37 protein-coding genes and 1 tRNA gene (2 of these 38 cut by a window edge) are annotated in these 57,671 nt (G+C 35.8%); 27 read left to right on the top strand and 11 right to left on the bottom strand.

What is annotated here, in order from left to right:
* The 4 genes in view from NTX65_15160 to NTX65_15145 are tightly spaced (at most 20 nt apart) and all read left to right on the top strand, a layout consistent with a single transcriptional unit that may run on beyond the window.
* Nucleotides 1-73: the 3' end of a permease-like cell division protein FtsX gene (locus NTX65_15160; GenBank protein MCX6170678.1), read on the top strand. The gene continues 797 nt to the left of window position 1, outside the view; 73 of the gene's 870 nt are visible here — the last part of the coding sequence; its start codon lies beyond the left edge, outside the window; the stop codon is at nucleotides 71-73.
* Between the two features lie 20 nt (nucleotides 74-93).
* Nucleotides 94-618 (top strand): SLBB domain-containing protein, encoded by a 525-nt coding sequence (locus NTX65_15155; GenBank protein ID MCX6170677.1) that lies wholly within the window; start codon nucleotides 94-96, stop codon nucleotides 616-618.
* A gap of 12 nt (nucleotides 619-630) precedes the next feature.
* A complete protein-coding gene (locus tag NTX65_15150) occupies nucleotides 631-2,868 on the top strand; it encodes a polysaccharide biosynthesis tyrosine autokinase (protein ID MCX6170676.1) in 2,238 nt (745 codons plus the stop codon).
* A gap of 4 nt (nucleotides 2,869-2,872) precedes the next feature.
* Nucleotides 2,873-3,808, top strand: coding sequence for an SDR family oxidoreductase (locus NTX65_15145; GenBank protein ID MCX6170675.1), 936 nt, complete (start codon nucleotides 2,873-2,875; stop codon nucleotides 3,806-3,808).
* Between the two features lie 89 nt (nucleotides 3,809-3,897).
* On the opposite strand, the gene groL is transcribed toward NTX65_15145, so the two are convergent.
* The 5 genes from groL to NTX65_15120 form a co-directional block, all read right to left on the bottom strand.
* The gene (groL, locus tag NTX65_15140) at nucleotides 3,898-5,532 is read right to left on the bottom strand and encodes a chaperonin GroEL (protein ID MCX6170674.1); all 1,635 of its coding nucleotides are present in this window, start codon (nucleotides 5,530-5,532) and stop codon (nucleotides 3,898-3,900) included.
* Nucleotides 5,533-5,565: 33 nt separating this feature from the next.
* On the bottom strand, nucleotides 5,566-5,862 hold the full coding sequence (groES, locus tag NTX65_15135; protein MCX6170673.1) for a co-chaperone GroES: 297 nt from the start codon (nucleotides 5,860-5,862) through the stop codon (nucleotides 5,566-5,568).
* Between the two features lie 171 nt (nucleotides 5,863-6,033).
* Nucleotides 6,034-7,335, bottom strand: a complete 1,302-nt coding sequence (gene purB / locus NTX65_15130; protein MCX6170672.1) for an adenylosuccinate lyase — start codon at nucleotides 7,333-7,335, stop codon at nucleotides 6,034-6,036.
* Entirely contained in the window at nucleotides 7,332-8,501 is a 1,170-nt protein-coding gene (locus NTX65_15125) for a trypsin-like peptidase domain-containing protein (protein ID MCX6170671.1), read from the bottom strand. Before NTX65_15125 ends, purB begins: the two co-directional genes overlap by 4 nt.
* Before the next feature lie 11 nt (nucleotides 8,502-8,512).
* Entirely contained in the window at nucleotides 8,513-9,133 is a 621-nt protein-coding gene (locus NTX65_15120; GenBank protein MCX6170670.1) for a glycerol-3-phosphate acyltransferase, read from the bottom strand.
* Nucleotides 9,134-9,343: 210 nt separating this feature from the next.
* On the opposite strand from NTX65_15120, the gene glgP reads away from it, so the two are divergent.
* The 4 genes from glgP to sthA all read left to right on the top strand — a co-directional run bounded on the left by glgP (nucleotide 9,344) and on the right by sthA (nucleotide 14,764).
* A complete protein-coding gene (gene glgP / locus NTX65_15115) occupies nucleotides 9,344-11,908 on the top strand; it encodes an alpha-glucan family phosphorylase (protein MCX6170669.1) in 2,565 nt (854 codons plus the stop codon).
* A gap of 72 nt (nucleotides 11,909-11,980) precedes the next feature.
* Complete coding sequence (locus NTX65_15110) at nucleotides 11,981-12,358, top strand: four helix bundle protein (protein MCX6170668.1); 378 nt, start codon at nucleotides 11,981-11,983, stop codon at nucleotides 12,356-12,358.
* 25 nt (nucleotides 12,359-12,383) lie between these two features.
* On the top strand, nucleotides 12,384-13,322 hold the full coding sequence (locus NTX65_15105; protein MCX6170667.1) for a hypothetical protein: 939 nt from the start codon (nucleotides 12,384-12,386) through the stop codon (nucleotides 13,320-13,322).
* 50 nt (nucleotides 13,323-13,372) lie between these two features.
* The gene (sthA, locus tag NTX65_15100; protein ID MCX6170666.1) at nucleotides 13,373-14,764 is read left to right on the top strand and encodes a Si-specific NAD(P)(+) transhydrogenase; all 1,392 of its coding nucleotides are present in this window, start codon (nucleotides 13,373-13,375) and stop codon (nucleotides 14,762-14,764) included.
* Between the two features lie 65 nt (nucleotides 14,765-14,829).
* On the opposite strand, the gene cydB is transcribed toward sthA, so the two are convergent.
* The 3 genes from cydB to NTX65_15085 all read right to left on the bottom strand — a co-directional run bounded on the left by cydB (nucleotide 14,830) and on the right by NTX65_15085 (nucleotide 18,721).
* Nucleotides 14,830-15,858 (bottom strand): cytochrome d ubiquinol oxidase subunit II, encoded by a 1,029-nt coding sequence (gene cydB / locus NTX65_15095; protein MCX6170665.1) that lies wholly within the window; start codon nucleotides 15,856-15,858, stop codon nucleotides 14,830-14,832.
* Nucleotides 15,859-15,862: 4 nt separating this feature from the next.
* The gene (locus tag NTX65_15090) at nucleotides 15,863-17,242 is read right to left on the bottom strand and encodes a cytochrome ubiquinol oxidase subunit I (protein MCX6170664.1); all 1,380 of its coding nucleotides are present in this window, start codon (nucleotides 17,240-17,242) and stop codon (nucleotides 15,863-15,865) included.
* Between the two features lie 216 nt (nucleotides 17,243-17,458).
* The gene (locus NTX65_15085; GenBank protein MCX6170663.1) at nucleotides 17,459-18,721 is read right to left on the bottom strand and encodes an MFS transporter; all 1,263 of its coding nucleotides are present in this window, start codon (nucleotides 18,719-18,721) and stop codon (nucleotides 17,459-17,461) included.
* Nucleotides 18,722-18,829: 108 nt separating this feature from the next.
* On the opposite strand from NTX65_15085, the gene NTX65_15080 reads away from it, so the two are divergent.
* From NTX65_15080 to NTX65_15070, 3 genes are read left to right on the top strand one after another with little or no spacing between them, the layout of a single operon-like run.
* Entirely contained in the window at nucleotides 18,830-19,774 is a 945-nt protein-coding gene (locus NTX65_15080) for a Gfo/Idh/MocA family oxidoreductase (protein MCX6170662.1), read from the top strand.
* 4 nt (nucleotides 19,775-19,778) lie between these two features.
* Entirely contained in the window at nucleotides 19,779-20,354 is a 576-nt protein-coding gene (locus NTX65_15075) for an acyltransferase (protein ID MCX6170661.1), read from the top strand.
* Nucleotides 20,354-21,529, top strand: coding sequence for a DegT/DnrJ/EryC1/StrS family aminotransferase (locus NTX65_15070; GenBank protein ID MCX6170660.1), 1,176 nt, complete (start codon nucleotides 20,354-20,356; stop codon nucleotides 21,527-21,529). The genes NTX65_15075 and NTX65_15070 overlap by 1 nt, the downstream gene beginning before the upstream one ends.
* Nucleotides 21,530-21,612: 83 nt before the next feature.
* Here the strand turns inward: NTX65_15070 and NTX65_15065 are convergent, their stop codons facing one another.
* Entirely contained in the window at nucleotides 21,613-24,804 is a 3,192-nt protein-coding gene (locus tag NTX65_15065) for a T9SS type A sorting domain-containing protein (GenBank protein MCX6170659.1), read from the bottom strand.
* A gap of 471 nt (nucleotides 24,805-25,275) precedes the next feature.
* Here NTX65_15065 and NTX65_15060 point away from each other — a divergent pair, with 471 nt between their 5' ends.
* From NTX65_15060 to NTX65_15015, 10 genes are all read left to right on the top strand, one after another.
* Nucleotides 25,276-26,925, top strand: coding sequence for a sodium:solute symporter family protein (locus NTX65_15060; GenBank protein ID MCX6170658.1), 1,650 nt, complete (start codon nucleotides 25,276-25,278; stop codon nucleotides 26,923-26,925).
* Nucleotides 26,926-26,928: 3 nt separating this feature from the next.
* Nucleotides 26,929-28,020 carry a hypothetical protein gene (locus tag NTX65_15055; protein MCX6170657.1) on the top strand — a complete coding sequence of 364 codons (1,092 nt, stop codon included), beginning with the start codon at nucleotides 26,929-26,931 and terminating at the stop codon, nucleotides 28,018-28,020.
* Nucleotides 28,021-28,881, top strand: coding sequence for a sugar phosphate nucleotidyltransferase (locus NTX65_15050; GenBank protein MCX6170656.1), 861 nt, complete (start codon nucleotides 28,021-28,023; stop codon nucleotides 28,879-28,881). It begins immediately after the preceding gene.
* A 4-nt stretch (nucleotides 28,882-28,885) separates the two neighbouring features.
* Nucleotides 28,886-29,824, top strand: coding sequence for an NAD-dependent epimerase/dehydratase family protein (locus NTX65_15045; GenBank protein MCX6170655.1), 939 nt, complete (start codon nucleotides 28,886-28,888; stop codon nucleotides 29,822-29,824).
* Between the two features lie 17 nt (nucleotides 29,825-29,841).
* Nucleotides 29,842-32,187: a glucosamine-6-phosphate deaminase gene (locus NTX65_15040; protein MCX6170654.1), complete on the top strand. Its 2,346-nt coding sequence runs from the start codon at nucleotides 29,842-29,844 to the stop codon at nucleotides 32,185-32,187.
* A gap of 13 nt (nucleotides 32,188-32,200) precedes the next feature.
* Nucleotides 32,201-35,380, top strand: a complete 3,180-nt coding sequence (locus NTX65_15035; protein ID MCX6170653.1) for a DUF4981 domain-containing protein — start codon at nucleotides 32,201-32,203, stop codon at nucleotides 35,378-35,380.
* A gap of 114 nt (nucleotides 35,381-35,494) precedes the next feature.
* Nucleotides 35,495-35,568, top strand: a tRNA-Ile gene (locus tag NTX65_15030).
* Nucleotides 35,569-36,330: 762 nt separating this feature from the next.
* Nucleotides 36,331-37,101, top strand: coding sequence for a hypothetical protein (locus NTX65_15025; GenBank protein ID MCX6170652.1), 771 nt, complete (start codon nucleotides 36,331-36,333; stop codon nucleotides 37,099-37,101).
* A 1,561-nt stretch (nucleotides 37,102-38,662) separates the two neighbouring features.
* Nucleotides 38,663-39,679, top strand: coding sequence for a toll/interleukin-1 receptor domain-containing protein (locus NTX65_15020; GenBank protein MCX6170651.1), 1,017 nt, complete (start codon nucleotides 38,663-38,665; stop codon nucleotides 39,677-39,679).
* Nucleotides 39,680-39,925: 246 nt separating this feature from the next.
* Nucleotides 39,926-40,852, top strand: coding sequence for a hypothetical protein (locus tag NTX65_15015; protein ID MCX6170650.1), 927 nt, complete (start codon nucleotides 39,926-39,928; stop codon nucleotides 40,850-40,852).
* Between the two features lie 561 nt (nucleotides 40,853-41,413).
* Here the strand turns inward: NTX65_15015 and NTX65_15010 are convergent.
* Nucleotides 41,414-41,815, bottom strand: a complete 402-nt coding sequence (locus NTX65_15010; protein MCX6170649.1) for a hypothetical protein — start codon at nucleotides 41,813-41,815, stop codon at nucleotides 41,414-41,416.
* Between the two features lie 325 nt (nucleotides 41,816-42,140).
* Between NTX65_15010 and NTX65_15005 the strand changes: the two genes are divergently transcribed.
* Nucleotides 42,141-42,431: a hypothetical protein gene (locus tag NTX65_15005; protein ID MCX6170648.1), complete on the top strand. Its 291-nt coding sequence runs from the start codon at nucleotides 42,141-42,143 to the stop codon at nucleotides 42,429-42,431.
* 25 nt (nucleotides 42,432-42,456) lie between these two features.
* On the opposite strand, the gene NTX65_15000 is transcribed toward NTX65_15005, so the two are convergent.
* Nucleotides 42,457-43,254, bottom strand: coding sequence for a hypothetical protein (locus tag NTX65_15000; protein MCX6170647.1), 798 nt, complete (start codon nucleotides 43,252-43,254; stop codon nucleotides 42,457-42,459).
* Between the two features lie 410 nt (nucleotides 43,255-43,664).
* Here NTX65_15000 and NTX65_14995 point away from each other — a divergent pair, with 410 nt between their 5' ends.
* From NTX65_14995 to NTX65_14975, 5 genes are all read left to right on the top strand, one after another.
* Nucleotides 43,665-48,794 carry a DEAD/DEAH box helicase gene (locus NTX65_14995; GenBank protein ID MCX6170646.1) on the top strand — a complete coding sequence of 1,710 codons (5,130 nt, stop codon included), beginning with the start codon at nucleotides 43,665-43,667 and terminating at the stop codon, nucleotides 48,792-48,794.
* On the top strand, nucleotides 48,795-51,602 hold the full coding sequence (locus tag NTX65_14990) for a helicase-related protein (protein ID MCX6170645.1): 2,808 nt from the start codon (nucleotides 48,795-48,797) through the stop codon (nucleotides 51,600-51,602). It abuts the gene before it with no gap.
* Between the two features lie 12 nt (nucleotides 51,603-51,614).
* Nucleotides 51,615-52,706, top strand: a complete 1,092-nt coding sequence (locus NTX65_14985) for a Fic family protein (protein ID MCX6170644.1) — start codon at nucleotides 51,615-51,617, stop codon at nucleotides 52,704-52,706.
* Between the two features lie 215 nt (nucleotides 52,707-52,921).
* Nucleotides 52,922-56,827: a hypothetical protein gene (locus NTX65_14980; protein MCX6170643.1), complete on the top strand. Its 3,906-nt coding sequence runs from the start codon at nucleotides 52,922-52,924 to the stop codon at nucleotides 56,825-56,827.
* 180 nt (nucleotides 56,828-57,007) lie between these two features.
* Nucleotides 57,008-57,671, top strand: partial view of a hypothetical protein gene (locus NTX65_14975; protein MCX6170642.1) — the 5' portion only. 161 nt of this gene lie beyond the right edge of the window; only the first 664 of its 825 coding nucleotides appear in the window; its start codon is at nucleotides 57,008-57,010; its stop codon lies off the right edge, out of view.

Below are 57,671 nucleotides of genomic sequence, written 5' to 3'. Positions count from 1 at the left end.
CGGAGTCTCATTAGGATTTATTGGAAGTTTTATATCTTCGTCCAAACTTTCTAATTTACTTCAGGACAAATAATTTAATAAGGGAAAGTATTCATGAAAATTAACATCCGAATTTTTATCATATTCATTTTAGGATATATTTCATTAGCTGCTCAAGTTAAGGATTATGAACTGGGTGCTGACGTATTGGGGAGCAGAATTAATCCCCAAGGAGGATATTATAATTATTCCGATCCGGAAGCAGTAAACGTGAAAGTATCGGTTTGGGGATGGGTTAAATTTACCGGGAAATATACTGTACCTAGTTATTCAACTGTGGCGGATCTTTTATCCTACGCAGGCGGTCCTACTGATGCTGCCGATCTTGAGGATCTGAGAATCTACCGTATTAACGATGATTCAACACAATCAATGATAAAATTTACATATAACGATCTTCTTTATGAAACAAAATTGGATTCAAAATTTAGAAAAGTTCCAAAATTAGAAGCCGGTGATATTTTGGTTGTGCCGGGCGAGCCGAGACTTTATTTTCGAGATCACTTTAGCATTTGGATGTCAGTTTTCAGTGTTCTGATTTCTTTATCAATCCTAGTCCTTAATATTGTTAGAAAATAAGAGGAGCATATTGTGATAAATAACCAAACGAGTTCCCCAATATTACAAGAGTCTCATACACTCCGAGACTATATTAATTTGGTTCGATTAAATTTTGTACCGATTCTATTGATAAGTTTAACTGGATTGTTAGTTGCTATAATATATGCGGTCAATGCACCTAACATTTATAAATCAACTACTGTCATTAAATTATCAAAACCGCAAGGGAATATTCTCTCTGGTTCTCTTATTCCCGAGTTTCAAGATTTTGGAAGCGACCGTTTCATTGCAAATGAAATTGAAGTATTAAAAAGTCACCATCTTAAGGAAAGAGTTAGTAATTCTCTAATAGATAGTTTTAAAATAAGTTCTAACAAAAAGAACTATGCTCTTATTATTGATGAAAACTTAACTTCCAAGTCAGGTTCACTTGTACTTGAACCAGTTGAATCAATTGTGAAGATGTTAACTTCAAGAGTGTCAATTGATCAAAAACGCGGACTAGATATTGTTGAAATTTCTGCAGAATCCACTTCACCTTATGAAGCGGCAGTAATGGCGAATAGTTATGCTTCAGCCTACAAGGAGATCAATCTTGCTTATAATAGACAACAGTTAACCGTAATCAAAAATTTTCTTGCAGGACAACGGGACGAAAAATTAGCATCCTTAGCCAACGTTGAAGAAACGATGAAAAATTTTCAAGAACAACGCGGTATTGTGCAATTGCCGGAACAAGCTAAAGCTCTAATCACGGAATCGTCGGATATTCAGGCTAAAATGAACGCAGCCAAAATTGATATGACCATCTCTGAAAAAACGCTTAACAATTATAAAGATGAGTTGAAAAAACGGGATCCAACTTTAACTGCATATATAGAAAATTTAGCAACCGAGCCATACATCAAAAAATTACAAGAACAGATTGGCGCTTTAACGATTCAAAGAGATAGGGCAATGGCCAACCCGAACAGCAATTCTCAAAAATTGGTTAAAGAAGCCGATGCTAATATTAGCGAGTTAAGAGACAAACTAAATAGTCAGTTATCGGTTTTTCGTGCCGGTGTTCTTGCATCAACTCCTGAAGAAATAAAAGACTTAACAAGAAAAGTATTGGATGAAGAAGTAAAATATCAAGCCCTTTCCGCCTCCTATAAAAAAATGAATGAGATCGTTGGCGATTATGATAAAAAGATGAATCAACTTCCTACAAGTACAATTGATCTCGCAAGATTGCAGAGAGAGCAATCTGCAAATGAAAAACTTTATCTTCAGGTAGAGGAACGTTATCAAGAAGCAATTATTAACGAACAGTCAGTTCCCGGAAATGCATTAATTATTGATGCTGGATTGGTCCCTCTTTCTCCTGCAAAACCAAACCGGTTGTTAATTGTTTTAATTGGATTGATCCTGGGAATTGGAATGGGAGTTGGTTTTGCTTTTGTTAAAAACTATTTGGATAATACAGTAAAAACACCTGAAGATATTTCGAACAGAAATATTAATGTTCTTGCATGGGTACCTCAGATCGAGGGTGTGGAATCGGGGAATAAGGATTTTGAATTTATTGTTGCCAAAAAACCAGATGCGAGCGCAAGTGAAGCTTACCGTGCTCTAAGGACTAGAATTAAATTCTCTAAACTTGATAAAGAAGCTCTCAAAACTATATTGGTTACCTCTGCCACATCACAAGAAGGTAAAACAACAACCTCAATAAATCTTGCAGGAAGTTTTGCCCAGGCAAATTTTAAAACAATTATTATTGATGCAGATTTAAGAAAACCAAGAATTCATACTGTATTTAATCAAAAGAGATTCCCAGGATTCTCTGATTACTTCTTCGGTCAAGCCTCGTTTAGCGAGATTCTCAGAAAGTCCGAAATTAATAATCTCGATTTCATAACCGCAGGAACTATTCCACCAAATCCTTCTGAAATTTTGGGCTCAACACAGATGGAATCTTTTCTTGAGAAATTAAAAAATGAATATGATTATGTGATTATTGATTCTCCGCCCGTAATTGCAGTAACCGATTCGGAAATAATGTCGAGTATGGTTGATGGTACTTTACTTGTTGTATCTGCTAATAATACGGAGATCGAACTGATGGAAAAGGCGGTCCAATTATTGAGTCATGACCGTTCTTCATTTATCGGTGTGGTGTTGAATAATTTTACATACAGAAGCGGCTACGGATCTTACTATAAATATTATTATTATTATTCAAGACCAACTACAAGTTCAAAGAAAACCCGAATAAAAGCATAAATTGATGAAAAATAAAATTGCTGTTGTTACCGGCGGTGCCGGCTTTTTAGGGTCTCATCTTTGTGATCGATTAATTAAAGAAGGAATGAAAGTAATTTGTCTTGATAACCTATTAACAGGCCGTATTGAAAATATACAGCATCTAATTGCAAACGAAAATTTCCAATTCCTAAAAATCGACGTTACAAATTATCTCCATATCCCGGGTGAAATAAATTTTATTCTTCACTTTGCTTCACCAGCAAGCCCAATTGATTATCTCAAATATCCAATTCAAACTTTGAAAGTTGGATCTCTTGGAACACATAAGGCTTTGGGATTAGCCAAAGAAAAAGGAGCAACATTCTTGTTAGCAAGTACGTCGGAGGTTTATGGCGATCCCTTAATTCACCCGCAGAGTGAAGATTATTGGGGTAATGTAAATCCGGTTGGTCCTCGCGGAGTTTATGACGAAGCGAAACGATTTGCAGAAGCGCTTACAATGGCTTATCATCGCTACCATGGACTTGATACACGAATAGTAAGAATATTCAATACTTACGGAACAAGAATGCGTCTAGATGATGGACGTGCGCTTCCTGCATTCATTTCACAAGCTCTCAATGGCCAAGATCTGACTGTTTTTGGTGACGGTTCTCAGACTAGAAGTTTTTGTTATGTAAGTGATCTGATCGACGGGATCTTCAAATTATTATTATCGAATGAGAATATGCCTGTTAATATTGGTAATCCTCACGAAATTACGATTGAAGATTTTGCAAATGAAGTTATCCGTTTAACAAATTCAAAAAGTAAAATTATTTACCAGGAATTACCGGTTGATGATCCGAAGGTTCGCCAACCCGATATTACACGTGCAAAAGAAATTTTAGGGTGGGAGCCAAAAGTGAGTAGGGAAGAAGGGCTTAAAATTACAATCGCTTATTTCAAAAAGGAATAATTAAACCAGAATTTCAATACAAATATTTATAAAAAAAAGAATCCCGCGATTGCGGGATTCTTTTTAACTTTTGGAATTTAATTCTACTATCAATACATTCCGTCCATACCACCGCCGTGAGGCATAGCAGGCATCGGTTCTTTATCTTCTTTCTTTTCGTAAATAACCGCTTCGGTCGTAAGCAATAGTGCAGAAACTGATGCAGCATTTTCAAGAGCTGTTCTTGCAACTTTTGTCGGATCAATTACACCGCTCTTAATCAAGTTTTCATAAACTTCTGTTGCGGCATTGAATCCAAAATCACCTTTGCCTTCAAGGACTTTGTTCAAAACAACTGCGCCTTCAAAACCAGCATTAGCGGCAATTTGTTTTAACGGTTCTTCAAGAGCTTTAGCAATTATCTTAATACCTGTATTCTGATCTGGATTCTCGCCTTTGAGTTTATCTAAGGAAGCAATTGCTCTTACCATTGAAACTCCACCGCCGGCAATAATTCCTTCTTCAACTGCTGCACGAGTTGCATGAAGAGCATCTTCAACACGAGCTTTTTTCTCTTTCATTTCAACTTCTGTTGCTGCGCCTATTTTCAATACTGCAACACCGCCGGAAAGTTTTGCAAGTCTCTCCTGTAGTTTTTCTTTATCATAATCAGATGTTGTCTTTTCAATCTGAGCCTTGATTTCATTGATACGTTTTTTTATATCATCAGATTTGCCAGCGCCTTCAACAACAGTTGTGTTATCTTTATCGATATTGATCTTTTTAGCTTTACCAAGATAGTCCAATGTAGCATTCTCAAGTTTAAAGCCGCGTTCTTCGGAGATAACTGTTCCGTTTGTAAGAACAGCAATATCTTCCAACATAGCTTTTCTTCTGTCGCCGAATCCGGGAGCTTTAACAGCGCAAACTTTTAATGTACCGCGTAATTTATTAACCACTAATGTTGCAAGAGCTTCACCTTCAAGATCTTCGGCAATAATTAATAGCTGTTTTCCTGCTTGAGCTATTTTCTCTAAAATCGGGAGAAGATCTTTCATTGCGGAGATTTTTTTATCATGAATTAAAATGTAAGCGTCTTCTAAATTAGCTTCCATTGATTCTGAATTTGTAACAAAGTAAGGAGATAGATAACCGCGGTCGAATTGCATCCCTTCAACAACTTCCAAACTTGTTTCAGCAGATTTACTTTCTTCAACAGTGATAACACCGTCTTTACCAACTTTTTCCATTGCGTCCGCGATCAAATTACCGATTGTTTTATCGTTGTTAGCAGAGATAGAACCAACTTGAGCAATTTCTTCTCTTCCGCCAACTTCTTTACTGCTGGCTTTCAAATATTCAATCACTTTGATTACTGCTAAATCGATACCGCGTTTCAGATCCATCGGATTAGCGCCGGCGGTTACGTTTTTTAATCCTTCACGGTAAATTGCTTGAGCAAGAACTGTAGCGGTTGTTGTTCCGTCACCTGCTACATCACTTGTTTTCGAAGCAACTTCGCGAACCATCTGAGCGCCCATATTCTCAACCGGGTTTTCAAGTTCGATTTCTTTTGCAACGCTAACACCGTCTTTTGTAACAGTTGGTGCGCCGAATTTTTTATCAATAATTACATTTCTTCCTTTAGGTCCAAGTGTAACTTTAACAGCGTTTGCAAGTTTATCTACGCCAGCTTTAAGGGCGCTTCTTGCATCAGAGCTGTATTCAACTATTTTTGCTGCCATAATTTTTCTCCGTTTATTTTAATCAAACTTTTTTTATTTAACGATTCCGTAAATATCGCTTTCGCGCATAATTAAATATTCATCGCCGTCAATTTTAATTTCTGTTCCGGAATATTTTCCATAAAGAACTACATCGCCTACTTTAAGGCTCATTGCAACCAATTTGCCTTCTTCTGTAACTTTACCGGCACCAACAGCAACAATAGAACCTTCAACTGGTTTTTCTTTTGCTGTATCCGGAAGAATGATACCGCCTTTTGTGGTTTCTTCAGCTTCTTTTGGTTTTACTATTACTCTGTCACCTAATGGTTTGATTTTGAAATCTGCCATAGTTTGACCTCCTTTAATGAATGAATGATTAGCACTCTGTATTAACGAGTGCTAATATAAGGGAAGAAGTTTGATTTGTCAATATTCTTTTGAAATATCAAGTAATTCAAAGAAAATGCGGTATAAAGACTAATGCTCTGAATTTAACTTTATAGAAGGGAAGCTAATTTTTTATTGGAGATCAACCGAACGGGCAAAGATATAGTCTATATTTTTAAGAAGCTTGCCGTTATCGAACATGTCATCTAAATCTTGTTGATCGAAAAAGTTTTTCACCTTCGCTGATTTTGAGAGCTCATCCTTCAAATTCTTCGATTGATCTCCCCAAACAACCATGGCAGATTTTTGAACTATCTCATAAGCATCTTCTCGTGTCATTCCTTTCTCCGTCAGCTTCAGGAGAACTGCCTGAGAGAAAATTAATCCTCTGGTTAGATTTAGATTTTTTATCATGTTCTCTGGATAGATGATCAGTCTATCAACAAGTTTTATGGCAAGGTTCAAAGCATAATCAAGTGCAATACAACTATCCGGAATTATGATACGTTCAACTGAAGAATGCGAAATATCTCGTTCATGCCAGAGCGCAACATTCTCCAGAGCAGCCATTGAATTACTTCGTAACAATCGAGAAATACCGGTAATTCTTTCGCTCACAATCGGATTCCTTTTATGCGGCATTGCGGAAGAGCCTTTTTGTCCTTTCGAAAAATATTCTTCCGCTTCAAGCACTTCGGTTCTTTGCAAATGACGGACTTCAATCGCAATTTTTTCAAGTGAAGAACCGATGATTGCGATTACTGTTAAAAATTCTGCATGACGGTCTCTCTGAACAACTTGAGTAGCAACCGGTTCCGGTTTCAAACCAAGTTTAGAACAAACATATTCTTCCACTTTAGGAGAAAGATGTTCAAATGTTCCAACCGCTCCGGAAATTTTGCCCGTGCTTATCGATTGTACAGCATTTTCCAAACGGGATATATTTCTTTTAGCTTCCTCAAACCAGAGTGCGAACTTTAATCCCATGGAATACGCTTCGGCGTGAATTCCATGACTTCTTCCAACACAAATAGTTTTCTTATGTTCAACAGCTCTTCTTTGCAAAACATTCTTTAATTCGGTTAATTTTTTCAGAAGTAATTCACCGGCAGATTTCATTTGATAGGCGAGTGCTGTATCAAGAACATCCGATGAAGTCATTCCGTAATGAATATGTCGTGACGCTGGACCGACATATTCGGCGACGTTTGTTAGAAATGCTATCACATCATGTTTGGTGGTTTCTTCAATTTCAAGAACACGCTTCAGATTAAAATCGGCTTTAGACTTAATCAGTTCCCAATCATCTTTAGACACTTCACCCATTTCTGCTCTAGCTTCACATGCGAGAATCTCAATCTTTAACCACGTTTCCAATTTAAATTGATCGTTCCAAATTTTTCCCATCTCGGGCAAAGTGTAGCGTTCAATCATTTCATCTTCTCCAGTTTCATTTTAATTGTTAACTGTTTGTTATCACGCAAAATTTTAACATCTATCGTGTCTCCCGTTCTAAATTCCTGAATTATACCTCCGAGAGTAATATCATCATTAACTCTAAATGAATTTACACCAATAACAATATCTCCAGGCTGTAAACCGGCTTTTTGTGCCGGCGAATTGCGCTGAACTTCTGTTATTATTACCCCGCGGGAAGAACTTAGCTTATAAGTTTTTGAGAGTTGATCATTGATTGTTAGTATTTTTAATCCGGTCCAAAAATCTCTTTCCACTTTCCCTTTTTCTTTCAATTCTTTTGTAACGCGACTTATTTTATTTATTGGGATTGCGAAACTCACTCCAACATTTCCGGAAGAACCTTGAGCTGTGTAAATTAAAGTATTCATTCCAATAAGTTCTCCAAGAGAATTAACAAGCGGTCCACCGCTGTTACCGCTATTGATTGCGGCGTCGGTTTGCAGCATATTCACATAATATCTGTTATCTGCTGATCCGAGATTCATTCCGTTAGCACTCACAACACCTACCGTAACAGTAGGTTTGTCGTTAATGTCGAATAAACCGAACGGATTTCCGAATGCAATAACCCATTCACCAATCATTATATCGTCTGAGTTGCCGAATTTGATATACGGAAGATTCTTAGCCTCAATTTTAAGAAGACAGATATCTGATGTGTGATCAGTCCCAATCACTTTTGCATTGTACTGACTGCCGTCTGTTAATGTAACAATTGCTTCTACAGCATTTCCGGCAACATGATCATTTGTTATAATGTATCCATCAGGTGATATGATTGCCCCTGAACCCAAACTTTTAATTTGTTGATTATATACTCTATCGCCAAAGAATTGTCGCCAAAACGGATCCAAGTTGTATAATTCTCTAATTTGCCTGATTTCGGTAACACTAATTCCAACAACTGCCGGGCTTACTTGCGCAACAGTTTTAGTAATTATATTCTGGCGTTCATTAAGAATATCGCCGGCAATAGCTTGTCTTTGAAGAGTCGGATTTAATAATGAACTTAATGCAGCCGATGAATTATTTGAATCATTTTTTATTACCATCGAAAAAATAACGGTGGCAACTATTAACGTTATTGCAGAAGATAAAATTATTGTTTTTACTCTATTCATTTTTAGTACCCTTAATTTTTATTATTTACTTTAAGAATCAATTCCTTCATTGGAACATAATATTTGGTTAAAATAATCAGCATCAACAAGCTGACATAAATGCTAAATTGTAAATTATTTACAGCATGAGGAAATGAAAACTGATTTAACAGAAATGCTGAAGTAAAGGAGATTAAGGCAGTCAAAATTGATGCGATGACATTAGCGATGTGAATATTCCTAGGATACCCGAATGAGATTAACCAGATCAATGCCCAGAGGAGAAGCATCGGGATAGAAATAAATAACGCGCCTCCGCCGGCTGTTGCTATTCCTCTTCCGCCTTTGAAATTTATCCAAGGCGAAAAACAATGGGCCAGAACTGCCGCATTCAATGAGATCATCACAAAAATAAATTCATCTCCGATTAATAATTTTGTAAGAAGTACAGCCGTTAACCCCTTAAGTAAATCAATTATAAATACTGTCAATCCAATCATTTTTGATTTAGAAACTTCGAATGAATTCAAAGCTCCCACATTTCCTGAGCCGGTTGTTCTTATATCGATATTTAAAAACCGTTTCATAATTAAATACGCCGTTGGAAGAGAACCAATAATATAACCTATCAGAAAACTTAATATGTAATTCATCGCACGCAAACTATTTTGTTGTAAATCAAATTTAACAAATTATTAATACCTGAAAAACTGTAAATAACTTTTTTAACTTACTCTTGCTTTAATTATGAAATGGGAAGATTTGTTCCCGCAAAAATTTCCAATTTTATCTTGTCTTTTGAACAATTAAAAAATATGTTAACTTTGTTAGGCAAATGAATCCTTACAAAAATGGAGTTGTAAATGGTAAATTTTATCGGCAGGTTCAATGTTGTCCCGTCACTTCCGGAAAAATTAGAATCTTTACGCGAAATTGTATACAACCTGTCTTGGAGCTGGAACCACGATGCAATAGAATTATTTAGAAGACTCGACCGCAAATTATGGGAAGAAACCCACCACAATCCTGTTCTTATGTTAGGTAAGATTAGCCAAGAAAGATTGAATGAAGTTGCTGCCGATGATAGTTTTATTTCTCATATGAACCGTGTTTATGTTCACCTTAATGTTTACATGGAAGAACGAAGCTGGTATCAAAAAAATTATTCGTTTGAAGGTGATAAGTTTATTGCTTATTTCTCCGCTGAATTTGGTCTTACGGAATGTTTGCAGGTTTATTCAGGTGGACTCGGCGTTCTTGCCGGAGATCATCTAAAATCTGCAAGTGATCTTGGATTGCCGCTTGTTGCTGTAGGACTTTGTTACAAGGAAGGTTATTTCCAACAATATTTAACCAACGATGGATGGCAGCAAGAACGATATGAATTAACAGACTTTTTTAATCAGCCGATGGCACTTGTAACTAATTTCGAAAACACTCCGTTAAAAATTGAAATGGATTTTCCCGGTAGAAAAGTGATTGTGCAGGTTTGGAAAATTCAGGTTGGCCGAATCCCATTATTCTTACTTGACACCAATGTTCCGGAAAATTCTGAAGATGATAGAAAAATTACCCGTTCTCTTTATGGCGGAAATGTTGAGACCCGTATGCAGCAAGAAATTGTTCTGGGAGTCGGTGGAATACGAGCACTTCACGCAATGAAAATGGACCCTTTGGTTTGTCACATGAATGAAGGACACTCAGCATTTCTCTCGTTAGAAAGAATTCGTTATCTAATTAAAAGTCATGGATTGAATTTTACGGAGGCGAAAGACATTAATTTTTATTCCAATGTATTCACTACACATACTCCGGTGCCTGCGGGAATCGATATTTTCCCAAATGATCTCATAGAAAAATATTTTGGTAATTATTATCGAAATGAATTGCAAATTAACGATAGAACTTTCTATTCATTGGGCACAATTCTTAAAGATAAACCGGTTACTAATTTCAATATGGCACATCTTGCAATGAATATGGCGGGTTTTGTTAACGGTGTTAGTAAACTTCACGGTAAAGTTTCTAAAAAAATGTGGATGGCTGGATTTGTAGATATTCCTTTCGATGAAATTCCAATTGACTATATTACCAACGGAGTGCATACACGATCACATCTTTCAAATGATATGCAGGAATTGTTATACAGATATCTCGGTGAAAAATTTATGCAGAATCCTGCAGATCCCGAATCATGGAAAAACATTGATGAAATCCCGGATGAAGAATTGTGGCGTACTCATGAAAGAAGGAGAGAAAGACTTGTTGCATTCGCGCGCAGCAGATTAACAAAACAAATTATTGAACGCGGGGGCTCGGCTTCAGAACTCGCTTCTGCAAAGGAAGTTCTTGACGTGCAGGCATTAACAATTGGTTTTGCCCGACGCTTCGCTACATATAAACGCGCAACACTAATTGCACGTGATATCGAACGTTTGGCGAGTATTTTAGGCAATCCTAATTTCCCGGTTCAGTTAATTTTTGCCGGTAAAGCGCATCCAAAAGATGACGAAGGGAAAAAACTTATTCAAGAAGTCATTGCGATTTCAAAAGAACCGCATTTAAGAAAAAAAATTGTATTCCTTGAAAATTATGATATGAACATCGCACGGTATATGGTTGAAGGATGCGATGTCTGGTTGAACAATCCAAGAAGACCGCTCGAAGCAAGCGGGACTTCTGGTATGAAGGTAATTGCTAACGGAGGTTTGAATCTTAGTGTAATGGATGGATGGTGGGATGAAGCATTTACACCAGAAGTCGGTTGGAGAATTGGTAATAGAGAAGAATATGATAATCTTGATTACCAGGATGAGGTTGAATCAAGATTAATTTATGAAGGAATCGAAAAAGAACTTGTTCCACTCTTTTATAATAGAGGGGAGGATAAGCTTCCGCGCAATTGGATTTCCATGATGAAAAATTCGATGAAGAAATTAGGACCGATTTATAATTCTCACAGAATGGTTGAGCAGTATGCTACTAAATTCTATTTTGCATCCCGTGAGAAACGGATGGCATTGATGGAAAATAATTGGGAAAAGGGAAAAGCCTTTTCTCAATGGAAAAACCGCTTATATGCAAATTGGGATAAAGTAAAATTTTTAAGTATCTCTGAAGAAGAAAAGAATGGCGACCTCAAAGTAGGTCTGAAATATCCTATACTCGCCGAAGTAGAATTAGGAGACTTGACTCCTGATGATGTTGATGTTCAGATCTATTTTGGTAAAGTTGACGATGGAGTTGACGGTACAAAATTGAAAGTCAATATGTCTCATGTAATTAAGAAAAGTAAATCAACAAAATATATTTACCGCGGCGAGATAAATTGCAAAGACACCGGTCAATTTGGATTTACATTGCGCTTGCTGCCTAAGCATCCATTGCTGATCAATCAATTTGAACTTGGATTAATCCGTTGGGCGTAATGAGAGCAGTTTTTAGTTGTTAGAGATCATAGATAAGATTATGGTTATCTGTTTTTAGCGGGAGGCAAAATAATCGAAGATGGGAAAGGTAGAGTAACTGAGAAGGGTTTTAATTTTGCCTTAGAAATAATGGAATTGTATAAAGAACTAATAAGAAATTCAGAATTTATTATATCTAAACAGTTATTAAAAACTGCTACGAGTATCGGAGTAAATGTTAATGAAGCTCAGGCGGCGGCTTCAAAAAAAGATTTTTTGAATAAAATGTCTATAGCTGCAAAGGAAGCAAGAGAGAATGATTATTGGTTGAAACTATTACATAAAAGTCAATTTGTGAAATATGATTACGAAAAATATTTGATTGATATTAATGCATTAATAAAAATGCTAACTGCAATTGTAAAAAGTACTAAGAATAATCTAATATTAACGCAAAACAATAAAAACTGATCACTCAAAACTAAACACTATTATAATGCTTTTAGAAACTCTAGATCTTCGTAAAAATGATGTTTTGATCTACTCTCAAAACATGTTCAACTTTAATGATAGCTTTAAGATAATTTATAAAAATGAAAAGATTAAAAGCCCAAGGCGTATTAGTTACTTTGATGTTTGTGCTTTTATAAAAGATCCTTCACCGAAAAACCTAATTATCTATCGCCTTCTTACAAACGTTAACAGTCTTGATGCATATTCAACTAAGTATGGCTACTTCATACAAATTAACGGAAAGATAGAACTGATCTATTTCGACCCGGTTTTTGCAATTAAAGATTTACGGCATCTTCGTTTCGATTTAGATCCGTCTGAATTCCGTTTCAAGATTCAACAAGTTGGGTTAACGTCTCTAACTAAAAAGGAAACTGAACCGAATTTTGCCGAAGTGTATAGCTTTGATCTTAAAGCCGTTGAAGCTCAAAGTCAGAATGATAAAATCTATGCCGATGCGATTTTCGCATTTGATGATTCATTCATTGAAGAAGAAGCAGATGCTCACAAAGTTTCAAAAGATGCCGATGAAATTAAAATGAGAACAATTGAAGACCGGAATCCGAAAGTTGAAGCAATAACTAATGTTGACAAGATTGCCGAGGATATAAATCTTGGCAAACAAAATTTATCAATGCCCAAAACTCCGGATGCGGCTAATGTACAGGTATTTAGAGAAGAAATAATTGACCTCTTGAAACAAGCTCTAGGGATTCCGAACGCAGATAATCAAATTATTAAGGACGCAATAAATAAGGAATCCGCCAGCGCAATTAAAATAAATAATGACACGCAAAACTTGAATTCAGTTGAAGAAAAAGAAGAACCAGTAAACAATTTATTTGATTTATTTAAGTCAACAAGCAAATCCGACGAACTTTCCGAACGAGAAAGAAAGTCTGTTATTTTAAAATTTGATTGAGCTGAGTAACACTGGTTTAATTATTCACTATTCTGATCGGTATAATCATTATGGAAAATAAATACGATGTTATAATTATTGGAAGCGGTCCCGGCGGTGAAGGCGCTGCAATGACTTGCGCTAAAGAGGGAAAAAAAGTTGCAGTGTGCGAAGAATTTTCGCTCGTAGGAGGAAGCAACACTCATAAAGGAACTATTCCAAGTAAAGCGCTTAGACATGCCAGCCAGATATTATATGATAGTAATAAATTTGAAGGCGCTACTTATCAAGAACTGTTGAAACAAACCGCATCGGTTATAAATAGTCAAGTTGAATTAAGGCATGGTTTTTATACCAGAAATTGTGTAGATCTAATTATCGGGAGAGCCAAATTTCTAAATTCAAACTCGGTTGAAGTTACAGAATCATCCGGATTGAAAAAGATTTACTTTGCAGATTCATTTATTATTGCAACCGGTTCGAGACCATATCATACACCAGATGTGGATTTTACTCATCCTAGAATTGTTGACAGCGACAAACTTTTAAAAATTCAAGATAATCCTAAGACGTTAACAATTTACGGTGCCGGAGTTATAGGGTGCGAATACGCTTCGATATTTAGAGGTCTGAGTGTAAAAGTCAATTTGATTAATACGCGCAACCAACTTCTATCTTTTCTTGATGATGAAATAATTGATGCGCTTGCTTATCATTTAAGAGAGAACGGAGTTCTGGTTCGTCATGGCGAAGAATATGAAAAAGTTGAAGCGGATGATAAAGGCGTAACTATTTTTCTTAAGTCCAATAAACAAATTAGAAGCGATTACTTATTATGGGCGCAAGGAAGAACAGGCAATACTCAAAATATGGGACTGGAAGAATTAAATATTGAAATTAATTCCAGAGGATCAATCCCGGTCAATGAATTTTATCAATCAACGGTTCCAAATATTTTTGCAGTGGGTGATGTTATCGGGTATCCGAGTCTTGCAAGCGCGGCTTATGATCAAGGAAGGTTTGCAGCAAGACATTTGATATTTGGTGAAAAGACAACCTTGAAAGCCGAAGATATTCCTACGGGAATTTATACCATTCCTGAAATTAGTTCGGTTGGACTTAATGAAAGAGAATTAACTGAAAAGAAAATTCCGTATGAAGTCGGTCATTCTTTCTTCCGTCATCTTGCAAGAGCGCAGATTACAGGAAGAACAGTCGGCATGTTAAAAATACTTTTTCACAGAGAGACATTGCAGATTCTCGGCATTCATTGTTTTGGTTACGAAGCATCTGAGATTATTCACATCGGACAGGCAATCATGTCTCAGAAAGGAGAAGGTAATACGCTGATGTATTTCATCAACAGTACGTTTAATTATCCTACAATGGCAGAAGCATATCGAGTTGCGGCACTTAACGGATTTAACCGCGTTGAAATGAGCAGACAATCCGGCGGTAAATAAACCGTGAACTAAAATATTAGTTGTAAGCAATAGTCATTTGTCAATGAATAAATGACACCGATTTTTCAATAACTCATTGAATCGATCTTCACCTTTCCTCTAAAAATCCAGTAGATGCTGACTGTGTACGTTAGAACGAACGGCACACCGATTAGCGCGATGATCAGCATTATCTTCAATGTTTCTTGAGATGAAGAAGCATTATAAATATTTAAATGATATGCCGGATCAATCGTAGATTTGACAATATTCGGATACAAGCCAATTGCGAATAAAGCTAATAATGCAGCAATGCTCGCAGCGGATGACAAAAATGCTTTGAACTCTTTTCCGAGATGAATTGAGCGGGGAATATTTGCAACTGCAAGCATATTTAATAATGCAAGTATGAATAACCAAGGATGGGTTTTAAATGGCTGAACCATTTCCGGGTAATAAATTAATGTTGCCATTGTTGTAGAAATGTAGCAGATCGCAAAGAATATTATTGTGTTGTTGGTCCAGTTTCTAACAATTGTCTGAACCTCGCCTTCGGTTTTCATCATTAGATAAATAGCGCCATGCATCATGAAAAGTGAAACTGTTGTAATACCTACCATAACTGTAAATGGAGTAATTAAACCCAAAAATGTTCCGGCAAATTCTTTATCGCTCCCAACCGGGATACCTGTAATAATATTTCCGATAGCTACACCCATCAAAAATGCAATCAAGATACTTGATATTGAAAACGCCGTATCCCAAGCTGTTCTCCACCATTGCATAGTTTGCTTGCTTCTAAACTCAATAGCAACTGCTCTAAAGATTAATACAAAAAGAAGAATCATGAACGCAGTATAAAAACCGGAAAATACAGTTGCATAAACATGCGGGAAAGCGGCAAATAACGCACCGCCGCCGGTTACAAGCCATACTTCATTACCATCCCAAACTGGACCAATTGAGTTTATCAAAATTCTTCTGTTAGTATCTCCCTTCATGAATAAATGCAAAGCTCCGACTCCAAGATCGAAACCATCCAATATTGCATAACCGGTTAAAAGAACACCAATCAGAATGAACCAAATACTATTTAGATCAAAATTGAATTCCATTTTTTCACTTTTGGTTTTTGGAAAATATCATTTTTTGTTTTTCATATTCTGATGTTACTAAATCTGCTTCCATTGGACCGTGTTGAATCTTCTCGTTAAGTAGATAGAGGAAAAGGACAAGAAGCAGAGCATAGATTATCGAAAAAAGTATTAAAGAAAAGATAACTTGATTTGCTTCTACTGCTTTTGAAAGCGCGTCCGATGTTCTAAGTAATCCTTGAACAATCCAGGGCTGTCTGCCGACTTCAGCAGAAAACCAGCCTAATTGGTTTGCTGCCTGAGGCAGTAGAACAGAAAGAACAAATATTTTTAAAAGCCATTTCTTTTGGAAGAGAGTTCCTCTCCATAAATAAAATAAACCGAGCACACTCAACCCGATTAGAGTAAATCCTATTGCAACCATCAGATGATAAGTTTGAAATACAAAATTAACCGGAGGAATCTCATTTTTCTTAAATGCATTTAATCCTTTTATCGGAGTATTGAAATCACCATGTACCAAATAGCTTAGAAAGCCGGGAATTGCTACACCAAAATTTACTTTTTGATTTTTCTCATTTACCCAGCCGAATAAATACATATCAGCAACTTTATTCGAATCGAAGTGAGCTTCATAAGCCGCTAATTTTGCCGGTTGATTTTTGCTAACGCCTACAGCACTGCTATGCCCGGAAACTAATTGAAACAAAGACGCAAAAATTGCAATACCCAAACCGACTTTAAACGATCTGATTGCGAAATCGGTATGCTTATTCCTTAAAAGATAATATGCCGAAACACTCAAAATTAAAAATGAACCTGAAAGCCATGCACCGGATAGAGTATGCATTAATCTTTCCATTGAAGATGGGTTAAATACCATTTGCCAAAAGTTGGTTATCTCGGCACGGGCATTTATACCTTCACCAACAATATGAAACCCGGCTGGAGTCTGCTGCCATGAATTTGCAACCACAATCCAAACAGCACTCAACATAGCACCCAACGCAACCATTATTGTAGAAAAGAAATGCATTTTAGGAGAAACTTTATTCCAACCGAATACTAGGACAGCTAAAAAACCGGATTCAAGAAAGAATGCAAAAATTCCTTCGGCTGCTAATGCACTTCCAAAAACATCGCCGACATATCTTGAGTATGTAGCCCAGTTAGTACCAAACTCGAACTCCATTACAATTCCGGTGGCGACTCCTAATGCAAATGTTAATGCAAAAACACGCACCCAAAATTTTGTCATCTGCTGAAAGATTGGGTTTTTAGTTTTTAAGTAAAGTCCTTCCATTAATACAAGAGCCACTCCTAATCCGATGCTGAGCGGAGGATAGATATAATGGAATGCAATTGTAAATGCGAATTGAATTCTTGATAATAATTCTACTGACATGTTTATATCCGGGTTAAAATTTCTTTATTCATTTTAAGAAACAGTTTGGAAAAAAACTAATCTTAATTTTTTTCCGAATACTAATTTCGCATTTTCATGGAGTTGAATAGCAACCTCTGAAAATTTTTTTTGGGGGATCTAATTTAGTTCTACTAGATTCCCGTTCGCACCTGAATGTGAATGACTTTTTAATATTTCAGAGGTCTCTAACAATCATTATTTTTTCTTCTCAACCAATGTTCTATTGTATAACCACATAAGAGCGGTAGCTAAAAATCCAATTCCAATCATAGAAAACCAGATCATGCTTGGTTTACCGGCGGCTTTAGCTGTTTGATAAATCCATCCACCAAACGGATCACCTGCAAAGCGTGCAATTGCAATCGGTAAAAAAGCATATCCTTGATATAATCCTTGTTGACCTGCCGGAGCAATTTCGGAAATGTATTCATAGTATCTGGGTGCTTGAATCATCTCTCCAATCGCGAATGCTACTATACCTGCAGCAATGGTGGGGATGCTTGGTGATATTCCAATTATTACCCAAATTAAACTTGAGAGCGCGAAACCAACAAGAATTGCTTTAGATGTCGGGAGGTGTTTTGTTAATCTGTTAAGAGGAATTTGTAATAGAATGATAGCACCGGCACCTGCCCAGGACTGTACAATTTCATATGGGGCGCTTTTGCTGATATAATCAGTTATATAGTAAGGAACGATTATAAATTCCTGCCAAAAAATTATCCAGTAAAGTGAATAAATTAGAAGAAAGATCATAAATCTAAAATTGCCGAGAACAACAAATAGATTTGTAATCTTTTTTCCGAGAGATTCAACAACTTCATTTCCTTTTACCTTAACATCTTTGTACAATATTAGATTTACAACCAGCATCGCGAAACAGCTGACTGAAGAAACGATATAAACAAATTCGTTACCAAATCTATCTCTTACAAAATAGGCGATTGTTGGACCTATCATTGCGCCGGCATTAACCAGCCAATAATAAATTGCAAATCCGAGTGATTTAGTCTCTTCTTTCGAAGTAACTGCAACTGTACCCAATACAGAGGGTTTAATAAACGATCCTCCTAATGCAGTGAAAACAAGAAATGCCATCAACAGCCAGTATTGAGAGAAGCCGCCATAGATTCCCGCGAAAGCGCTCATTCCAACCGAACCGATTAAAAAATATCCGAGTCCTAAAATTGAAAATGCAATGCTGAATGCGCGTCTGAATCCCCATTTATCTGCTAAAGTTCCACCTAAGATCGGAAGTAAATAAATTAGTCCTCCGAACATACCGGAGAGTTGTCCGGCTTCTGATTCGGTGAAGCCGAGTTTATTGCGCATATAAATCATAAAAACAATTTGCTGACCGTAGTAGGCAAGCCGTTCAAACAATTCCATTCCATTAGCAACCCAGAAAGAAGGAAGAAAACCAGTTTTAATTTTTTGGACTTCGGAAGAGATGCTCACAATTACTCCGTATTAGTTGTAGTCGGTTCGCAATTTAATCTAAATCAGTATAGTTATTCAAACACTATTTGCTAAATTTGTCAGTAAAATTTATCGATTAATATCAGAATGAAAAGATTCGGATTAACAGGTGCCGCCGGTTATGTAGCCCCGCGTCATCTTAAAGCAATAAAAGAGACGGGTAATGAACTAACCGCATGTTTTGATCCGCATGATTCTGTCGGTGTGCTGGATCATTTCTTTCCGCATGCAAATTATTTTACCGGATATGAACGATTTGAACGATATCTTGCAAAGCTTGCTCTGCATTCAGAAACTAAAATTGATTTTTTAACTGTCTGTTCTCCCAATCATATACATGATTCTCAAATAAGGTTAGGTCTAAATATCGGTGCCGATGTAATATGCGAAAAACCCTTAGTCTTATTTCCGCAGAATCTTGATTTACTTGAAGAATTGGAAAGTAAAACCGGTAAAAAAGTTTATACAGTGATGCAATTGAGAAATCATCCGTCTTTAATTTCATTGAAAAAAGAGATCAAAAATTCATCGGACAAAAAACATAAAGTCGAACTAACTTATATTGCTTCGCGCGGTAATTGGTATCACTACTCTTGGAAAGGGGATGAAGAGAAGAGCGGCGGTGTTGCAACTAATATCGGTATTCATCTTTTCGATCTTTTAATCTGGCTGTTTGGCGGAGTTGTAAATAGTGAAGTGCATCTTTCCAATCAAAATAAAATGTCCGGATTGTTAGAATTGCAGAACGCTAATGTAGTCTGGTATTTATCTATTGACGAAAATGATTTGCCAAAAGAAATCAAATTACAGAATAAACCCACATACCGCTCTATAATTGTTGATGATAAAGAGATCGAATTTACAGACGGATTCTCTGATCTTCATACAAAAGTTTATGGAGAAATTTTAAGCGGAAGGGGACTAGGTATTATCGATGCAAGACCGTCCATCGAAGCAGTTTACAATATCCGATTCGCGAAAGTGTCTGAGAATAAAAATTTAATTCATCCATTACTTAGTAAAGTGAGATGAGGTTATGAATTATTTTAAACATGAATCCGCATATGTTGATGAAAATGTTGAGATTGGCGAAGGAACAAAAATTTGGCATTTCTCACATGTACAATCCGGTGCAAGAATCGGGACAAATTGTGTACTTGGACAAAATGTAAATGTTGGTTCCAATGTTGTTATTGGAAATTTTGTCAAGATACAAAATAATGTTTCTGTTTATGAAGGAGTGATATTAGAAGATTATGTTTTTTGCGGTCCTTCAATGGTATTTACAAATATCATCGATCCGAGAAGCAAGTATCCGCAAGTCGGTTCTAAATACTACATCAAAACTTTGGTGAAAGAGGGCGCTTCGCTTGGTGCTAATTCTACAATTGTATGCGGACACACAATCGGAAAATTTGCTTTCATTGGCGCCGGTGCAGTAGTTACTAAAAATGTTCCGGATTACGCTTTGGTAGTTGGCAATCCCGCTAGACACGTTGGATGGTTGAGCGAAGCAGGACAGAAATTAATTTTTGATAAAGATGGAATAGCATATTGTAGTAAGTCAAATAAAAAATATAAACTAGAAAAAAATATTGTTACGGAGGTGTAATGAAAGTCCCGTTGTTAGATTTAAAACCGCAATACCAATCGTTAAAAAAAGAAATTGATGAAGCTGTGCAGCGCGTTATTGATTCGCAATATTTTATTATGGGTCCCGATGTTGCAAAACTGGAAGAAGAAATTTGTAACTACCTTGGATGTAAAAAAGCTGTAGGTGTTTCATCCGGTACCGATGCTCTTTTGCTAGCTTTAATGGCACTCGAAATTCAGCCCGGCGATGAAGTAATTGTTCCGACTTATTCATTCTTTGCTACCGCTGGAGTTGTTGCTCGTTTGAATGCTGTGCCTGTATTTGTTGACTGTGATCCTGTAACATTTAATATTGATTCGAATAAGATCGAAGAAAAAATAACATCGAAGACTAAAGCAATAATCCCCGTTCACCTTTACGGTCAAAGTGCGCGGATGAATGAGATAATGAAAATTGCAAATAAAAATAATCTGTTCGTTGTTGAAGATGCTGCTCAAGCTATCGGCGTTCAATACAAAAACGGAAAATTTGTAGGTACAATTGGAGATATTGGATGTTTTTCATTTTTCCCGAGTAAAAATCTTGGCGGATTTGGCGACGGTGGAATTGTAACAACCAATAATGAAGCGCTCGGTGAGAAGATGCGTATTCAGCGTGTTCACGGAATGGAGCCAAAGTACTATCATAAAATGATGGGCGGTAATTTTAGATTGGATGCTCTTCAAGCTGCTGTGCTAAGAGTTAAACTGCCGCATCTCGATTCATGGTCTGCAAAAAGAAGAGAAAATGCCGATTCGTATTCAAAATATTTTGTAGCTGCCGGTCTGGCAACCGAAGAAGGAATTTTGGTTTTTGATTCTAATAATAAAGTCCTGCTGCCAAAAGCCGTTTATAAAACTTCCGGATTTAAGAATCACCATATTTACAATCAGTATATTATTAGAGTAGAGAATCGGGATTCATTAATTGACTATTTGAGAAAGAAAGAGATTGGCTGCGAAATCTATTATCCGGTTCCATTTCACCGTCAAGAATGTTTTTCATACTTGAAATGCAAAGATGAAGATTATCCGGTTTCTAATAGCGCGGCAAGTAGTTCAATCGCTCTGCCGATCTACCCGGAATTGAGCGATGAGCAGATTAAATTTGTCGTAGATACAATTGCAGAATTTATTAAGGAAAGTTCTAACTAAATTGAAATGTAAACATCCTGTTTGCATGAAAATGAAAAGAAACACTATTCATAAAAAAGCCCCGCGTGCGGGGCTTTTTTAATTTACTTCATCAATATAAGCTTCTTACTTACCGAATAATTATCCGTCTGCAATCTGTAGAAATAAATTCCGCTTGATAAATTTGCCGCGTTAAATTCTACTTCATGATATCCTGCGGGTTGCTGGGCTTTAACAAGCGATGCAACTTCATTGCCAAGAACATCAAATATTTTCAACTGTACGAATGAACCTGTAGGAATTAAATATCGGATTCTTGTCGTAGGATTAAATGGGTTTGGATAATTCTGGAATAAAGTATACTGAGACGGAATTGAATTACCATTTTCCTTAACATCAGTTAAAACATTAATAACAGCTGCTATCCAAAGATCGAGATCAAAATGTTTATCACCCCATTCAAGATATACGTCTTTTAAACTTTCGTCAGACCATTTTTCCCATGCTCTTCTTTGGTTATTTCCTTGTCCTACTGTATCAGCAATAATTCCAAACTGATCATCAAAACTACTTGCCCATTCCAGGCCAACAAAAAAAGAACCGCTAAAGAAAACTTGTGGAGAAATTGTGAATGAATTAAACACAACGCCTTTATTGCTGATATCAATCACGTTGGTTGAATAAGCTTGTGAGTAAAGTAGTGTGTTTGGTGCACCGTTGGTGCCAACACTTCTAACAACCAGATTAAAATTATCTGCAGCGCCTGTAATTGTTTTCGCCGCAAAATAAATTTTTACTTCTGCTAAGTTGCCAGTTCCGTTAAAATCGAAGCGCTGGTATTTACCTAAGTCACCATATTTATTCGGCCCGAAAACGTAGCCGGGAATTTCGCCTGGAACAGGAGGATCTGATGGTGTTACTGTCCATGTTATACCTTTGTCACCGTAGAACAATGTTTGTGTAGAAGTCTGGCCTGAAATCGAAAGTTGCACAATTGTAGAAGCAGAACTTATATTGTTGGAAGTATCGAACGCCTTAACCATAAACCAATAATTTTTTCCGCCGGGTAAATTTGTGAGCGTAATTGAATTTGCATTTATAACAAGAATAGGGGAGTTCCCTTGAGAAGCTCCTGTTGCGGTCCAATTAGTTCCGTCGATGCTGTAATAAAAATAGTAACCGGATAAATCTGGTTCTGTGTTTTTTGTCCAGTTAAATGTAGCCGAGCCGGTTCCTGTTAATTGACCGGTAAAGTTTGTTGGTGCCGTTGGTGAAATTGCATCCGGTACATTAACAGCTTTGTTGATTACTTTATCTGTTAAACCTGTCGCACTGATTGTTAATTTATATAAATTAAATCCTGAATTGCTTGCATTTGCTCTTACTGAAAAATCAACAGTAGCAGTTTTATTTGATAAAATAGTTCCAACGCTTTGAGTCAAAGTACCTGAAGCTAAAGTTAATCCATTGAATAAATCTAATTTAACGCTAACATTAGTAGCGGAAACTGTACCTGTATTAAATATATCTAAGTGGACAGTGAAAGGATTAGGTGTTAAAGTACCGCTTTGCAACAATAAACTCGATGGAGTCGTAATTGAAACAGCTAACGGTGGCTGCAATTCAACATTTGGTTTAATACTTCTTGATGCTTTGTTATTTGATTCATTTGATTCTGTAATTAGATTAGCCGGATCAACTTTCACAACAATGTTTCGGTACTCCGGACTCGTTGGAACTTTATAAGTAAAATAGAATGTATTCGTTCCGTTAACAGAAATAGAAGAAAGTACGCCGCTTCCAATAATTGGTGCATTACCTCCCGCATCAGGATCTCCGTCATACGCAACACAATTAACATTTGATGCTGCCACATTCCCGTAATTATGAACTGTTACTGTAACTGTTATATTATCACCGGCATTTATATCTGTATCGGCTTTGTTGTATGCAATATCTGCTGTTGATATTGCTAAGTCGGGATAATCTAGAGAATAAGCGAGAGGCATAAAATCGGCACCGGCGCCACTATTGCTTTGGAGTACGGAAACATTACCCGTTGCTTCTATTTTGTAAACATAGCGACCTGTAGCGGAGGTAAAAGTATAATTTTTACCCTCTTCCAAAGCCCCTTGATACTTTACTGTTGAATTTGTGTAAGGAAATACATCATATGATCCAAGCTCCGTAATTTTAATGGTGTTGGCATTATCAAATGAGAATATATCTATTCGGCTTCCGATAGTAGGTACATAAAATAATTTTCCAAATCCCTTCCCGTTTTCATCTATCGCTCTGGTCATATATTGATAAGCAGATGTAGTGTAAGTAAAAGGTATATTAGCTGCAGAGACAGGACCGGTTGATGTCACTGTCCAAAATGTTGGAGTATTTATATTTTCTGCTTTTACTTGACCTTTTTGTATAGTGTAAGTTTTTATAACTGCACCTGTGGAAGAGTTTTTAACTGTAACTGTATTATTATCTGCGTATGACGTTACAACTATACTGTTATCCCAACTGCCTACGTAGGCAGAGTATCCATAAAATGAAGTACCAACAAACGATCCATTACTTGAAGGTACATAATAATCTTGATCCGCATAGGATAAAGCAGAGATCGGTTTAGTGCCGATTACTTGCAAAAATTTAGAATAAGGTACAGTATTAGAATTTTTAAACGAATAGTGTTCTCCGGTATTTAATGTTCCGGCTGCAAGAATATTACCACTTGTAAGATCCTTGACGGTAAATCCTGTATTATCATTGTAGGAGAAAACAATAAAGTCTTCTCCGCCATCGTAAGATTTTGTCATGTAAGTATTCAATTTTGTTGATAAGCCTCGGCCTGCTTCATCAACTGCATAATAACCATCTACTCCACCATAATATTGTCTCGTATCGAAGGCATCACCCACAAGTACAGTATAAGTTTTATTACCAACAACACGATAGATCCCAGTGGAGATCCCTGAAGTAAAATTATAATATGAATCTACTCCCAGAGTTTTAGATTCTTTTAAAGTCCCATTTGCATCATACACTGAAATTTGTGTGTTATCGAAATATGAAAAAACTGCAATGGACGCAAAAGTATAAACTGTTGTGGAAAAATTTCCATTTGTTTCTTTTGGTGTAAGAAATGAATTCCTCATTTCCGGGAAGGTAAATTTATCTTGCTTTAAAATACTTTCCGGTATTGCTGATCTAGTTCTTTGTGCTAAATAATTAGTTGTTGTAAATAAATAGAATAAGGAAAATGTAAATAGGATTAATTTGGTAGAAGTTTTGAACATACTGCCTCCTCGATATATTATGTATAATTCTAGAAATGGAAAAGAATCTATATATGTATATATATAAACTATAATAACCGAGGAGCTACTATCCAAACTAAATACAACATCGACAATATGTGGACAATAGATAATATATTATCGAACAAACTTGTATAGAATTTAGATCTTCGCGCTTGCATTGTCAAGTTGGATTTTATTCAAAGTGACCTAGAAAACACGTCAATCCGGCTGAAGTTGTGATGTCCTTTAGATTTCATTCTTTACTTAAAGTAAAAATGGGTTTATTATTGATTCAATTTTTTATCTTTAGGAGAAACCCTCATGTATTTTGACTGGATAACGTGGAGTATCTGGCTAATTGGTTTTATAATTCTGATAGTCTGGATTATGATACCGGTCCGGGAATTCAAACAACTTCTTCGACAAAAACAAAATCAAAACAAAATCTAATTTTCTTGAGAGGGTAAATTGAATTATGCCGACTACATTATCGTCTTCGTTTTTATCGCCGGTATGTTTTGGATCGGATCAATTTTTTATAAATGGGTCGGTAATTCGGATGATTTCTATCTTGCCGGAAGACAACTGACTCCATTCATTCTCGCTGCGGTTCTTGCTGCAACTAATGTAAATCTTTACAGCTTTGTTGGTCAAGCGGGAATTGCTTACAAAGAGGGAATTCAAATAATCTGGCAAACATGGACCGGAAATATGGCTATGGTCCTTTCCGGATTATTTATAATTCCAATCTTCCGCCGTCTTAGAATAAGAACTATACCTGAATTTCTTGAAATGCGGTATAGTAAAGGTGTTAGAACATTCGTTGCAATAATTTGGGTTGTACGTTTAACATTTTGGCTCGGCGTTGTTTTATATACTGCTGCAATCGCTTCTCAAACTATAACCGGATTAAACTCATTTACCGCTTGGGTTTTAATTTTTTCAGTTGTTGTAATTATCTATACAATGTTGGGAGGAATGTGGTCTGTGGCGTTTACGGATGTAATTCAATTTGTATTAATGCTTGGCGGAGCGTTAATCCTTTTACCGATGGCAATGAGTGCTGTCGGCTGGTGGCCCGGATTGATATCAAAGCTTCCGGAAGGGCACATGACTTTAATCAAATCTCATGGAACTTATGATTGGCGCTTCATTATTGCAATTTTTTTACTTGGTATAGAATGGGCGAGCGTGGATCAAGGTTTGCTGCAGCGTGCGTTCGGTGCTGAAAGCACAAAGTCAGTTTCAAAGGGATTAGTTCTTGCGGGAATTGTGACAACGCCTTTTGCACTTTTGTGGATTCTACCGGGACTTGCATCGCGGGTTCTTTATCCAAACTTAGTAAATGCAGATTCAGCAGTTCCGCTTCTCATTTCAACTTTGATTCCTAATATTGTTTTGGGATTGATAGTTGTTGGACTTCTATCTTCTCAGCTCTCAACTATTTCCGGAAACTTAAATGGAGTCGCAACAATATTCACGAGCGATATATTCGAAAATGTTTTGAAACGTAACGCTACTCAAAAAGATATTTTATTTGTAGCGCGTATAGTTACAATCATCTCAGGTATCGGTATGATTTTGTTCGCTTATCTGGTACCGGTTCTTGGCGGAGCGGTGAATGCATATCTAACAATAATAGCAATTATGGATATGCCTTTGTTCATCATAGCCGTTGTTTACGGATTGTTATGGAGAAGGATCAACTGGAAAGGAGCTATTAGCGGATATACTCTCGGTGCAATATCAGGCATCATCGGTACATTTATTTTGAAATATGATTTCAACACAACAACATTTATCACCGCCGGTGTTACACTTCTCTTTACACCGTTGATAAGTTTTATTACTAAAGAAGATGCAAACAATGAAAAACTTGATTCGATTTGGCGTGCTAAGAAAACAAGTGATGAAGAGATTAAAAGCGGTGATGTTTATAACATCATACCTAAAACAGCAAAAGGAAAATTGAGTTTATTCGTTTTCTTTTCCGGTCTTGTGATATTTTTGATCGGAGTTTTTCTTGGAAGCACCGGTTCGAGTGCTGCATCGTATATTGCTGTGGGAGGGATGATACTTTATTTCATCGGTGGTTTATTTAGGTCGTATACAGATTAAAATATGGACAAAAGAAAAATCAAAATATCTACACCCGGAAGAGTTTGTCTTTTTGGCGAACATCAAGATTATCTTGGACTGCCAATCATCGCTAGTGCAATCTCAAAACGAATTTCGATTGAAGGTACAGAACGGAACGATTCGCAAGTAAATATTGATCTGCCGGATTTAAATTCATCCGAATCGTTTATCATAGGTGAAAAGTTAAATTATATTTTTGAGAGAGATTATTTCCGCAGCAGTGTGAATGTAATGTTGAAAAATGGTTTCTCTTTTTCCAAAGGATTTGACTGCATAGTAAAAGGTGAAATCCCAATCAATGCGGGAACATCAAGTTCATCCGCACTGATAATCAGTTGGATTAATTTTCTATCAAGGATGAGCGATCAGTATAAAATACTTGAGCCTGAAAAAATTTCGGAATTGGCTTACAGTGCGGAAGTGCTTGAATTTTCTGAACCCGGCGGGATGATGGACCATTATTCTACGGCAGTCGGCGGAATAATTTGGCTTGAATCATTTCCGGAAATAATTTTGAAAAAAATAAATACAAAACTTGGCGCTTTTGTGCTTGGCAATTCAACCGAAGCGAAAGACACAAAATTTATTCTCGCAAGAGTTAAGAGAGGTGTCATTAATATATCTAGAGAACTGATGGAGAAACATTCGGATTTTTCACTTCAGACAATCTCTTTAGATGAATTGCACAGATACAAAGATGAATTAACTGAAGAGCAGATGGAATTATTAGAAGGAACAATACAAAATAGAGATATAACTTTTGAAGCCGATAAACTTTTGTCTGCCGATAAATTTGATGAACGCAGGCTTGGAAGATTAATGAACGAACATCAAAAAGTTTTGAGAGATGTTCTAAAAATATCCACGCCAAAAATTGATAAAATGATTGATGCGGTTCTTACCGCTGGTGCTTATGGCGCAAAGATAAATGGTTCCGGCGGCGGCGGCTGTATGTTCGCTTATGCTCCGGAAAATCCGGAAAAAGTTTTAGATGAAGTAAAGAAGATTTCTAATGAGGCATGGATCGTATATTCTGATGAAGGTACACGTGAAGAATCAGTTAATGGAAAATAAATGAAAGGAAAATTAGTCATATTAGCCGGCGGTGTCTCATCTCGAATGAAAAATTCCACACTTCCGGAAAATCAAGTTGATTTAAAACTTATTGACGATGCTGAGAACAAATCGAAAGGAATGATACGAATCGGTAGAGATGAACGTCCGTTTTTGGATTATCTTCTTTTTAATGCGCGTGAAGCGGGTTATGCCGAAATTGTTATTGTAATAAGCGAACGCGATAATTCGATAAAAGAACATTACAGCAAACATTCAATTGAAGGATTGAACATTTCATTTGCGGTTCAGATAATACCAACCGGTAGAGAAAAACCACTTGGTACTGCAGATGCTCTTTATCAAACTCTCAAATCAAAATTGGAATGGAATAGCGCGTCTTTCACAATGTGCAATAGTGATAATCTTTACTCAATACAAGCACTTAAATTAATGCTTGAGTCTAAGTATATGAACGCAATGATTGACTATGACCGCGATGGATTGGAAGTAGAGAAAGAACGGATAAGAAAATTTGCGCTTACCAAAAAAGATGATCAAGGATTTCTGTTAGACATAATTGAAAAACCTACTGAAGAAGAAATCAAATCTGTAAAAGAGAAGAATGGTTTTATCGGCGTGAGCATGAATCTCTTTCGGTTCAATTATGATATGATTTTTCCGTTTCTTGAAACAGTGCCGCTTCATCCGGTGCGTCAAGAAAAAGAATTGCCTGCGGCGATCAAATTGATGATTGCTGAAACCCCAAAATCTCTTTTATGCTATCCATTAAGAGAACACGTACCGGATTTAACTAGTAAAAATGATATTTTAACAGTGAAAAAATATTTAGAAATTCATTATCACAATTTCTCTTTATGACGAAATGAAGCGAACTAAAGTTGTAGTAACCGGCGGAGCCGGATTTATCGGCAGTCATATTGTCGAACAATGGCTTTCCGAAGATGCCGAAGTTCACATTATTGATAATTTACGGAGCGGATATTTATCTAACGTAGAAATATTTCCATCCGTGATTTTTCATAAAGGAAGTATCACCGACCGCGATCTTGTCTTCAAAGTTTTACAGAATACCGATTATGTTCATCATCTTGCCGCACTTGTTTCTGTGCCGGAATCAATTGATAAACCGGAAGAATGTTTCGAGATAAATGTGAATGGTTTGATAAACGTTCTCGATGCTTCAAAAGAATTCGGTATAAAAAAAATTGTGTTGAGCAGTTCTGCAGCAATCTATGGCGAAAATCCAATTTCGCCTAAAACAGTTGATCTTGAGCCCGATCCAAAATCTCCTTACGGTGCAACTAAACTTGAAGGAGAAGAACTTCTAAAACTTTATAATCGAAATGACTGTTTAGGAGCGATTTCATTGAGGTATTTTAATGTCTTTGGTCCCCGGCAAGATCCGAAGAGTCAATATGCTGCAGCTGTTCCGATCTTTGTTGAAAAAGCGTTGAAGAATGAAGAAATAACAATTTTTGGTGACGGAACACAAACACGCGATTTTATTTTTGTTACTGATGTAGTAAAAGCAAATATTCTTGCGGCAAAGAACGAATATGTTAACGGTGTCTTCAATGTGGCGACTGGTAACGCTATTTCTATTAATGATATTGCTAAGCTTGTTATAATGGAAACTGGAAGTAAGAGCCAAATTGTTTATGAAAAAGAGAGACCGGGAGATATCAAACATAGTCTTGCTTCAATTGAAAAGACTAAAGCAAAACTTCACTTCATGCCGGAATATGACCTGATAAAAGGGCTTAAAGAAACCATAAATTATTTTTCCGCGAAATTAAAATAACTTTCATAATAAATGTTATGAGCGAATTCAAACTATCAGCCGTTGAAAAACATTTTCTTGATCTCTCCAATAAAAAATTAATTTATCCGCCAACCGAAAAAATTCCCGTCATTCAAGTAGGTAATTTTGCTCTTCTGGGAAAATTTACAGCATTACGGTTTCTGGAATGGGTACAAAATAATCCGGACGGAGTAATTTCTTTACCGACTGGAAAGACGCCCGAATATTTTATCAAACAAGTAACTCATTACTTAAAAAGTTGGGATGAAGAAAATGTAAAGAAAGAGTTAAAAAATTTCAGCGTTGATACTTCAATAAAGCCGGATATGGGTTCTCTTCACTTTGTGCAGATTGATGAATTCTATCCGATCGATTCTTATCAGCACAATAGTTTTTATTATTATGTTCAGCGTTTTTACATTGATAATTTCGGACTCGATTCAAAAAAATCTCTTTTGATAAATGTAAATGAGATTGGAACTGCTGAGAATCTTCCTCTCGAACAAATCTTTCCGGAAAAAAAAGTTGATCTTTCGCTTCGAGCTCGATACCCAAGCAGCAAACTTGAACGACTTCAAAAAAGAACAGTAGAAATTGTTGATGAATTTTGTACCAATTACGAAAGAAGAATCCGTGAACTAGGTGGTATCGGATTTTTTCTCGGCGGGATTGGTCCAGATGGACATATCGGTTTTAATATTCAAGGCAGCGATCATTTCTCTACAACGCGGCTTATAGAAACAAATTATGAAACACAGGCTGCGGCTGCTACTGATCTTGGTGGAATGGAAATTGCCAGAAACAGATTAGTGATAACGATTGGCCTCAATACAATTACATATAATCCCAATGCTACCGCAATAATTATTGCGGCGGGAGAATCAAAATCTAATATCATACGTGATTCAATTGAAACTTCACATTCGAATCAATATCCAGCCACTGTACTTCAAAAACTGAATAACTCTCGTTTCTACATTACCAACGGTGCGGCACTCCGTTTACGTGAAAGACGATTTACTGAAATGGAAAGTGAAAAAGCCCTTTCGCAATTTTCAATTGAGAGAGCTGTGATAAATCTTGCTGTTGAAAAACAGAAACAAGTTATTGACTTATCTAATGAAGATTATAAGTCAGACCGGCTTTGCGGATTGGTAATTGACAAAACAGAAAAAAATGCTGGGGAGGTAAATCAATTTATTAGCAAAACTGTTCTCGAGAGGTTTAATAAAGGTATTAAGACACTCGAGAACGAAAAAATTCTTCACACCGCTCCTCATCATGATGACATTATGCTTGGCTACATGCCTTACATTGTTCATTTAGTCCGAAACGCTACAAACAAACATCACTTCTCAATTCTTACAAGCGGATTCACCGCAGTTACAAATGCATATATGTTTGAAGTTATGGAAAATTTGAAGAACCATATTGAAAAAGATGAATTTAAAAAAAGATTCAGCACAAAATATTTTGAGCCTTCGTTTCCTGAAGGGAAAAACCGGGATGTGAATTTATATCTTGATGGTTTAGCCGCGCGAAGCAGAACAATTAAACAAGAAGCGCTGGCGAGAAGAACATTAAGAAATGTAATTGAATGTTACGGCGAGAATAATCTTGATGAACTAAATGAAATTGTGAACGAACTAAAAAATTATTTTAGAACTCAATATCCAGGCAAAAAAGATATTCTCCATGTGCAAAAATTAAAAGGAATGCTGCGCGAGTGGGAGGAAGAAATTTTATGGGCACACTTTGGTTTTAATACAGATAGTATTTCACATCACCGTCTCGGTTTTTATCAAGGAGAAATCTTTACTGAGAATCCGGAAGTTGATAGAGATGTTCTTCCGGTTCTTAATTTATTTAGAAAATTCAAACCAACAATTATTACTGTCGCACTCGATCCCGAAGGAAGCGGACCGGATACTCATTATAAAGTTCTGCAGGCAATCACTGAAGCATTACGGCTTTATGAGAAAGAAGCAGATTTATCAAAACTAAAAATTTGGGGTTACAGAAATGTTTGGTACCGTTTCCATCCCGCTGAAGCTAATATCTATGTGCCGGTAAGTCTAAATAGTTTTGCTCTGATTGAAAACGCCTTTATGAACAGCTACAATTCTCAGAAGACAGCAAGTTTTCCAAGCTGGGAATACGACGGGCCGTTTTCAAGACTTTCGCAAAAGATTCAAACTGAGCAGTATCAAACAATTCGTTTATGTCTTGGAAGAGATTTTTTCTTAAAGCATGAAATCCCGCGTGTTCGTGCGGCACACGGTATGATATATCTCAAAGAAATGAGTTTGGAAGAATTTTATACTAAGTCAATTGAACTGAAGAAACTCACTGAAAATATTTAATTATAGGTGTGGTATGAAGATATCTAAAATCATTTTTCTTCTAAATGTGATTTTATTTTTGATCAGTTATGAAAATCGTTACGGACAGTCAAATACTGTTGAAAATTGGGAGAATCCGCAAGTGAACGGAATCAACCGTGAGCCGATGCACTCTACATTAATGCCTTATGAAAGTTTTGAAAAAGCAGCAGCGGTAAAACGGTTTGAATCAAAATATTTTTTCTCATTAAACGGTTCATGGAAATTTAATTTTGTCAACAAACCGGATGACCGCCCAAAAGATTTTTACAAATTAAATTATGATGTGAGCAGCTGGAAAGAAATTTCTGTCCCAAGTAATTGGCAGTTTCAAGGTTATGATATTCCGATCTACCGGAACTCAGATTATCCATTTGAAATGAACCCGCCGTTCATACAGAAAAATTTTAATCCGGTCGGATCTTACCGTAGAGAATTTGAAGTGCCCGCTGATTGGAAGGGAAGGCAGATCTTTTTGAATTTTGACGGTGTGGAATCCGCTATGAATATTTGGATGAACGGCGAATTTGTTGGATACAGTGAAGACAGCCGCCTGCCCGCTGAGTTTAATATCACAAAATATTTGAAAGATGGAAAAAATACTCTTGCCGTTGAAGTCTTCCGTTGGTGTGATGGTTCGTATCTGGAAGATCAAGATTTCTGGCGCCTAAGCGGGATTTTTAGAAATGTTTTTCTGATGGCAACACCGGATGTACATATAAGAGATTTCGAAATTAAAACAGAACTCGACGAGTCTTACAAAGATGCTGAACTGATTGTAATTACAAAGATCAAAAATTATGGAGAACAACCGGCAGCAAAAACAAAATTAGAAATCACTTTGCTTGATGAAAATAATAATCCGGTTGGTGAGAAAGTTTTGATAAAAACTGAAAGAGAATTACTATTCCCAAATGCTGAAAATATTATTCCTCTCAAAGTTAAAATTGCCAATCCGAAAAAATGGTCGGCAGAACAACCAAATTTGTACACTCTAATTCTTACATTGAAAGATAAAGATGGTAATGTTCTTGAATATGAGAGTTCTAAAATTGGATTCAGAAAATCTGAAATAAAAAATGGTCAACTACTTTTAAATGGTAAACCAATTCTAATAAAAGGAGTGAACCGCCATGAGCACGATTCCGATTTAGCGCACTACATGACCGAAGAGTTAATGATCAAAGATATTGTTTTGATGAAGCAGCATAACATTAACACTGTCCGTACGTGCCATTATCCAGACGATCCGCGCTGGTATGAACTTTGCGATAAGTACGGCTTATATCTGATTGACGAAGCTAATGTTGAATCTCACGGCATCGGTTATGATCCTGATAAAACTTTAGCGAATAAACCAGAATGGCTTCAATCTCATCTTGAAAGAATTCAGAGAATGGTTGAGAGAGATAAAAATCATGCGAGTATAATTATTTGGTCTATGGGAAATGAGGCTGGTGACGGTGTCAATTTCGAAGCGGCAAGCAATTGGATTCATATGCGGGATGCTTCAAGACCGGTTCATTATGAACGTGCTGGCAGAAAAGCGCATACAGATATTGTTTGTCCGATGTACCCCGGAATAAATTATCTCTTGAATTATGCAAAAGAGAAACAAGACCGTCCGTTGATTATGTGCGAGTATGCTCATGCAATGGGAAATTCTGTCGGTAATCTGCAAGACTATTGGGATGTAATTGAAAGTCATGATCAGCTGCAAGGAGGAAGTATATGGGATTGGGTTGATCAAGGATTCAAAAAGAAAACTTCCGATGGAAGAGAGTATTGGGCTTACGGCGGTGATTTTGGGGAAGATCAAACCGATGGAAATTTTTGCATCAATGGTTTGGTTTTGCCAGATAGAACAACTACTCCCAAAACTTTAGAAGTGAAGAAAGTATATCAAAACATCTCGGTAAAACCGGTTAATCTGCCCAAAGGTGAAGTGAAAATTTTCAATAAATATTTTTTCACAAATCTAAATGAGTTTGAGATGATATGGCAATTATACGAGGATGATAAGGTAATTCAGAATGGTGTTGATGACAAAATATCAGTTGAACCCCGTAAAGAGTTAGTTGTTAAACTGCCGATCAAAAAATTTAGAACAGTTGCCGGTGCAGAATATTTTCTGAACTTCGGTTTTAAGTTGAAGGAGAAAAAACTATGGGCTCAAAAGGATTATGAATTAGCGGCAGAGCAATTTCAAATTCCATTCAAAAAAGAATCAGTTAAACTCGATGCAAAAAAACTAAATGAATTAAAAGTTGTTGAGACTCCGGAAAATATTTTTATAAATGGAAAAGATTTCGATGTTGTATTCAGTAAGATAAAGGGAATGATTATTTCATATGTTTATAAGGGTGTCAAGTTGATTGAAAGCGGTCCTCAGCCAAATTTTTGGCGCGCGCCAACGGATAACGACTTTGGAAATGGAATGGAGAAACGATGTGCAGTATGGAGATACACCGGAGATACCAGAGAGATTAAAAATGTTGCTATAGAACAGAGCAAGATTAAGAGTATGATCAAAGTTAAGATGGAATTTTTATTAAACGAAATTGAAGGGAAATATATTTCAACCTATTCTGTTTTTGGGGACGGCAGTATTGAGATTGAAAATGATTTTAATCCTATGAAAAAAGATTTGCCGGAAATTCCGCGCATTGGAATGAAGATGCAGATGCCAAAGGATTTCAGTAACGTGGAATGGTTCGGTAGAGGTCCGCAAGAAAATTACATTGATAGATTTACAGCTGCGTTTGTTGGACGTTATAAATCTACTGTTCATGAAATGTTTACAGAGTATGTTAGTCCGCAAGAAAATGGAACGAGGACAGACATTCGATGGATTGCGGTAAGCAATCCAAATGGTATAGGATTAATGGCAATTGGTGAACCGCTATTGAGTGCTTCAACACTTTATTACACAGATGAAGCTATGACTCAGAAAAGCCGCGGCACGATGCATCCTACCGATTTAGTCTCGAACAATTTTGTGAATATGAACATTGATTACAAACAAATGGGTGTCGGCGGAGACAATTCTTGGGGCGCTTACCCGCATGATCAATACAGAATATTTCCCAAAGAGTATTCTTATAAATTTATTCTTCGTCCGTTTGATAATGGAATTGACCGGATGAAATTGTCAAAAGGATTTTACGTTGATTAAATAAATTCTAAAAAGAAAATCCTCGCGTTAAAAGGGTTTTCTTTTAGGATTATTTGCATTCATTTTATCAAAGCACTATTTTTGCATCGCGTTAATAATAAGTAAAAAAAATTAGGGCTCTTAGCTCAGTTGGTTAGAGCAGCTGACTCATAATCAGCGGGTCGGAGGTTCAAGTCCTTCAGGGCCCACATCAAAAGCTCGAATTCGTTAAGGATTCGGGCTTTTCGCTTTTTAGGACTTTCAAGAATCCCGATGATTCTCAGGCTGAATGTATGGAGTTTGTATGGACTTTTGTATGGACTCCAAATTCCTACACGGCATAATTTTAATGAACATTAAAAAAATCGCTCCAAAATACCAATCTCCAAATATTTCTGTAGTCCGAAATAAATTTGGCTACTTTTGGTACAGAGCCTTTCTCACTTTCAATATACTGAATTAGCTAAATAAGATAAAGATCCGAAATCAAAGTAATCACTTATTTTGTCATTACTATATTTTAATCAATATCTGACTTTGTTGAAGGAAAGAGGTGAGTGCCCAACAGTCGAGCCAAGAAGATTTCTGATGATGGCTCTAAAGGTTTAAGTTGACAATAACATTCTCCATTCATAATTTACACTCAAAACAAAAGTAAACCCAGAATGGGGCAACAAATTCCAAATATCTTCTCTAGTAACTACACGCGAAATATCAGTCGTTAGACTTTTATATAATAGAATTCATTATTTCTTTTTCTCGTTTAATTCAATTTTATCACTCCATATAGTGAAAATTTGAATATTCTTGAAAAAGATAGGAAAGTTTATGATGGACCTATTTTAAAATTCGACGAAAATGAAAAATTTGGAAGAAATCGGTACGTACTTACGCAGATGAAGACATGCTTAAGTTCTCTTAATGAATAGCTAATTCACATAAGTACAAGTTATACAATAGGAATTATAAAATTGAGACCTGTCATTTCAGAATTTTCATATGGTTATGCAGTTACAGAACAACTAATTAATTATTTACCATATAAGGTTTCTGCTGCACCGACTTTCCCTTCATTGAGAGAAGAAGGAACCGATGGAGGATATGATCTAAAACTTAATTTTTCCGGTATGTTTTTATTTCTCCAATTTAAGTTAGCTCATTTGATGGTTCGCAGAACTTGTTATGAAACCCAAGAAGGCTGTTTTGACCCACCTTTATATAGATTTTATTTAAGAGCTCCAAGATTTTCAAATCAACATAGAATGTTGTTGGACCTTGAAAGGAGTGGAGAATTAGTTTTCTATGTCGCCCCAATATTTTTCGATGCTAGTGAATTAAATAATTATTATTTATCCAATACTATTGTTCATAATTCAATTGCGATATCACCACTTGAAATCGGTGAAATCCGGGATGACGATGAACATTCTATTAGTTATAAGTTTGGTGCACCAGTATATCGTTTTAGTAAACCCATTAAGATTCGTGAATATTTTGAAAAGTCTGATGATTTTTTATCCATAATTCAAAATATTTTCAAGGAAAGAAAAAAAGAATATACTCCTCAAAATCTAAATGCATTTGCTCAAGCAATTAAGCAGAATGTTATAAGCAATTATAAATTTGATGAAAATTTTCAAATTGATTCTTTGAATAAGCTACAAGATTTTAATCCATTAAGACAAATTGGATACCTTTCAAGGAATTTTTTTAATTCTGAATTTATTGTTATCACAGAATAATTAATGGATATTGTATAACATGCTTCTCAAATAGAACGCTGAAATAGGTCGTCGTATTTGCAGCGGAAACGTTTTGGCGTCCGATTAATCGCCACACCGTTAGGTTGCCATTATTAATTTGTAAATTATCTTTTTATGAATTGTATAGGACATTTTCCATGATCGCCTTGACATTAATTATATGGTTAGTCAATATCTTCTGGTCATTATATTTATATGCTATATATGTAGAAAAGAAACTAAATATTACTGCATTACCATTATCAATTTCAGTTTTAGTGACTTTCGCCCTCTATTACGATATCTATTCTTCAATGCCCAAAAATTGGGATCAGTTTTTAAATTTTCTTTTTATCGGTGGATTAATTGCACTAGGAATTCTTTCAATATTTTCAATGATTTATAAATTTATATTTAGGTCTACAAATTATAGCAGTTCCAAATTTTCTGGTTTTTTTCAAACAATTTTTTCATTTATAAGTTTAGTTTCGTCAATTCTTGGAATAATTTCATTTTATTTTGATCATTTAAAAAAATAACAACCTAACCCGTTCTTCATGCCGACCGCTTTGAACGTTGCGGCAATTATATAATTATCAATATGAGTTTGTATAAGTTAGTTGCTCATTGAAGTAGGTTATAAAAAAAAGTATTTTATAAATCATTGGCATTTGTTTTCAAAGCTGGATTGCTGTGCTGGGAGGCGGATTAAAAACAACTGCGTTCGGTCGATGATAATTGTAGGAAGTTGAAATGGCTCAACAATTCAAACCGTATCCATTTTGTGAGGAAAAGATTTTCAATATCGCAAAAAAAATAGACATTGTGGTGATTTTTTGGATGTGTTACTCAGTCGTTTCGATTCATTTGGAGAGAGTAAATGGAGTGTCCAATATGAGCAAGTCCAATTACGAACCGCACTCAGAAAAGAATGACATAAATCGTCTATCTAGTGAATACGTGACTATTTTCAGCACAACTATTCTAACCCATAGTTGTTGGAACAAATATACGAAATCAGATTGTTTAATTTTAATTCAAATAGTTACAGTTAACTAAATGTTACTTTAATTCCACAAATTTGCTGGAATTAATTAACTCAATAGATTCTTAATGAAAGGAATCTATCCATTGTGAAATATCTATTGAGTTCTGAAAACACAAAAATAATGGAGATTATTATGGCAACATGCAAAACTTGTGATGGAAAGGGTTCTACGAAGTGTCCGAAATGTAAAGGTTCTGGTCGCGTTGGTGGGGGTATATTGACATCCTCAAGCCAATGCAGTAACTGTCATGGTTCTGGAGTTACGAAGTGTGGAGCATGTCATGGAAAAGGTCATGATTAAAGAGATATAAAGCTTAACCCGCGTCTCATTGGCAGCTGCGTCTTCGATGCGGTCTAATTGAGTCGCAATAGGGTTTGGTATTTGAGTTTAAGTTTTCGGTGTAAAATTGATTGTGTTTACAAAACTGATTTATTAAATAAAATTGCGTTGACAAAAACGACACTATTGTTTTGGGCGACGTGTTAGGCGCAACGCCGTTATAAGGTGATACAATGAATAAAGCTCGTATAAAATTAAGGCTCGGGGATTTATTTGATGGCCCGAGCGATTTAATAGTATTACCATGTTCAACTGGTGGAACAATAACCAAATTTGTGGCAAACTATCTTCAGCATTTTAACATTCCGTTTCCTAATGAAAGACTGAAACTGGGCGATGTTTTATTTTTACCATTTGAAGGGGCCGAAAATATTGCTCAATATGTTGCTTTTGCGGCTTCTGTTAAGGGTAATACGTCTGATTCTGAAGCAATAAATAATATTGGGAAAAAAATTGGAGAATTCACAAGAGAAAAATCTTCAATACGTTTAATTTCTTCTCCTTTACTAGGCGCGGGAGCGGGTGGATTGCAAAGTGAGACTGTTGTTGAAAACCTATATCGAGGATTTGTATCAAAAGCAGAACCTGATTCAACTTTGGTTATTAATGTTTTACACGAAAATGTTTACGAACGATTAAAAGAAAATTTTTACAACCTATTATCGTCTGAAGATCCTAGTATCACAAGAAAAAATTTTGGAAGTAATAAGCCACCACTAAGAGTATTTATAAGTTATACTTCTACCAGTATTTCCCATCAAAATTGGATTAAATCATTAGCTACATGTTTGAGAGAAAATGGATTAGATGCTCGATTAGATATATGGCATTTAAGACCGGGTATGGATCTACCACAATGGATGTGTAATGAACTTCAGATGGCTAACAGAGTTATTATTATTTCTGACGAACAATATGCTCAACGTGCTGATGGTAGGCATGGCGGAGTTGGTTGGGAAACAATGATTATCCAAGGAGATATGTCAAGAATACCAGCAACCGATAATAAGTATTTGGTAGTTGTTCGTTCAGAAAAAATCGATGATGGGTTGCCATTGTATTTAAGAACAAAATACTGTTTGCATTGTTCAGATTCATTTCTAGAAGACAATTTTAAAGATAAGATTCTCAAAGAATTATTCAATGTTGAGTTAGCACCACCAATAGGTAGTCCACCTATATTTATATGAGTGCTATCTTATAACAACCTGCTAAACATGGACAGCGTTTTCAGTGTGTCTTTGTGAAATTATTAAATAACTTATGCAAAATTACGTTGCTCTTTTGGGTAGTTTGTTCTAAGAAATATTTTTATAAATATTGAATTATTGCGGTTAATTGGCATAGTTATTCTGCGTTGCTAGTAAACGGCTACTCCGTTATGTGTTATAGAAAATATAAATTTTTAGGTTGTATAAAAGTATTGGAGCAATGATATGTCCGAAATAAAACGAAATTTTTTCACCCAAAAAAACATTAGTATTTCTACAGTCATTGTTGCTATTGCAGCAATTATTGTTACAGTAATACTTCGCCAGCGGCCAGAAGGAAGTTTTAGTATTTCTGTAAATCCAATTGAGATTTCAGTTCAACAAGGGGGAAGTATCCCAGCTTCAGTAAATATTATTGCCTTGAATGATTATGAATATCCAGTATACCTAAGCACTTCTACGGAAAATTCTGGGATTACTGCATCATTTTCTGTTCAATCAATGAAAGCTGAACCATCATTTACTTCTATAATGACTATAAATCTAAAAAAAGACATTGTTCCCAGAACATATACTCTTTTAATTAAAGGTATTGGTGCGGATGGTAAAGAAAAAAAATGTAATCTTATTGTTAATGTAACTTCAACTCCTCAATTAGAACCGATTAAACTAACGGATCTTTTTTATCCATCTGGTTTCATGGGGGATCAAGATGATGTTAGGCTCAACGCAAGGTTTACTGGGACGTCACATACTGGAAACTCTTGTATTCAAATCAGCTATTCAGCAAAAAGTTCAAACAATGAGGGTTGGGCAGGGATCTACTGGCAATACCCTGATGGGAATTGGGGTGATTCGGAGGAAGCGCGTGATCTAACTGGTGCAGAGAAATTAACATTCTGGGCGAGAGGCCAACAAGGTGGTGAAAAAGTTGAATTTAAAACAGGAGGTATTAATGGCAAACATAAAGATTCCATGAAAGGACCATATTCAACTGATGTTTTAACTTTAACTACAGGATGGGAAAAATATACTATTAATCTAAAAGGGAAAGACCTTAGCCATGTCATTGGTGGTTTCTGTTGGGTAGCTTCTGCAGATCTGAATCATAAAGGTTGTACTATATATATTGATGATATCTACTTTGAATAAAGCACCATGATTTGAAAATATAATTATAAAATATGTGTATATGTTTTGACCTAAGTCTATCAATAATATTTTTAACATATAACTAGCAAATTAACCAGGCGCTGTTTTTAAAACGGTATTTGTGGTGTTTATGGGTTTATTGATTAATATAAAACCTGCGGATGATATTAAGTTTTTTTTGAATGACGCTTTATCGATCGCTATAAGTAAAAATTCGACGCGAGAATATCTATTGCAGTTATGATGGTGTTTTCCATCAAGAGTTTGCAAGCAAAGTAAAAATTATAAGACAAGTTTAGTTCGTACTGAAAAATCGAGTTGAGTGGTACTTTTTGAGCGTTAAAACTGAATTTCGAAAGCAATCTCGTTGTGGAATGAATAACCTAGTTATGAATCGATGGCATAATATATTGTATCCGTACACTTTTCGAATTCTTCCCTCCTGATCAACTTATAGAAGCCCAACTTGGAAGATTTGACATTTCAGTTATAAATAACATTTCATTAAATAATAATTAGCGCAAAAGAGTCGATGAACCTCTGTTTGAACCTTTAGGATTATTATTTTATAATACTAAGATAAATATTGACCAAAAAGAATATCAGGTTAATAATAGCAAAAATAATGTTAGCTTTATTAGCGTAGATAGTTGATCTCGCAACTTTACTATTTAGTTCTTCTTGTTTCTCTTGTTTATCAAGTTCTCCTATATAACCTCCGCTTCTTAAAAATGTTAATCCTTTCGGAAGAATTTTAACATCGAAACTTACAGTATCCCTATTAATAGAGATATATCCTTTATCCTTAAGCTCACCTGCAACCTCTTCGCAATCTGTTATATAAGAATAGATTCCGTTAACATCTAAAATGTGTTTAATAGATTCATAATTCTCTTGATGAAATTGAAGAAAATTTAAAACCTTATCCAAATTTTCAAGGTGATGACGATATTCTTTATTCATAACTAACCCATTTATTTTTTACAATAAACTAATATTAAATATATCAGAAATCTATAATTTAATTATGTCTAAAAAGTGAAAAACAATTCAAATCTAGTAGACGCAAACCCCTATCGCTATTCATTATTCATCTATAGAAAGGAAATTCAAAAAAATAGTTTTCACTCGGTCCCTCTTTTTAGGGAATCTGCCGGTTATTGCTTTCGATCGAATGAACTGGTTGTACAAGAGAACCTATTATATAATATCCATTAATTTGAAACGTGGGCGTGAAATATCAAATCCAAAACCATCTTAATCTAAAAAATTGCAAATGGAACAGAAAATGGAACGGGCTAAATGGAACGGAACAATAACTGAAAGGCGAAGTTTATCATTTGCAGAGTATTTTGCAGGAAACAGAAAGATTGAAATTCTGGGCAAAATCAAAGAAAATATCACTCACTTAGCGCTTGCGAGTGAGGAGGGAGTAGTAAACGGAACGATAGCTCGAAAAAGAGGCACTTCCTTTGACCTGGAATTCAGACTGAAATACACAATTAAAAGGTTAGGAATATTCAATTACAATTTTAACAATAAAGAAGTACAACATATTCTTGATGCTAACTACAACTAAGATTTTTTAACTCACTCGGAGCGAATCATTCTCGTCCCAAATAAGCATTTGTATCAATCTCCTGATTTGGTAGGTAAGCGATATCATCGTCTGTGACTGGATCATTTACAAGGTCAACATCGTTAGGGCTCGCAAAGGAAAATCTCGAATTATAATTAAGGATAGATGCTATCCAATTGCAGAGTTCGTCATCATAATCAACTAGCTTCTTCACCCGTTCATTAAAAACCTCAAATTCTCCAACTAGCTTTTCATACTCCACTAACTTTATAGGTGCGTATTTTTTTAAGATTGGATATAACACTTCCCAAAATCTACCTGTTAGTTTATAAAGTCCGATTCCCTGATCTTCAACGACCCAATTATCTAATAAAGCGTTTACTCCTTCACAAACGTACTCCTCCTTTTGCCTCCCGTTTGCGGTATCTGCATAGTATTCAATTAATGCTTGTTTCATGTAAACCATAATTTCCTTTCTTTTTGTTTCGCAAAAATATTTGAGAAGAGATGCATTCGAGTCGAGGTATAAATCTTTCTCACCTTTATTTCTGTTTGCTATAGTTTCTTGCACTGTTTTAATGAATGCTTTCTCGCCAGCAGGGGTGAGCTTAAAATCATCGTCAATTAGCTTGTGCATTAGCAACATCCCAAGACCAAATTGATCTGCGTCTTCATAATCTATTGGAGTGTTTACTAAATCGTAATCATCAAACTCTAAAAGAACCTTGAGTTTGAATTCGGTTTCGTCTTTTTTCTGATTTAATTTTCTGTCTTTTGAGGTATGCTTCTTCGAGGTATTTCTACTATTACGATTTTTTGGCAAATATAAATCCTTTTGTTTTTCAATCTTAATATACTAATAAATGAAATATAATTCAACTATAAAATATTTAAATATTATCTATATGGTATTATTTTGAAATAGATGTGAAAACACAACACAAATAGTATAGCGAGTACTTCAATTATGGGGAAAAATCAAATTTGGATGTTTAATCAAGCAAAACCTCCGCACATGAAGATTATAGCAGAGTCAGGAATAGAGGGTACACTTATAGATTGGATTTAGATCTCATTATTATCGGATTTCTAATCTGAAATTAAATTATAATACTTGCATACTAAAAGGCTTATAAAATATTTGTTAATAATGACTTGTAAAACAATTCTCAGAGATATTTTCATTAAATTATATTGATTATTTGTAAATTGATTTATTGGGTAGGGGAATTAATGAACATTTTTCAATTTCACCAAAATGTAATAAACGAATATTCCGACTATATCAATTCCTTTATTGATATTAAAGATGAAAAAATTCGATCATTTGTAAAAGAGCAATTAAGCTCACAAAAGCTTTGGCCAGATCCTCTTATCCAATTTAATCCATCTTATGAAAAATCAGACTCAATCGAATCTCTATCTCAGCAAGGAACTGTCGTAAGTGAAATGATCCATATGTTTAAGGGATACCAGCTTTATAAACATCAAGTAGAAGCACTAAGACTTGGGACAGCAGATAAAGATTTTATTGTTACTTCAGGAACCGGCTCAGGTAAATCTCTTACTTTCATGGGAACGGTATTCAACCATCTCTTCAAATCAAAACAAAGTGGTCGCGGGGTAAAAGCTTTAATCGTTTATCCGATGAACGCCCTCATTAATTCTCAAACGTTAGAGTTGGACAAATGGAAACAAAAGTACGAGACTAATTCTGGATTGCCTTTCCCAATTACTTATAAACAATATACTGGTCAAGAGGGGAAAGCCGAGCGAGAAGAAATTAAATCTAATCCTCCGGATATTTTGCTGACTAACTATATGATGCTGGAATTAATAATTACTCGGTTGGCTGAAAACGAAATTAAAAATTCTATTTCGGATAATTTACGATTTCTTGTATTTGACGAACTGCATACATATCGTGGAAGACAAGGTTCGGATGTTTCGTTACTCATACGCAGAATCAGATCATTGGCTAAAAGTTCTTTGGTTTGTATTGGCACATCTGCCACAATGATTTCAGGAGAATCATACAATGAGCAGAAAAACAAAGTAGCTGAAGTTGCTACCAGAATTTTTGGAAAACCTTTTACAAGCGAACAGATAATTGATGAAAAACTTATCAATTCATTAGGCTATTCTGAACAATCTTTATCTCAACTTCAAAACTCCCTACAGGATGAAATAAATAGTACCGCTCCGTATGATGAATTATTAAATCATCCCTTAGCAAGCTGGATTGAAAACGAGATTGCATTAACTAAGAATGATGGTGTACTCATAAGACGGAAACCACTCAATTTGAGATCAATCGCTCAAGCGCTGTCCGAGAAAACAAATGAGAATATTGAAATATGCTTGCTTCAATTAATGAGACTTTTGAAATGGGCTAATTACTTAAATAATGAAAAAGACTCTGACAGAAAACCAATTTTACCTTTTAAATTACATCAATTCATCAGCCAAACTGGCTCTGTTTATATAACTCTTGATGCGAAAGAAAATCGTGTGATAACTCTTGATCCATCTAGCTTCATTAAAGATGAGAAGAATGAGAAGAAGCCAATTTATCCGGTTGTATTTAGTCGTATATCCGGACATGAATTTATTTGTGTGAGGAAGAATCTATCAGAGAGCATTCTTGAACCACGAGAGTTCAATCATAAAATCTCAGAAGAAGAGGAAGAAAGTTTTGAACAAGGTTACATCATTACTGCTGATGATTCTGAATTAATTTGGGATGAAAGTCAGATTGGGAATTTGCCTGATTCATGGGTTAAGCAATCTAAAAGTGGGGATATAGCTGTAGTTAAAGAATATAAAGATAGAATTCCGCAAAAAATATATTTTAACGAATATGGAATTTTTTCTGATAAAGATGACAGTTTACCATTAAACGGTTGGTATATAGCAGCTCCGTTACTATTCGATCCAACAGGTGGTGCATTCTACGACAGAAAAACTTCAGAGAGTACAAAACTTGCTAAACTTGGAACAGAAGGAAGAAGTACTTCAACAACAGTACTTTCTTTCTCTATAATTAAATCACTTCACGATGCCGCAGTGGATGTCTCTGAACAAAAAATACTTAGCTTTACCGATAATCGGCAGGATGCAGCATTACAAGCCGGACACTTTAATGATTTTATCAAAATTGGTCGCCTCCGTTCGGCAATTTACTATGCATTAAAGAATTCTGAACAAGGTACACTTGATTATTCCACGATTGCAAGTTCTGTTTTTGAAACTCTAAATCTTTCACAAGAAATTTATGCTAAACAATATTCTCCGCTCCCATTTCAAGCCGATGAAAATAATAAAGCTTTCAAAAACTATATCATGTACCGATTATTGACAGATCTTAAAAGAGGTTGGCGCGTAGTACTCCCGAATCTTGAGCAGTGCGCTCTTCTTGAGATAAAATATAAATTTATTGACGATACCCTCAGCGTCGAAGATTTTTGGAAAGATACGCCTATTGTTAAAGATATGAATTTAGATGAGAGAAGGGATTTCATTCAGCAGATTCTTGATTACTTCAGAAGGAATTACTCTTTATCTTATTCGCTTCTTGAAAGTAATGAAATTGAGCGGTTGCAAAATACATTTCGAGAAAAAATTAAACCTGAATGGGGTTTAGATAAAGACGAGAAAATTGATGAACCAAGCTTCATGCGTGTTGAAGCCTACAAATCATACAATCAAAAACTTTATACCGTAAGTCTCGGTCCTCAGAGCTACTTCGGAAAGTATCTCAAATCCATAGCTAAAAAATATAATTATGACTTATCTGGTATTTATAACGATTATGTTCACAAACTTCTCGATAAACTTGAGAAAGCTAACTGGCTAACTGTCAAAGAGATTAATTCAAAAGACAAAAAAATAAAACTCTACCGTCTTAAAGTTGATTCTATTATTTGGAAAGTTGGAGATGGTAAAAATATTCTACCTGATAAAGTTAGAATCCTTTCTTATAAGAATTTTACACCAAAGCCGAATCATTTTTTCCAATCATTTTATTTACAAAGATTCGATCAATTGAAAACACTTGAAGCAAGGGAACATACTGCTCAAATCAAAAATGATGTTAGAAAGGATAGGGAAGAACGCTTCCGTAATGGAGAAATCTCTCTTCTGAATTGTTCACCAACAATGGAATTGGGAATAGATATTTCCACGCTCAATATTGTCCACCTTAGAAATGTACCGCCTAACCCATCTAATTATGCACAGAGGGGCGGGCGTGCCGGAAGAAGCGGTCAGGCTGCATTAATCTTTACATTCTGTTCAAATTATTCTCCTCACGACAAGCACTTTTTTAATCATCCTACAGACATGGTTGCTGGAGCGGTTTCTGCACCAAGATTAGATCTTTATAACGAGGAATTACTCTGCTCTCATTTGAACGCAATCTATCTTTCAGAGGTTGGACTTGGCTCTCTTAATGATTCCTTAGCCAATATGATCGTAATGGAGAAACCTGATGAATTACCTCTAAAAGATGAGGTCGTGGAGAAATTAAACTTATCTATGGTAAGACAAAAGCTCATCCACTCAGTTTATAAAAAAGCTATTCAAGATCTTCTTCCCAATCTGGAGGAGAAGTGTAGTTGGTTCTCTGATGAATGGATAACAAGACAAATCAACGATGCCCCGAGAGCCTTTAATAAAGCATTAGACCGTTGGCGAGAATTATTCAAATCAGCAACAAGGCAACTTTACAATGCACAGCAGATCATTAATGATCCGATATTATCCAATACTTCGGAAGATAAAAGAAAAGCTTACATTGAACAAAAACAAGCAAACAGACAGCTTGACCTTCTAAAGAATACTGATTCGGACTCACAAAAAAACACACAACTTTCAGAGTTTTATCCCTATCGTTATTTTGCGTCGGAAGGATTTCTTCCTGGATATAATTTTACAAGATTGCCATTGCGTGCATTTGTACCCAAAGGGGAAGAGGGCGAATTTATCTCCCGTGCAAGATTTCTTGCTTTACGTGAATTTGGCCCTGGAAATATTATTTATCATGACGGAAATAAATACAAGATCATTCAGACTCTACTGAGTGATACTGAGAATAAAATTGAGAAGATTAAAGTCAGTAAGTCTAGCGGTTACGCATTTATGAAGGATGATTACAATCTTGAGTTTTGTCCATTTACTGATTCATTGCTTAACACTGATGATGAAAGAGAACTATATACCGATCTTCTTCCAATGGCAGAAAACCGCACAATGCAAATGGAAAGAATAAATTGCGAAGAAGAAGAAAGATTATCGTTGGGATTCGATATTAAAACGTTTTTCACTGTCGAAGGTGGACTTAAAAGGATTAGAACTGTATTTGTGAATGATGGGAAGGACCAGCTACTAAAAATAAGATACATTCCCGCAGCAACACTTATTAAGATTAATGAGAGATGGCGGATCAGAAAAGAACCAGGATTTCTGATTAATATGAAAACCGGATTCTGGAAAAAAGAATCTATTCTAGAAGATAAAACGCAAGATCAAAATAACATTAGAAGAGTTCGTCTATTCACGACGGATACTGCCGATGCTTTGTATATTCATCCTTTGAAAGCTCTTGCTTTTAATGAAGGCTTTGTAGCTGATAGCATAATCACATTGCAGTATGCTATGAAACGCGCAATCGAAAATGTTTTTCAGGTTGAATCAAACGAAATAGGTGTTGAAGTAATGGGTAAACCAGAATGGCCCAATATTTTCATCTATGAAGCTGCTGAAGGAAGTCTTGGAGTTCTATCTCAGGTGGTTGAAAAAGTTGACTTATTTAAAACAATAATTCAAGAAGCTTACAAAATTTGTTATTACGAAAATGGGGAAGATACAAAACCTGGTATCGGTCCGGCAACTTATTCGGATTTGCTGAGCTACTATAACCAACGCGATCACATGAGGATTGATAGGCAGCTTATTAAGCAGCCTTTGGAAAAATTATTGTCTTGTCAGTTTGAAATTTCTACTAATCCTGATTTCAAAACTTTTGATGAACAATATAAATATCTTGAAGAAAGAATTGATCCTCACTCATCAACCGAAAGAAAGTTCTTAGATTACTTGTGTAACAACGGACTTAAACTTCCAGATAAGACACAAGTCGAAATTCCTGGCATTTATGTTAAACCCGATTTCTTTTACGAAAAAGAAAATGCATGTGTCTTTTGTGACGGAACTCCACATGATGATCCTATAATTAAAAAGCAAGATGCACTTAAAAGGGAAGCATTATTAAATGCCGGCTATGATGTTATTGTTTACTATTACAAAGATTCATTGGACGACTTAATTAAAAAACGTAGCGATATTTTCATAAAAGTAAAATAGATGACTCAACAAACTTTTCAGCCCGGTTCGCTGGTTAAATTACGAAACCGTGAATGGGTTGTAATGCCTTCAAGCGATAAGGATCTTCTTGTGGTTAAACCACTTGGAGGATCAGACGAAGAAACAACTGGAATATTCTTGCCTTTAGCTTTTGGTGATGAAATTCCAACTTGTGCTGAATTCCCATATCCAGCAAGTAAAGATATTGGCAATTATACAACAGCGAACCTCCTTTACAATGCTGCCAGACTTTCTTTCAGAAATGTGTCTGGTCCATTCCGTTGTATGGGTAAACTTTCTTTCCGTCCAAGATCGTATCAACTTGTTCCGTTGGTTATGTCACTTAAACAAGATTTTGTTCGTTTGTTGATTGCCGATGATGTAGGCGTTGGAAAGACAATCGAAGCCTTACTCATTGTAAGAGAACTATTGGACCGTGGCGAGATAAAACGTTTTGCTGTTGTATGTCTGCCCCACCTTTGTGAACAATGGCAGCAAGAATTAAAAGATAAGTTTTCCCTTGATGCGGTGATTATTCGTTCAAGCACGGCAGCTCAGCTTGATAGAAAAATTCAAGGGGATGGATCTATTTTTCGTGAATATCCATATCAGGTTGTGTCTATAGATTTTATAAAATCCGGACCTAAGAGAGAAATTTTCTTAAATGAGTGTCCTGAATTAATAATTGTTGATGAAGCCCATACTTGTGCTAAACCGGATGGTCAGAGTGTTAAACAGCAGCAAAGGCATCATCTTGTTCATGCTATTGCTGCAAAATCAAATCAGCATCTTATAATGATGACCGCAACACCTCACAGCGGTAAACAAGCCGAGTTTCAATCATTGCTGGGCTTATTAAAGAATGAGTTCGAAACTATTGATTTGGTCACTTCAACTCTGTCTAAAAGAAAAGAAGTTGCCGATCATCTTATAATTAGAAGAAGGGCAGATGTAGAGCAGTGGCTGGAGAAAACAGAATTCCCACAGCGCGATTCTAAAGAAGTTGAATACAATTTATCGGAAGACTACAAAATAATTCTAAACGACTTGTTAACCTTTGCGCGTAAGGTGAATACTTCTGATCTGCAATCCTCATCAAAGAAAAAATTTCGTTACTTCGCCATCCTTTCTCTTTTACGTGGTGTGATGTCTAGCCCATCTGCCGGAATTGAAATGCTTTCAAAAAAAGCATTGAATATAAGTGAAGAGGCGTTTGAAAATGAAGTGATTCAAAACCCGGTTGCCGATACTGAAGGAACAGAATCTGATGCATTGCCTATTGAAATTATCGATAAATCTGAATTAAAAAAAACCGAGACCAAATTTCTACGTGAACTTGCCGATAAACTTGAAAATGTTAAGGACAATAAAGCAGCCGAGGCTTTGAAGGTTTCTTTGCAATGGCTTAAAGAGGGATTCAACCCGGTTATCTTTTGCCGCTTCATCGAGACGGCAAAATATCTTGGCGAGTATTTCAAAGAGAAACTTCCTAAAAATACAGACATGCTTGTTATAACCGGAGAGATGGTTGATGAACAACGCCGAGAAAAAATAGATGAATTAGAAATCTCAAAGAACAAACATCATGTTCTTATTTCAACGGATTGTTTAAGTGAAGGTGTTAATCTACAAAAGTTTTTTAATGCAGTTCTGCATTACGATTTACCCTGGAATCCGAATCGTTTAGAACAAAGGGAAGGGCGTGTAGATCGCTTTGGTCAGACCGAGCCAGTTGTTAAAGCTTATCTCTTATGGGGTAAAGATAATCCAATTGATTCGGTTGTATTAAAAATACTTCTTCGTAAAGCTCGTGAAATTAGAAAACAAACTGGTATTTCTGTTCCTTTCCCGGAAGACAGCCAAAGCATTCTTGATAGCTTACTAAATGCGGTGATACTAAATCCGAATGCAGTAAAGATTGATAACCAGATGGAACTTGGATTTGATGACCAAGATATTGAAACAGGAGAAGTACAAGTCACTAATGCTTATGAGAAAGCGAGTGAACGGGATAAAATAACCCGCAGCATTTTTGCTCAACATTCAGTTAAGGCAAGTGAAATAGAAAAGGATCTTAAAGAGGTTGATGAAGCTGTGGGTAATCCGGTTGCGGTTAAACAATTTGTGGTTGAAGCCGTAACTAATCTTGGCGGACAAATCATTCCTTATAAATCTGGCTACAGATTATACACAACAAACCTGAATCCAATCTTCAAATCAATTTTTAATTATCGAGATGAAGTGCTGATTACTTTTGAATCACCGACACCGGAAGAGTTCCTTTATATCGGTAGAAACTGTTTATTCGTAGAGCAGCTTTCGCATTACATCCTTAATAAATCCTTGGTCGGCAACGGACATAAACCAATTGCCGCAAGGGCTTCGGTTATTCCTTCAAAGAATATCAAAACAAAAACAACTATCATTCAAATTCGCGTAAGAAATATTATTTCAGATAAAAGTGACGGCAAACAGCTTGTAGCTGAAGAGATGATACTTTGGGGATATGAAAACAATATCAGCGAAAGAAAATTTATTACGCATGAAAAATGTAAAACTTTACTGGCAGAATTGGTCCCATCATCAGATTATGAAAGACCAAGACAAGAGTTTTTGTTTGATCGAGAAATAGAAACAATAAAAAAATCTCAAGATGTTCTTACAGATATTGTACGCGAGAGATCGAATAAATTGATAGAAGCTCATGAACGATTCAGAAAATTAGTTGGCGGAAGTAAATATCAATTAATAGAGCCGGTTTTACCTCCGGATGTTTTAGGAATTTATATAATTATACCGCAATTATAATTGGGTATCAAAATGAAAAAATTTATTAAAGATCGACCATATAATGATTTGCCTCTTCTACCTCCGAAAGCAGAGGTTGAATCAAAATTGATACTAAAAAAAGCAATCTCCGCTAATAAGGCTTTGGCAGAACTCAAAGGCGTTGCCGCTCTAATTCCTAATCAAAACATTTTACTTAATACACTCGTTCTTGAAGAAGCAAGAGACAGTTCAGCTATAGAAAACGTCATCACAACAAGAGATAAACTTTACGAAGCTTTGGCAATTTCTTCACTGAAGATCGATCCTTCTACAAAAGAAGTTCTTAATTATCGTAAAGCTCTTTGGAAAGGATTTTCAGATGTAAAACGCAAAGGATTTCTTTCCACAAACATGATAATTGATATTCAAGCCGAACTTGTGGAAACTAATGCCGGCATAAGAAAACTGCCCGGTACAGTTTTACAAAATGAGATAACCAAAGAAGTCATTTATACTCCCCCTGTTGGCGAATCTAATATTCGTTCATTGTTAAAAAACTTTGAAGATTATTTAAACTCTTCGAACGGTATCGATCCTCTTGTAAAAATGGCTGTCCTTCACTACCAGTTTGAATCTATCCATCCTTTCTATGATGGAAACGGTAGAACCGGCAGAATAATTAACGTTCTTTACCTGGCCCTAAATGAATTACTCGACCTCCCAATTTTGTATTTGAGCAGCTTCATAATCAAAAACAAATCTGACTACTACCGTTTCTTACGCGAGGTTACTTATAACCAAAATTGGGAACAGTGGGTTCTATATATGCTCGATGCAATCGAATCTACAGCAATCGATACTTCGGCAAAAATTAAAAAGATAAAAAAAATATTGGATGATACTGTTATTGAGGTTAAAGAAAAGTTACCGAAGATTTATACTAAAGAATTGGTTGAGATACTCTTTAATGATCCGTATTGCAGAATTGCTACTATTGTTGAAAGTGGTCTAGCCGCCAGAAAAGCTGCGGGCATATATCTCCGCGAATTAGAAAAATTGGAAATCCTATCCAGCAAAAAAATTGGAAGTGATGTTGTTTTTATAAATAATAAAATCTACAATTTGTTTAAGGGCAAAAAATAACATGTGTCAGTTAGACACATCAATAACGGCATATGTGTCATTTTATTAAAAAATGACACACGTTGTTATAGCTGTGTGTCTGCACGACTCACATTATTTTAAAACATATGCACAAAAAATCGAAAAATTTGTGCATACAAAATAAGATATGCTTAAAAAATTGGATTAATTGTGCATACCCATATAAACAGTATGCTATTCTTTTTTAGGATTTCATGAAAACATCTTCTATACGTGTTGAAGGAAATATAATTTCACCCGAGCTATTCGAAAAGCTTGATTCTGCTGATGTTCGCGGGCAGAATCCTTCTGACTTTGGTTTCGACCGATCATTCAAGGTAAAAGATGATATTGCGCGCGCATGGGCTGATGCTAAAGATCAGTGGAATATCTTCAAACGTAGGACAGAAAAATTAACTGATAACCAGAGCGGTGTTGAAGAGACAAGAAAATTCTGGATCATTCCTTTACTTGAAAACCTTGGCTACAAATTAGAATTCCAGCGTTCTTCAGAGGTTGTAAACGAAAAATCCTATGCTATAAGCCACAGAGTTGAAGCTCTCGATAATTTTCCGATTCATATTATGGGTGTGAACGATAATCTTGATAGACGTCGTGAATCCGGTGGTCCAAGAATGTCTCCACACGCATTACTCCAAGAATACGTCAATGTAACAGAGCATCTTTATGGAATTGTTACCAATGGCTTTTTCTTAAGAATCCTCCGCGACTCCGGTAAACTTGTCCGCTTAAGTTATCTTGAATTCAACCTTCAGCGAATGCTTGAAGATGATCTCTATGCCGAATTCTCTATTATGTACCGGCTTATTCATTCTTCCAGGATGCCGAAGAAACAGACTGAAGCCGATCAATGTATATTCGAGCAGTACCATCAAGACGCAATTGAATCCGGTTCACGAATACGTGAGAAGTTGAGCGTTGCTGTTGAAAAGTCAATTAAAATTATAGCAAATGGATTTCTTGCTCATCCAGCTAGCCAAACACTAAGAGCGGAAGTAATTGATGGAAAATTAAAACCGGAAGATTTTTTCAAACAGCTTCTTCGGTTTATCTACAGAATTTTATTCTTACTTGTAATAGAAGAAAGAGATATTGTCTATCCGGAAATTGGAAAGGATCTTTCGCAAACAGAAAAAGATAAACTGTTTTACTTCAAAAACATTTACTACAACTACTACAGTATTTCCCGTTTAAGAAAACTTGCAGAGAAGATTCATTTCTTTGATGATAAACTTGACGATCTCTGGATTTCACTCAATAACACATTTAACATTTTTATTGAAGAACGCTACGCGAAGAAACTTGGCATTTATCCTCTTGGCGGCGATCTCTTTTCCCCCGATGCAATTGGATTACTTAGTCAATCTCAGCTAGATAATAAAACATTATTGGAATGCATTCGTAATTTAAGTTTGTTTGAAAGTCCGAACGGTAAAGATGTAATCCGTGTTAATTATGCTGCGCTAAATGTTGAAGAATTCGGTTCTGTTTACGAGGGACTTCTTGAATACGATGGAAAGTTTAACATCCAAAACCAGCAAGTAACATTTGAGTTTGTTGAAAGTTCGGAGCGTTCATCATCCGGTTCTCACTATACACCGGAAGAACTAGTTCAGCCGCTAATCAAACACTCACTCGATTATGTCATCGAAGACAAATTGACAACTGCAAAGTTGTCATTCCGGACAAAACGAAGTGGAGATCCGGAATCTATAAGCATCGAAGAAAGAGAAGCAAAGGCACAATCTCTTTTATCCATCAAAGTCTGCGATGTTGCTGCGGGCAGCGGACACATACTTCTTTCCGCAGCGCGAAGAATAGCAATTGAACTTGCACGTGTTAGAACCGGAGAAGATCAACCGTCACCGGAACCATACCGCCATGCTCTGAGAGATGTTATTAACCATTGTATTTATGGAGTTGATAAAAATCCTCTTGCAGTTGAACTTTGTAAAGTTGCTCTTTGGCTGGAAGCATACAATCCCGGTTTGCCTCTTAGCTTTTTGGACCACAAAATTAAATGCGGTGATTCTATTGTGGGTCTTGCAAGAAGAGAAGAACTTGAAAAAGGAATTGCCAACGAAGCTTTTAAGAAAATGCCCGGCGATGATGCTGATGTTGTAAAATATATTACCAAAAAGAACAAAGATGAAAGCCAAGGAAAAGAGAACTTCTTTGATACAAATGAGATTCTTGATAACATCAAAAAAATATCTACAAAGTATATAGAATTTGATCAACTTCCAGAAAAAACATTAGAAGACGTAAAGAATAAAGCACAGCAATACGATGTCTTGAAAGGAAGCGATTGGTGGAGATTGAAACAAGCCGCAGATGTTCAGGTTGCCCAATTCTTTTTACCAAAGACAAAAGAGAACCAAAGTAAGCTTACTACATTTGCGGATTATTTTAGAATACTTGGTGGAGAAAAAAGTAAACACGAAAGACAAATCTCTGAAGCAATGGCTATCGGAGTTGAGAAAAGATTCTTTCATTGGTTTTTAGAATTCCCGGATGTGTTCGCTGAAAGTGGTTTCGATTGTATTTTGGGGAATCCACCATTCTTACATGGATTAAAAATTTCAGAAAATTATGGAGATGAGTACAACGAATATTTAGTCGGTGTTTTCATGGGAGGTTCAAAAAAAACAGATTTATGTGCTTACTTTTTCAGAAGAAATTTCCAGATTCTTAACTCGAAAGGGGTTTTTGCTTTAATAAGTACCAATACAATTTCACAAGGCACGACTAGAAAGGGTGGATTAGATGTCATTGAGAGTCAAGGTGGAACTATATATCATGCATCAGATTCGATCAAATGGCCTGGCAAAGCTTCAGTTATTATTTCTTTAGTATGGATTTCAAAAACGCGATGGATAAAAAAGAATTTTCTTAATAATGCAGAAGTAATAAAAATTTCCACTTTATTGAAAGAAGCAGAAGAAAACGAGACGAGTCCGAATAAGTTGATTCGTAATGATGGGAAATGCTTTCAAGGATCAAACCCGTATGGTGAAGGATTTGTGATTGAACCTGATACTGCTTCTGTATTTCTATCAAACGAGAAAAATCAAGATGTCGTATATCCTTTCATTGGGGGAAAGGAATTAAACAACAGAACTATAAATGAGCATGAAAGATGGATTATTAATTTTGATGAAAAAGACTTCGATGACGCTTCAACTTATTCAGATGTCTTTCAATACGTAGAAGGCACCGTAAAGCCGGAAAGGATGACTAGAGATAAAGAAAAATATCCACGATTGGTTGATGAGTGGTGGAAATTTTGGCATTCTCGTCATGAATTATATGATAATTTACGAACAACAAATGTGCAAAGAGTTTTAGGCCGGTCTAGAATTTCCAACATACACATGATCGATTTTCTGAATAAAGATTTCGTTTATTCCGAATCCTTAATAATATTTTTATTTGAAGACAATTTTACATTTGGTTTGTTGCAATCCAGTATACATCAGTACTGGGCTGAAAAATATGCTTCAACAATGAAAACGGATACTAGATATATTGTATCAGACTGTTTTGAAACCTTCCCAATCCCTAAATCATCTTCAAGAGAAACCGAAGTGGAACTTGAAAAAATTGGAGAGCAGTACCACGAGTTCCGCCGCCAGCTAATGCTAAACTTGCAGCTTGGCTTAACAAAAACTTATAATCTGTTTCATAACGCAGAATGTAGAGTGCAGAACCTAGAGGTGGCAAAAAATATACGAGAGTTTAAGCAAGCAAAGTTGCAGATACCAATAGAACAAGCGGTAAAAGAGATAGAAACACTCCGCATTTTGCACAAAGAAATGGACGAAGCTGTTCTCAAAGCTTACGACTGGGGCTTCGGCTCCGCTCAGCCTATAAACCTTGCCCACAACTATTACGAAGTAGACTATTTGCCGGAAAATGATAGAATTAGATATACAATTTCTCCCGAAGCCCGCAAAGAAATACTAAAGAGATTATTAGAACTCAACCACAAAATCCACGAAGAAGAAGTCGCTGCCGGATTGTGGGATAAAAAGGGAAAGAAGAAAGAAAAAGTAGAAATACCAAAACCGAAAGATGAAGGGCAAGCAAATTTGTTTTAGGAGGGAAGAACTTAAATTAAAAATAATATATTTTTTTGGCTCAACACTCAAAAAACTTATCGAAAAAAATGTGCATAAAATAAGACGCCTCTCAAACTTAATAGGTTTGTCAAGGATCAAACATGGTATTATATTCATAGAAAATATTAAAGTACAATAAAAGTTAAGGGAAATATGAAGATGGTAAGAAAAAAAGATATAGGTGGAATTGTATTTGAAAATTTCGGATTGGATTCATTTGGCTCTAGAAAAATAAAATTTCCAGAAATAGATTTTGACAAAATAGATTTTAAAAAACTTGATCCAGATGTGAACAATCAAAAATACCCCACTTATGGTATTATTAATGGTCTCCCCATCTTGGAATTGATGTTCAAGTATTATAGAAAATCGAAAGCTCCTCATCTTGCTATAATATTTAACTATACAGAAAAATATTTCAATGAAAATGTGCTACCGATTCTTAATTATTGTCAATTGACGAAGGAAGAATCAAATGAAATATTACATTCTGGTTTTGAAAATTTTCAGATATCATACGAGGCTATAATTAATGATTATGATGCGGAGGAAGATGAAGAATTAGATTACGAATTCTTCCAATTCAAATTATTTGAAGCTTTTAGTCAGAGTACTAAGGTTGCATTGAAAATGTCTGTTGCAATGCAATCATTAAAGAATGAATTTTCAAGAGAAAATGAAGAAGTGGTGATGAATTTTAGAGAAATGCATCTTTTTCATCTAAACACAAAAAAAGAACTATTGATCGCCGAGTATAAATTGGCACAATATGAACTAAACCGTAAATCAAAAGAAACGAAAAAAAGGATGCCTGGGAAACCAC

The sequence above is a fragment of the Ignavibacteriales bacterium genome (assembly GCA_026390795.1).
Taxonomy (GTDB): Bacteria; Bacteroidota; Ignavibacteria; order Ignavibacteriales; family Melioribacteraceae; genus Fen-1258.
This window is presented reverse-complemented; position numbering and strand designations above follow the sequence as displayed.

Bases quoted from the DNA above. Each gene is read 5' to 3' on its own strand.
- NTX65_15155 (MCX6170677.1), top strand. From the start codon at position 94: ATGAAAATTAACATCCGAATTTTTATCATATTCATTTTAGGATATATT.
- NTX65_15145 (MCX6170675.1), top strand. From the start codon at position 2,873: ATGAAAAATAAAATTGCTGTTGTTACCGGCGGTGCCGGCTTTTTAGGG.
- groL (MCX6170674.1), bottom strand. From the start codon at position 5,532: ATGGCAGCAAAAATAGTTGAATACAGCTCTGATGCAAGAAGCGCCCTT.
- groES (MCX6170673.1), bottom strand. From the start codon at position 5,862: ATGGCAGATTTCAAAATCAAACCATTAGGTGACAGAGTAATAGTAAAA.
- purB (MCX6170672.1), bottom strand. From the start codon at position 7,335: ATGATTGAACGCTACACTTTGCCCGAGATGGGAAAAATTTGGAACGAT.
- NTX65_15125 (MCX6170671.1), bottom strand. From the start codon at position 8,501: ATGAATAGAGTAAAAACAATAATTTTATCTTCTGCAATAACGTTAATA.
- NTX65_15120 (MCX6170670.1), bottom strand. From the start codon at position 9,133: ATGAATTACATATTAAGTTTTCTGATAGGTTATATTATTGGTTCTCTT.
- glgP (MCX6170669.1), top strand. From the start codon at position 9,344: ATGGTAAATTTTATCGGCAGGTTCAATGTTGTCCCGTCACTTCCGGAA.
- NTX65_15105 (MCX6170667.1), top strand. From the start codon at position 12,384: ATGCTTTTAGAAACTCTAGATCTTCGTAAAAATGATGTTTTGATCTAC.
- sthA (MCX6170666.1), top strand. From the start codon at position 13,373: ATGGAAAATAAATACGATGTTATAATTATTGGAAGCGGTCCCGGCGGT.
- cydB (MCX6170665.1), bottom strand. From the start codon at position 15,858: ATGGAATTCAATTTTGATCTAAATAGTATTTGGTTCATTCTGATTGGT.
- NTX65_15090 (MCX6170664.1), bottom strand. From the start codon at position 17,242: ATGTCAGTAGAATTATTATCAAGAATTCAATTCGCATTTACAATTGCA.
- NTX65_15080 (MCX6170662.1), top strand. From the start codon at position 18,830: ATGAAAAGATTCGGATTAACAGGTGCCGCCGGTTATGTAGCCCCGCGT.
- NTX65_15075 (MCX6170661.1), top strand. From the start codon at position 19,779: ATGAATTATTTTAAACATGAATCCGCATATGTTGATGAAAATGTTGAG.
- NTX65_15070 (MCX6170660.1), top strand. From the start codon at position 20,354: ATGAAAGTCCCGTTGTTAGATTTAAAACCGCAATACCAATCGTTAAAA.
- NTX65_15065 (MCX6170659.1), bottom strand. From the start codon at position 24,804: ATGTTCAAAACTTCTACCAAATTAATCCTATTTACATTTTCCTTATTC.
- NTX65_15055 (MCX6170657.1), top strand. From the start codon at position 26,929: ATGGACAAAAGAAAAATCAAAATATCTACACCCGGAAGAGTTTGTCTT.
- NTX65_15050 (MCX6170656.1), top strand. From the start codon at position 28,021: ATGAAAGGAAAATTAGTCATATTAGCCGGCGGTGTCTCATCTCGAATG.
- NTX65_15045 (MCX6170655.1), top strand. From the start codon at position 28,886: ATGAAGCGAACTAAAGTTGTAGTAACCGGCGGAGCCGGATTTATCGGC.
- NTX65_15040 (MCX6170654.1), top strand. From the start codon at position 29,842: ATGAGCGAATTCAAACTATCAGCCGTTGAAAAACATTTTCTTGATCTC.
- NTX65_15035 (MCX6170653.1), top strand. From the start codon at position 32,201: ATGAAGATATCTAAAATCATTTTTCTTCTAAATGTGATTTTATTTTTG.
- NTX65_15020 (MCX6170651.1), top strand. From the start codon at position 38,663: ATGAATAAAGCTCGTATAAAATTAAGGCTCGGGGATTTATTTGATGGC.
- NTX65_15015 (MCX6170650.1), top strand. From the start codon at position 39,926: ATGTCCGAAATAAAACGAAATTTTTTCACCCAAAAAAACATTAGTATT.
- NTX65_15010 (MCX6170649.1), bottom strand. From the start codon at position 41,815: ATGAATAAAGAATATCGTCATCACCTTGAAAATTTGGATAAGGTTTTA.
- NTX65_15005 (MCX6170648.1), top strand. From the start codon at position 42,141: ATGGAACGGGCTAAATGGAACGGAACAATAACTGAAAGGCGAAGTTTA.
- NTX65_14995 (MCX6170646.1), top strand. From the start codon at position 43,665: ATGAACATTTTTCAATTTCACCAAAATGTAATAAACGAATATTCCGAC.
- NTX65_14990 (MCX6170645.1), top strand. From the start codon at position 48,795: ATGACTCAACAAACTTTTCAGCCCGGTTCGCTGGTTAAATTACGAAAC.
- NTX65_14985 (MCX6170644.1), top strand. From the start codon at position 51,615: ATGAAAAAATTTATTAAAGATCGACCATATAATGATTTGCCTCTTCTA.
- NTX65_14980 (MCX6170643.1), top strand. From the start codon at position 52,922: ATGAAAACATCTTCTATACGTGTTGAAGGAAATATAATTTCACCCGAG.